Here is a 57,671-nt window from a genome sequence, read left to right as displayed (position 1 = left end):
GAGAATTTAATAATTAGTCAATAATTATTGCCTTCAGACAGTTTTATCAAAGACTTTGAATTTAACAAAGAAAATATAGATTTGTTTGCCTCAGAAGCATCTCGCAGTGAAATTATAATCTCGCCACTATTGCGTGAAGTTTATAAGAAATATTATCAGAAATATTCATTTTGGATTCGCAAAAGTATTTATTACGATGAAATTCTCTCTGGAACACCTGACTATATTTTTTCACGACGTTCTGAACTTGGTAAAACTGTATTAGAAAAGCCTATTGTTATTGTTGTTGAAGCCAAGAAAAATGATTTTGAGCATGGTTGGGGGCAATGTCTGGCAGAGTTGTTCGCGTCGCAGAAAATAAATGATAATTTTTTCAGGGGAGTATATGGAATTGTTACAGATGGTAATTTATGGCAGTTTGGAAACCTTGTGGCAGACAATTTTATCAAAGATTCTGGGAATTTCACTATAGATAATTTGCCAATAGTTTATGGTGTTTTGGAAAACCTAGTTCAATTAGTAGAAAAGGATGATGATAAATAGAATAATTTGTAGGGGTTTGGAGACAAAACCCCTAGACTTTCCTGTTCCCTATTTTCTCTATTTACTCAAAATATTAATGGTTGTTAAAAAAACAGCTTTTTGCTGATTAACGAAAGCTCATATTCGAGAGTCAAAATATCTATCAACCAAGGATTGATATTTTGATAATTACTCAAATAAGGGTTTACCAAGACCAGAGCAAGCATCCCCAGTTAACTTAACTAATTTATCTTGTTTCCTATGTGGATTTTCTTCTTTTATAAGAGTATTATATTCATCTTGAAAATTTTGATTCACTGTTTTAAAGTCTATAATATTCAAGAATTGAGACTTTTCATTATCACGTATACCATAAACAAAAAGACAAACAGGTTCTTCATTTCTACTGGCTTGAATAAGTCGTGCAAGAAGCGTTTGAGAATTTCTTTTTGATATGGGTTTGGTAATATCAGGAATTGTGCCTTCGTAGTCTACATTTTTAAGAACACTAATATCTTTCTCTGCAGATACACCTTTATTTAGCATTCGATCCGTAGGTTGATGGTCTGTATAAATCATAGAAGTTTGTTCAGATTTTCCTTTGAATCTCTGAACAAAAAAAGCTCTGAGTCCATCTGTTCCATCTTGTTCAGCAAAATTATAAGATGTTTCTGACCATCCTGTGATTTTGACCAAAACCGACCCCGATTTATAATTGCTAATATCTATTGGAGGATGAATAATTGCTTGAAATTCTACAAAATCAACAACAAATCCTATGATAGAAATCATAATACTAGCAATAGTAGCAACAACAAATACCGTACTATTTCTACGGAAAGATTCAATAAATCTGTGCAAGAAATTTTTTTGATTTGCTTGAGTGTTTTTATTGTTTGGATTTTGTGAAGTAGTCATCAGTTGCACCTAAAGTTTAAATTTGGGCGTTAGTAAATCAAGAGGTAAAAATTTAAAGGTCATCCAAAGCGATCGCCCTGAATACCCGACTAAGAATGTTACTCCTAGCAAAAAATCATCTCTTTAACCGCTAATACCAAGAGCTGAGTGTTTGTTCAGGATAAAACAATGAAAAGGCAAAATGCTCATTCTACAAAACTATTCAGGAAAAACAACGTGCAGACAGAGCAGTATAAATGCTCAAGGAAAGAGGAATTAATCCGGATAATGTATAAGCATTATTCCAAAAATTTAAAATTCTTGGTAGGGGTTTGGTCTCCAAACTCTCTAGTAATATTGTTGGTAGTTTTACATAGTAATGGTATACAGGAATAAGAAATACCAGGAACGGGAGCAAGATGCTCCCACTACTATTCCCTATTACCTCTTTTCTATATATTTATCAACTATGCAAAAAAATCAACTCAAACAAAAACTCAAAAACGGCGAAGTTGTACTCGGACCTTTTATGAATTGCGCTTACCCTGCATTCATAGAAATTTGCGGTATAGCAGGATTTGATTTTGCAGTCATTGACCTCGAACACGGACCTCTAAATATTTTAGTTGCAGAAGACCTTTGTCGTGCTGCTGACTGTGTTGGTATTGCACCTATTGTCAGGGTCAGCAAAAACGATGCTTCACAAATTCAACGTGCTCTTGATATTGGTAGTACGGGTGTACAAGTTCCACAAATAGAAACAATAACCGATGCAGAAATAGTAGTGCAAAGTGCAAAATATAATCCCATTGGTTGCCGTGGTTTATCATTCGGAACTCGTGCAGGAGTTTACACTTCAGCAGGTAGTAATATAACCGATAAATTAAATGCAGAATCTTTAGTTGTAGTTCATGTAGAAGGTACAAAAGGCATCGAAAATCTGAGAGAAATTGTTACAGTTCCTCATATTGATGTGATTTTTCTCGGCCCTTATGATTTATCTCAATCTTTAGGTATTCCTGGGGAGGTAGATGATATTCGAGTTGTTGAATTAATGCAAAAAGCAGTAGAAATTATCCGAAATTCGGGTAAAACTGTCGGTACTTTTACTAATAATCCTGAAACTGCTAAAAAATGGATCGACTGTGGAGTTCAATATATTGGATTAGGTATAGATGTGAGTATTTTCTTACAAGGTTGTCAAGCTTTGGTCAGAGGTGTAAGAGGTTAATTTTGAAGAAGGAAGAATTCAATAATTAATAATTAATAATTAATAATTAATAATTAATAATTAATAATTGCCTCTGCTTGAAAACGGATAGGATTGACTCAAAGGAAAATTTTTTCTTTTTCTCCTTTAAAGGAGAGGCTTTAAAACTTAATTATTCGATAAGAAGGAAAAAGTTAATCTAAGAATGTTATCAATAATTGGAGTGACTAAAAGATTTTACAGGAAATCTCCCTTTGACTAAATAGTATAAAAAACATTGATTCTGACTCCTTACTTCCCCTCCTGGGAGCAGAGGGGTTATATCAAATCCGGTGGGGTTGCACATAGAATCCGGTTGTATAATATTTGTTTATAATTTCTTAAATTACTTAAATATTAGACATCTCTTCCATGCATAGTAGGGACATTGCATGCAAGGTTCGTACAGGGAAATAATTGATAATTTCTGTACGAATCACGATATTGATTTTTTATTATTACCAGATGTCTATCTAATCTCCCCCACTCCCTAAATTCCCCTCCTGGGAGGGCTAGGGTGGGTCCCCTCCACGGTCGGGGGAGGGGCTAGGGTGGGTCCCCTACTCTCAACTGTATAGTAAGTATTCAACCGGATTTGATATTAGGGGTGGGTTGACTCCTAATAAATAGCCTAGCTATTTTTAGCCAACATTTATTCAATTAGTATTATACATTTTTGGCGTTGGTAATTTGAGGTATAATGTCTTGTCCGGATAAGAGTGCAAACAAAAAACTTTCTCCCTCTACTATTCTTTCTTCTTCTTTCTTTCTTCCTGACTCCTGACTCCTAAATAATTAAGATTAAAATCATACACGGGCTTCACCAACGCCACATTTTTTAACAAAAATTCATACTTTGTATATTATTTAGTAACACTTCTCAGAAATCTGAGCTATATTAAAAATATAGTTGTATAAAACTAAAATTTTGCTCTATAAAAATAGGGAGAAATATTTATGCAAAGAGTTTTAGATTCAATTCATTTAGATTATGCTTTTATGTTTACCTACAAAAAGGTAAATTCTATTAGCATGGAAGGTTTTGAAGAATTTTTTTCCGCTCTTCCAGTCGATCCCTACATAAAAGCTAAGTATCGTTACAGAAGACTTTCTCGTTTTATTATCTCAGGGGAAGAGTTAATAAAACAGCCTCACGGTTATCTTTATCAAAGTAAAAATTATAATCCCCTAGTAGGAGGCATTAAAAGAGAATTTGCCGAATTAGACGACGGACTTATTGTCTTAGATAACTTTAAAAAAATGATTTTAGCTTTCTGCGATTCCTGCAAACTACATCCAGAAGCAGATATTGGAGTTCATCAAATCAGAACTATTTGTTCCCCTAATAATTCAGGTAATCCAGCACCGGAAGGTATTCATAGAGATGGCACAGATTTTATTGGTATATTTGCAGTAGATCGACATAATATTCAAGGAGGTGCAACCCATCTTTATACTGCGAAAAAAGAAAAACCTGTGTTTAGTAAAATTCTCCATTCCGGGGATTTATTATTGGTAAATGACCATGAATTTTTCCACTTTACAACTCCAATTAAACCTGTAACTGAAAAAGCAGGATATCGAGATGTATTTGTTCTGACTTCTCCAAGTTTGATTAATTGAATCAAAGAGAAATAAAGACTAAAGACCAAGATTTATTCTTTTGATAAGTTGTTTGTAGATTTGTGGTGAAATAAGAGGAAATTCAATTTATTATCTTGTCAGAATTACCTTTAATGGATGGTCTCAATATTCTTTTTATCCACCTTCGTTGGAGAGAGATAGGAAATAAGAAATATCACTGTTTCACTCCTTAGTACTCCCTGCTCCCTACTCCCTTTTTTTCTTGAGATGTCTATTAAAATTAATACCCCACCTTTACCGAAAAATTCAGGTATAAAGCCTTTCCATTCATGGAGAAAAAGGAAAAAAAATCCTTTTATCTAATCCTCTTATATCATGTCCGGTTGAACAGTTATAAATAAACGACTAAGGAGTCAGGAGTCGTAGGGGTGATTTCCGTTTGTCATGCTCCTAATTACGCCACCCGTACAGGAGTCAGGAGGAAAGAAAGAAGAAAAAAGAGGATAAGAAGGAGAAGAAAGAAAACGAGAAGGAGAAAGTTTTTTTATCACTAATTACCCGGACATGATATTCTTTATAAGAAGAGGTAATTCTAAATTATAAATTCTAAATTATACATTATTGAACTGCTATACATCAATTGGAATGCGAATTTAACTCTAATTCAATAATTGCTAAAACTCCCGAATCATCTTCTTTTTCGTAACTCTGTGCAGCCTCAGATAAAATTTGTCTAAACTAAACATGATTTTGGTATATAGCACTACAAGAGTTGGGCGCGGACATTTTTCAATCCTAAAACCCTTTTATATCATGTCCGGTTGAACAGTTATAAATAAATAACGACGGAGTCCTCAGGAGTCAACCCACCCCTAACCCCGACCGTGGAGGGGAGGGGAAGTCAGGAGTCAGGAGGGAAGACTGAAGTTGGAAGAAGGAAGAAGAAGAACTGGAGTTGAAGGAGAAAGTTTTTTTATCACGCTCTTATCCGGACATGATATTACAGCTTGCTATTCCCTGTTGCCTGTTGCCTGTTGCCTGTTGCCTGTTGCCTGTTGCCTATTCAAGTAGCGCTATAATTTTTCAAGATGTAAATTTTCTGGTGAAATCAAATAAAAATGGAACGATATCTACAAATACTAAAATTATTTTGGGGTGCAGCGATCGCTGCTGAATTAGAATACCGCTTCAATTTTTTGATAGCAACAATTAGCAGTTTAGGGAATTTATTAGGTAGCTTATTTGGGTTATTTTTATTTTATAGAACAGACTATAAATTTGAGAATTGGAATTGGGAAGAAGCTTTAATTGTCTTAGCAATTTTCACTATTTTACAGGGTATATCCGCTATTTTTTTAATTCCAAATCTAAATCGCATTGTAGAACAAGTACAAGAAGGCACTCTAGATTTTGTACTACTAAAACCCATCAGCAGTCAATTTTGGCTTTCTACTCGTACAGTTTCTCCTTGGGGAATACCAGATATAATTTTCGGTATTCTATTATTGGGATATGCTGGTAGTAAATTAAGCTTAGGAATAGATAATTATTTGCTTAGTTTAGTACCCTTTGTCTGTGGAATAATTACTCTTTATAGTCTGTGGTTTATTTTGGGTTCAACAAGTATTTGGTTCGTAAAAATTTATAATGTGACAGAAGTCCTCAAAGGTTTATTAGAAGCAGGAAGATACCCAATGGCCGCCTATCCCAATGCTTATCGTTTCTTTTTTACTTTTTTAGTACCAGTTGCATTTTTAACCACTGTGCCAACTGAAGCAATCTTAGGTAGAATTGGAGGAACTTGGATAATAGGTTCTTTTGTTTTGGCAAGTGGGTTGTTATTTGCTTCTATTAGATTTTGGAGGCTGGCTTTGCGCTACTATACAAGTGCTTCTAGTTAATGAGTAGGTGGGCAAAATCATTTGTATATATGTACTTAAATAGGGCTTGCTGATTAAATCTAAAAGCATTGACATATAAAGACAAGGTAAGCATTTCCTGCGGAATGCTGCGCAAACAGCTATTAGCATTTTCGTTTGTCATGCTCCGAAACAGCATTCAGCTTTTGAGCGTAATGTAATATAGTAAAGTTAGCTTGTTACCTTTTTCTTTCCTAGTGAATGCTGCATAAACATCATTTTGAATTCTCCTTCTAAGATAATAAGTTAATAGCTGATAGCTGATAGCTGACTGCTGAATGCTTACAAGACAAGTGCCTTTTTGGAGTCGAAAAAAGTGCCTGGTTTTCAGCTCTTTATGCTCAAAAAGTTAGTATTTTAGACGCATAGTTGGGCAGAACAATCTTGGGAAAATTCTTACTCCTACCTGCTCGCTCATTCCCATTTCTCCTGTCTCCTGTCTCCTGTCTTTCCCTCCCCTCCTGGGAGGGGTTAGGGGTGGGTTGGGAGGGGTTAGGGGTGGGTTGTCTCCTACCCCTACTAAAAGACTAGTGAAGCGCAAACCCTAAAGATATTTTATGTCCCCTTTTCCCTACTTCTAAATGTTACAGCAGATTAGGTGATTAATGTGGTACTATTGATCGATGGGGTAAATATTTTTTACCGAATAATTAAGGTTTAAAGCCTCTCCTTTAAAGGAGAAATAAGAAAAAATTTTCACGCTCCGCGTCAATCCTCTTCTTTTCAAGGAGAGGTAATTATTAATTATTAATTATTAATTATTAATTGTTGAATTTAGCCATGGAACCAAATCAACTTTTAAGCGAACTTGAGAAAAGTTTAGATTCTCAAGATTTACTACAACAAATAGAACAACAGCAACAACAGGAAGAACAACTTTCTGAAGAAAAATCTTTTTCCCAGAAACGTTTGATAATCTTATTATTATCTATTCTAATGATAGAAGTAGGCATCGTCGTTTATGCTCTACAAGCTAGTCAAAAAATAGTAATTGTTTCTCCTGAAGAACAAGCTCTTTTGGAACAACAACAAGCCGAAAAAGATTTAAAAGAAGCTAAAAAACTAAATGTTCAAGGTAAGAATACGGTGAAATATCCACCACTGCCTTTAGCGACTTGGGAAGAAGCAGAAGCAAAGTTACTCGAAGCTATTAAATTATTAGAAGAAATTCCTGAGGATACTACTGTTGAAAAAGAGGCTAGTAAACTGCTTCAAACTTACCGCCAAGATTATAATAATCTCCGAGAAAAACTTATTGTAGAAAAAACAGCAACCTCTAAGTTAGTTAATGCTAAAAAGTTAGGCACAGAAGCAAGTGTAATTGTGCAAAACCCCCCTCATCCACTAGAGGTATGGCAAGAAGCTCAAGCTAAATGGCAAAAAGCTATAGATTTACTGCAAGAAATACCTCAAGATACTTTTGTTGCTGCCGAAGCAGTAGAAAGATTAGATGTCTACCGTATTAACTATAGGGCAGTTAGTAGTAGATTAGAAAGAGAAAAAGAGTCAAATTGAAGAAGGCAGAAGGCAGAAGGAAAAATATTGCGTTGTCTGAGTTTTAAGCTTTTGATATGTCCTCACCTTTCCTTCGACTGCTATATAAAATACTCCAATGTTCAAGAATTTAGAATGCGCGAATTTAGAATGCGCGAATTACCTCTCCTTGAAAAGAAGAGGATTGACGAACAGGAAAATTTTTATTTATTATCCCCTTATATCATGTTCGGACGGGTCAGTTATAAATAAAATTTCAGAACTGACAGTACCGAATAAATACTAAAATTATCTTGAAATACTTAAATTATCTTGATTTTTCTCCTTTCTTCCCCTCCACCGGAGGGGCGAGGGGTGGGTTGACTCCTGACTTCCCCTCCCCTCCACGGTCGGGGTTAGGGGTGGGTTGGGAAGGGTTAGGGGTGGGTTGACTCCTGACTCCTCGCTAAGTTATTTATAAGTATTCAACCGAAAATGATATTAAAAGGGGAGGCTTTAAACCACAATATTTAGGTAATGGTAAACAAGTAATGATTTTTGCAGTTTAAGCTCTAACAATTAAAGCAATATATTAACCAATGCACTTACATCTTTAGTACTACCATCCAACTACAATAATTATAATAATTATAATAGTTATACCTTTTTTACATACTTCTCTTTTTCTATATTCCTGTTCTCTCTCTCGACCGAATTTGATACTGTTGTCTGTCGCCGACGCGATGAGTTATATAGAATCCGGTTATACTGTATATGTTTATAATTCTATCCACACTTTCTCGCCTTAAATCTCCCCATCTCCCCATCTCCCCATCTCCCCATCTCCCCATCCCCCCATCTCATATAATAAGTATTCAACCGGATTTGATATTAGTGCGGTCTTAGAGTCTCCCCAAGAGAAGCAAAAATACGAACCTTTTAGTAGGCATTGCATAATTGCGGGATGATTTTGTCACTCCTAGCAGAAACCATAATCCCCGTGTCCGGTGTGTCCGGTGTGTCCCCGCGGAGCGCCGAAATCATCCCAGTATTCAGCAACGCCAAAAAGGGCGTTGGTGAATTAGTGCATGATATTAATCTTAATTATTTAGGAGTCAGGAGTAGGGAGGAAAGAAAGAAGAATAAAGAGAGGAAAGAAAGAAGAATAAAGAGTAGTAGAAGGAGAAAATTTTTTGTTCGTGCTCTTATCCGGACAAAATATCATACCTCCGCCAAAAAAAGAATATTCAGTATTTTCTTGCTTCCTACTTCAGTAGGAGGTAATGTTAACTGATAAATGATAACTGAAATGACCAAGAGTTAATAGAGAGTTTGTCAAGGATTAATAATTGGTATAATTTAGATGAATAAAATAATTTAGAAAAATTATTGCTTGAGGTACATTAGAGTGAAAATTTTTTAGCTCTAAAAAAACAACTAAACAACTTAGGAGCTTTCCCAAATGTTGGCAGTACAAAATTTCTTGGTTATAGTAGCAGAAATTGGTTTGCTACTCGTGATTTTCAGCATAATTAATTGGTTAGCTGGAGAAATTTTAAAACAACTAACCAAAGCTGTTTCAAGTAAGAAAATTAGAATTACAATTCAAAATACTCAAAAGAATATCCAGACTATATTAATCCTAAGTGGTGGATTACTCGGAATCCTGATATTAGGATTTAATAGTTGGTTAATATATCAAGGAGAAAATCTACTAGAATACACCAAATCATTTATTAATACTATTCCCAAAGAATTCTGGGAAAATCTAGGTATGGGAGTAGGCAGAAGTTTATTCTTATTACTCTTCGTAGCTATTACCCAACCTTACCTCCAACGTTTAATAGACAACCTGTGCGATCGCACCAAAAGATTTGAACATATTACAGCTAATGATGAAAATATAGAATCTTTCTTTAACTTTGTCAGTCTCAACCTAATTAACATTATTTGGCTGTTGAGTCTAACCTTATGTACTCAATTTATCCAACTACCAGAAATAATTCCGCAATATATGTATATTGCTCTGAGGATATATGTCATTATTGCAGTAGGCATAGTTCTGGTCAAAGCCAACATCATAATTATCGACACACTAGATGCTCTCAGCGAAAAATACTCCAGTCCTAGTTCTAACAAGCTGCTACGCTTATATGATAGTCTCCGCCATCTCATCCCCTTGTCAAAACGATGTCTTGAGTATGTAATCTACTTGTCTATGGCAACTCTAGTGTTTAAGCAACTAGAATTTATTGCCTATCTAGCAACTATTGGACCTATAGTGATTCAGATCGTCGGCATATTTTATACTAGCCGTGTGATTGAAGAAATTGGTAAGCTTTTGGCCAGAAAATTTCTACTTGGTGACGACGAAGAGTTAGATGAAATTAACAGAAAGAGACGAGAAACCCTCTTACCATTGTTCGAGAGTACCCTCAAATATCTCACCTACGTTGGTGCAATGATTGCTATTCTCAATGTCCTCGGTATTGACTCTACTCCTGTACTCGCAAGTGCTGGTATTCTTGGTCTTGGTGTGAGCATGGGAGCACAGAGTATTGTTGAAGATGTAGTAGCTGGGTTGTTTAATTTATTTGAAGGTTACTACTTAGTAGGTGATTTTGTGGAAATTGATGATATAAAAGGTTATGTTACAGCGATCGAACTTAAAACTACCCGTATTAGTTTTGACGATAAAGACTATATTATTCGCAATGGCGAAATTGGTAATATTATTAACTATTCCAAATATAGTGAAGCTGGGGTAAGTGTCGGTGTTGCTTATGATGCTAATCTCGAACAGGTTTACAAAGTTATAGAAGCAGTGGGACAAAAATTAAAGCAGGAGAATGAGGATGTTTTAGAAGCAACTGAGGTAGACGGGGTTGAAAGCTTTGATAGATATCAGTTACTAATTCAGACGACGACACAAGTTAAACCGGGCACAAACGAAGATATAGAATTGTGTTTGCGTAAAATGATTGTGGAAGCTTTTGAAGAAGAAGGGATTGAAATTCCCCATCGTGGCGGTCGCAAAGGTAAGGAGGGTCTAGAAGAACCAGACCCGGAGGATGAAGAAGATGAAGAAGATGAAGAAGATGAAGAGGATGAAGAAGATGAAGGAGATGAAGGAGATGAAGAACAAGAATAAGTAACTAGGGTTTGCGCTCAAAAGTCTTTTAGTAGGGGTAGGAGACAGGAGACAGGAGACAACCCACCCCTCGCCCCTCCCCTCCCAACCCACCCCTAGCCCCTCCGGTGGAGGGGAGGGGAAGACAGAATAAATGGGAATTATAGAGGAGGTAGTCGGAAAAATTGAGAGACAATTTTTCTGCCATAATCATCCCAAAATACTAGCTTTTTAAGCTTTTTCCACCGAAAAGCTGGTACTTTTTTTAACCCAAAAACGCACTTAGCCAATATCAGTCAATACTTTGAGAATTAATCAGCAAGCCCTAACTAGCAAATTAGACATCTCTAGAAAAGAGGCAACAGGCAACAGGCAACAGGCAACCCACCCCTCGCCCCTCCCCTCCCAGGAGGGGAATAATTGATAATTTTTCCCCCCTACTTCTGACTTCTGATATCAAATCCGTTTAATTCGGTATAAAAAAATGTTCCATTTTCAACCATTACCAAATATTTCCCCATCTCCCCACCTCCCCACCTCCCCATCTCCCCATCTAATTACACCGATGCTACCGGACATGATATGACTTCGTTAAATGGCGGCTAGAGCAAAACTACGAACCTGATTATACCGGACTTGATATAACCAGGTTCACTAGGCAAAATTATTTTAACAGTTGCTTCACCGTGCCGATCAGTTCTCGTGGTTGAAATGGCTTGGCAATGTAAGCATTTGCACCTTGTCTAATACCCCAATAATGGTCAAAATCTTCTCCTTTAATAGAACAAAAAATTATTGGTACATCTTTTGTCGAGGGACTCGATCTGAGACGACGGCAAACTTCATAACCGTTAATATCTGGCATCACAATGTCCAATATGATTAAGTCAGGTTTATGTATTTCTATTTGCTCCAATGCTTGTAGTCCACTATTAGCAGATTTCACCTTGAGGCCACTTTTTTTTAAGAGGTTGATAATCATTTCCCGATGAGAATGTTGGTCGTCCACTACCAAGATTTTACTCATAATTAACTCTATATTTTTATTCTATGATGCACTACTTATAGTTATAGCTATCAGCATTTCCGTTTGTCATGCTCCGCAAATAGCTAGATTCAAAACAGCTATGTTCCATATCATGTCCGGTAGCATCGGTCTTGTATAACAAAGGTAAGGAAGAAGGAAGAGGTCCGAAGGAAGAGGGAAGAGGTCCGAAGGCTACCCTCGCAAGAAAAAAACCATTATTTCCTGTAGATATTCACCCTTACGTTTACACTAAGTAGTCGTGTAAAAATAACTTGAACAGTTTTTTTAATGGAAGCTATATTTCACAATTTATCCCAGATAAAATTTGTACAACTTATTCTTACATGGCTCCTAACTATACAAACGGACATGATATCACAATTTATCCCAGATAAAATTTGTACAACTTATTTTTACCGAATAATTAAAGTAAAATGCCTCTCCTTTAAAGGAGAAAAAAGCGGTCGAGGGATGCTGAGGAAACCTAGCCATATCCAATCGACCAAGAGAACAGGACTTATATAGAATCCGGTTGAATAGTTATTGTATAGTTGGGAGTGGGGGAGTGGGGGAGTAGGGGAGATTAAAGGTTTGAAGTAATTTAAGAAATTATCAACATATATAGCAATGTGCGCTGGCATATTTACAAATTGCAGGAGGTGTCCAATAGCTAAAAGTCTTATCTGATAAGCTTTTTATTCCCCCTGTTGCCTGTTGCCTGTTGCCTGTTGCCTGCGCGCAGCGCTATACTATATAACCGGATTCTATATTACGCATGCTTCACCTTGAAAACGCCATCTGTAGGGGCGTTTGCGGAGCATGACCTTAGGAAATGGCATTTGCTAGCGCAAAGCTCCGAATGGCGCCCTCACTGAATTTAGTGTCCGTGCGTAAGTCCTGAGAAGAAAAAATTTTCCTTTTTGCGTCAATCCTCTTATTTTCAAGGAGAGGTAATAATTATTAATTATTAATTATTAATTATTAATTATTAATTATTAATTATTGAAGTGGCTCCTAAAGTAGAAATATACAAAACGGCTTCATCTAGAGGAATACCTAAAACTTCATTCACGCGATCGTCAAAGAAACCACCGATACCACTAACACCTAAATCAAGATAAATAGCTGCTAAATTTAGTCTTTGTCCAAGGTGGCCTGCATCTGCATGAAGGTAACGGTAAACACGATCGCCATATTTTGCTACAGCTTTTTTGAGGTCGGCAGTATGAAATAGTACAACAGCAGCATCTCTGCCTAATTCCTGACCCAAGCAAAGATAATGTAGCTCTTGTCGGAAATTTTTAAACCTAATTTGTCGTAACTCTTGAGCTACTGGAGCATAATAATAACAACCTTCTTCTAAACCATCTACTCCCGAAACGGCAATAAATGTTTGGATTAAACTCAGGTCAAAATGATCGGGGTTACGATCTAAACCTTGATTAATATAATGATGGGGTTGATAGGTAAAATCTAATACGGCCAATAGTTCTTTTAAACTAATTGGTTCCCCAGTATATTCCCGAGTAGAGCGTCTTTTGAGAATAGTTTTTCTTAAAGATCCTAAGTCTCTTCCCCATGAGATAGAGGGAGTGACAGTGGAGACTTTTGTACAGAATGGAAAGTTGTATTTATCTTCTGAGTATTCAGGAGTTTCTCTTGTTTTCCAGGTAGGCACTTTTGGAGAATTTGAGTTGATGTGAGCAGCTTGATGTAAATATTTTAGCAGCTCGCCATCTGGAATCAGAGGATAATCTGTTTGAGTGCTAGAAGGTAAAGCACTTTCCCATTGTGAGAGATTTTGTTCAATATCTAGTAGGTCTGCCAGAGCAACAATAGCGATCGCCTGTTCTTCTTGAGTATCTAGATAAAGTATTTGATTTACTGCTTCATCGGTAAACCCACCAATTAGGTGAGGTCGGTAGTTAGTGAAAGCAGAAGCTAATTCAATATTACCTAGTAAGTGGCCTGTATCTAAAAATATTCTTCTATATGCTCGGTCTTCGTAACGCCAAGCAGAGCGATAGAAAATAGTAGTTATGGCGATCGCTAATTTTGTATTTTCTAAAGCTGGATGCCAAAAACAAGCATCTTGCAATTCTGGCCAGATTCTATTATCCCAAAATCTGAGTAAGGAATGAGTTTTGGCCTGATAATTGTATAGTCCGGCAGGTAATAGAGGTGTCCCACGGGAAATTAAATAAACCTCCGCAGGATACAGACCCCCAGCAGAGGGAGCAGCTCTTAAGTAATGATTTCCCATCATTGTTGCCACTTTACCAGTTAAGCCATAGCTACATAAAAATAAATTAGATAGCCTTTCTCCTTCTTCTAAATCTTTTTCTTGATTAATTTGTTCTTGCAGATAGGGTTTGAGGTCAATAGTTGTCCCAACTTTATATTCTTTGAATGGTATTGGTTGTGTTTCCCAGTCTAGTTGGCGGTTCTTACTTCCTATTGTTTCTGGGTCGTATTTTGTCCGCTCATGGTAGTGTTGAGCGATGGATTGTTTAACTTCTGTCATAATTCTTGTTAGGTATTATTTGGTATAACTATAATTTTGACATTTATGAATAAAAATTTTACCGGAAATATGGGTTGAAAGCCCCGTCCTTTAGCGTAGTGGAGGACGGCTTTTGATAGATTTATGTCAATCTAGCTTTTATTGTGCTATGATGATTAATTTTTTAGGTCAATAACGCAAGATGTTTGTTTTAGAGTACAAGCTTAGGGGTAAAAAACACCAATACTCAGCTATCGATGAGGCAATTCGTACAGTCCAATTCGTGCGGAACAAATGCCTGAGATACTGGGAAGATAATCAGGGTGTCGGACAACAGGATATTTATAAATACACGACTCAATTAAGAAGTGAATATTCTTTTGTCAAAGACCTCAACTCTACGGCTTGTCAACAAGCTTGCGAACGAACCTGGACTTCAATCCTTAAATTCTACAATAACTGCAAAAACAATATTCCTGGCAAAAAGGGATACCCTAAATACGCTAAACGGACGCACTCTGTTGAGTTGAAAAAGTCAGGATGGAAACTTAATCGAGATACCAAGAGGATAACTTTCACCGATGGTAAAAACATTGGTGAACTAAAGTTAATAGGTAGTCGAGATTTATTTTATTTCCAAGAATGGCAAATTCAACGAGTAAGAATAGTTAGACGTGCTGATGGCTACTTTGTCCAGTTATTGTTAAAACTTGATGTCAGAGATATCACTTCTCAATTAGAACCTACTAAAAAGTGTGTAGGTTTAGATATGGGTTTAAAATACCTCTATGCTGATAGCAATCAAAATATTGTAGAACCTCCTAAATATTATCGCCAAGCACAAAAGCGTCTTAATAAACTAAACAAGAGAAAGTCCAAGAAGTTTAACAGAGGAAAAAAGCAGTCTAACAACTACATCAAGGCTAGAAGAAAGTACGCCAAGGGACATTTAAAAGTAAGTAGGCAGCGAGAAGAGTTTGCGAAAAGATTAGCACTCCGTTTAATTCAGTCCAACGACTTGATCGCTTATGTAGACGCGAAGCGGCTTGCCGAAGGCTAGATTTAAAGGTCAAAACCTGGTGCGAAACAAGAAACTAGCTAAAAGTATTAATGATGCTGGTTGGTCGCAATTAAGAAAAGCGATGCAGCGCCGCCAAAGGGGGTTTCCCCCATGAGCGACTGCATCAAGAATGGATTGAGTATTTTGGGATGAAATACGGTAGATTAACTATTGCTGTAAATCCCGCTTATACCAGTCAAGAATGCTTTAATTGTGGTCAATTAATCAAGAAGTCTTTATCAGTTAGAACTCATGTTTGTTCCTGTGGATACGTTGAAGATAGAGACAAAATGGCAGCATTAAACATACTTAAAAAAGCTACCCAAGGGCATTGGGGAAGTTGGTCAGAAGACCTTAACGCTTGGGGAGATTTAAGCTCTATCTTGGTTGGTAGCAATACCTGTCAAGACAACTTGAGTCAGTGTTCGCGCAGCGTTGCGTCAGCAAACCAAGAATCCACTCGCTAATAGGTGCGTGGAGTGTCAAAAATCTTAAAAAAGGATTAGAATCGCAGTAATTTTTATAAGGCCATCTTAATATTAAGCTTAATAAAAAAAGCTGAGTATAAATACTTATTATTTATTTATTAAATAATAATTATCAACTGCTAATCAAGTAGTTATAAAAATATTAAGATGGAGAAAATGAGTGCAGAGGAATTACTGGCAAGATACGCGGAGGGTCAAAGAGAATTTTGTGGCATTGATTTGAGTAATATTGAATTGTTTGAAGCTGATTTAGAAGGAATTAATTTAAAGGGTAGTGATTTAACAAGAGCTTATATGCCTTATGCAAATTTGAATCAAGCTAATCTTAAAGGGTGTAATTTGCAAGAAGTAGAAATGGGAGATATTAAACTTTATCAAGCTAACTTATCTAATACAAATATTTCCCTAGGAAATCTATCGAGAGCTAATTTACGTCATGCTATTCTGAGTGGTGCAAATTTGAATAGAGCCAATTTACAAGGTGCAAATTTATATAATGCAGACCTCACAGACACAGATTTAAGGCACGCAGATTTAAGAAAAGCTAATCTAGAGAAGGCAAAATTAAATAATGCTAAATTGGGATGGTGTAATTTATTTCGAGCTAAAAAAGTTGATTTATCTATGGCAGAACACAATGACACTACTATTGGACCTGATGGATATTAAATAATTAATAATTAATAATTAATAATTAATAATTAATTATTACTTCTGTATTTGTACCAATTCCGACAGCTAGACTCAAAGAAAGAATAGCTCAGTTATGCTCTGAATATGGAATAATATTTATAGAAACAGAAGAAAGTTATACTTGTAGGGGCGAATGGCATTCGCCCCTTCATTTTTAGATGGTGACGATCTACCTAATTATGGTGAGAAACCCAATGATTGGAAACCATCACCGAAAAGAATAAAGCGATGCAGCGCCGCCAAAGGGGGTTTCCCCCATGAGCGACTGCATCAAGACAGCGTGGTTTGTATAGGAGTAGTAGTAATTGGTGTATTAATGCAGACTGTAATGGGGCTGCAAATATAATCACAAAAGTAAGCCGCAAAGCTGTAGGGACGCCATTCGTCAGCTATGCGTCAGCTTTCCGGCCGAAAGCTTGCGCATAACTATCGTTAACGCCCCTACTTAAGCCGACTGTGTAGGGGCACCGCGGAAATTGTCCCCAAAGAGTATATCTTTGGTCAGCTAAGAATAGACGGAGCAACATGGATTTATCCTGTTGCGTAGTATCTGCGCTTGTTTCCCCGTGACTAACCTCCGGGGAGTAGTCAAAATAAACCACCATGACAATGCACCACTACCTGGGTTATAGGGTGTAGAGTAGAAAATTTTACCGATATTTGATACAATAGAAGTTTTGCATAAATAATATATAGTTGCTGACAGGAGACAAAAACAATGGCCAGAATGTACTACGATTCCGATGCCAATCTGGACATCTTAAACGACAAAACTATTGCCATCATTGGTTATGGTTCCCAAGGTCATGCTCACGCCCTAAATCTCAAAGATAGTGGCTCAAAAGTAATTGTAGGACTATATCCAGGCAGTAAGTCTGCCCATAAAGCAAAAGAAGCAGGTTTAGATGTTTACCCAGTAGACCAAGCTGCTGAAAAAGCAGACCTAATTATGATTCTTTTGCCAGACGAAGTACAGAAAACTGTCTATAAAAACGAAATTGAACCTAATCTCACAGAAGGAAAAATTCTAGCTTTTGCCCACGGCTTTAATATTCATTTTGGTCAAATTCTTCCTCCATCAAACGTAGATGTGGTCATGGTTGCCCCTAAAGGGCCAGGACATTTAGTCAGACGCACTTATGAACAAGGAGAAGGAGTACCTTGTCTATTTGCCATCTTCCAAGATGCTTCTGGTCAAGCACGCGATCGCGCTATGGCTTATGCGAAAGGTATAGGTGGTACTCGTGCAGGTATCCTCGAAACCAGTTTCCGAGAAGAAACCGAAACTGACCTCTTTGGCGAACAAGCTGTTCTCTGTGGTGGCCTGAGTGAATTAATCAAAGCTGGGTTTGAAACTCTAGTAAATGCAGGTTATCAGCCAGAATTAGCTTACTTTGAATGTCTCCACGAAGTTAAACTAATTGTCGATCTTGTTGTTGAAGGTGGTCTGGCAAATATGCGCGACAGTATCTCCAATACTGCTGAATTTGGCGACTATACTCGTGGCCCTCGCATCGTTAATGACCAAACTCGTGCCGAGATGCGGAAAATCTTAAGCGAAATTCAATCTGGTCAATTTGCCCGCGAGTTTGTCATGGAAAACCAAACAGGCAAACCTGTATTTACCGCCATGCGTCGCCAACAAGCAGAACACCCTGTTGAAGAAGTGGGTAAAGACTTGCGCGCTATGTTTAGCTGGCTGAAAAAACACGGTTAATTTTTTGGCATTGGTGAATTAGTGCATGATATTAATCTTAATTATTTAGGAGTCAGTAGGGGCGAATGGCATTCGCCCTCTACAGGTAGTGTATTATACCAAGCGTGAAAAAAGAATGTTACAAATACTTTAGTGCAATCACTTTGAAAATATTGGATACTTAAATGCGATCGCAGTGCTAAATATTGGCCATTGATCAAGCATTGATAATAAATTCCCAGCCAGTTATTTGAGATATTACTTTTTGGGTTAATTTATTTAAACTCTTAGTCAGAGCATTTTGTAACTCTTCTATACTGTCGAAATTAATCCACTTAAAATCTTCTTTAATGTATTGCCATAATCTTTCTATGGGATTAATTTGTGGACTATATGGTGGTTGAAACAATAAAATAATATTCTCAGGAAGATTTAAGTTTAAAGCTTTGTGTAAACCACCATTGTCTAGCTGAATTATGTGAATTTCATCTTTGAATTGCTCTGCAAATAATTCTAAAAACAATTCATTTGCAAATACTATTAAGGTGAGTAAATTCAAAGAAAAAGCTTTCCCCTGTTAATGGCTCTACTAAACCATATAACCATCTATATAAAAATTTCCATTGTTCTTTTCCAATTGGTTTTACTACGAGGGAGAGTTACCTTTCGTCCAGAAACAGTTTTCATCCCAAAACGACTTTCATCCTGACACCAATAACGAATTTTATGAGCATATTTCAAAATTTCTTGATTTTTATCTAACAAAAACTTAATTAACTCTGGGAGTTTTTTTAAAAGTTATTTACCGAAGAATTAAGAATTAAATAATTAAATAATTAAATAATTTAGGTTTAAAGCCTCCCCTTTCAAGGGGAAACAAGAAAAAATTTTCCTTTTATTCAATCCTCTTCCTTTTAGGGAGAGGTAATTATCAATTATCCATTATCAATTATCAATTATTGAAGGCATCTTTTTGTTGTTTAATATTAACTGGACGTGGTACTTTAAGTTTGGCAATTAACATTGATAACGTTTGCGCAGCATGACCTAGGAAACTATTTTATATATAGTTCCATAACTTGCTTGAATATCATAAACACTATGGAGCCAAGCCATGAATTTCAGTATAACTATCAAAACCTTCTGGGTCTTCTAATTCTCCTTTTAATTTATCTTTAACTGTTTCTGGAATTAATGATTGACGACCTGGACTTGTGCTAATTGTTAATAAATTTTCTAGTCCACCTTGACGATATTGACTTAACCACCTAGAAATTGTCACCTCACGGGGCGACCAGTCAAAGCAGCTAAATGGCCAACAGTTTCAGCCTGATTAGTAACAAGCAAATATAAAACTTGTACTCTTTCTCTGTGTTTAGCCGTTTTTTGGTCCAAAAACAACTTTTTTAGGACTTCTTCTGACTCTGTAATATTAATTTTTAGTATTCCAGACATCGATTTTTAATTTATGCGATCGCTCCTAATCATTTGTAACATTCTTTTTTCACGCTTGGTATTAGACATCTCCAGAAAAGAGAGAACAGGGAACACCGGAGCTGGGAACAGGGAACCCACCCCTCGCCCCTCCCCCGACCGTGGAGGGGAATAATTGATAATTTATGGATAATAATTGATTTTATTTTTGATTTTCACGCCTATGTCTATTGTCTAAGAATTTGCGTAAGTGATATGTAAGCATTTCCTCCGGAATGCTGCGCAAACAGCCATCAGCTAGCCTCCTGTCGGAGGAACTGCGAACTTCAGCTAGCCTCCTATGGTCGGAACTGCGAACTTCAGCTATTAATTTTGGGGAAGGTAAAAATAATTGAGAAATTGAGACAGAATAAAAGTTACTGTTAAAGTTCCCTCCCTAAATCTTAGAAGTAATGAATAATTAGGGTTTGCTGATAGCTGACTGCTAATAGCTGAATGCTTACAGTGATATAATTATACCAATGCTATCGGACATGATATTACTTGTAAACCAAAAACCCAATTATTGCATCCATAAGCGCTTCTGGTTCATCAACTCTGATTAAATGACCACTATTTTCAAAGATTCTTAAATCTGCATGGGGAATAGCTGTAGCAATTTCTTCTGACAATTCTGGAGGACAAATCCAATCATGTTTTCCTGCTATGATTAAAGTGGGGGCTGTTATTTTACCTAGTTCATCAAGCACATTATAAGAACGTAAAAAACCACCAAACGCAACATTAATAGCATCGGGAGATAAAATAGTTCTGTTCCAACTTTTTCCTGATGTTTCTGGTTTGTAAGTTAATGAATACATGGGCATCATTAATTGAAAATATTCTTGCAGTTGGGCTTCATTCTCAAATTTACCATCCCATAAAAATTGAGCGATCGCTTGTTGTTCTTTTGTTCCTTTTTTGGCTAAATTAACTTTTGCTAGTTCCAAAAATCTAGAACTGCCAGCAGTAGCAATAACAATTAAAGATTGAACATTTTCTGGATAACGCACTGCATAACTCAGGGCAACCATTCCTCCATAAGAAGTACCAATAACCACAATTTTTTCTAGCCCTAAATATTGACGCAATGCCTCCATATCTTCCACATTATTTTCGAGGGTATAAGTTTCTTTTGCTCCCCTCGCCGATCGCCCTTGTCCCCGATGGTCAAAATATACTAATTGTAATTTTTGACTTAAAGGAGAAAAGGTAGGTTTATAGGAAGTATGGTCTGCACCAGGTCCACCATGAATTACAAAAGCAACAGGTTTTTCTCGCATCCTTTCCCCATCTGGCACTAAGGCAGCACCTTCAACATCAAAATAGATTTCTGTATCTCTGATTTTAGCTAGCATTATGAACTACCCCGCCGTGTAGACGGGCGAGGTTTCTAAAACCGCACCCGAAACATCTACATTTTGAGATTTTGATCGCTTCATCTGCCCCAGTTGCCTCATCGAGCCAGTATGCTTACGGGTCGAATCAGTAGAGCTAGAGCATCGACGATTAACGAGGCCAGTTCCTAACCCCGGTTGCCTATCTGCAGCAACATTCCACATCACCATGACCGAGCCTTGGTCTCTTGGTATCTCAAAACCACAATCATCACAAACATGGTAACGATTACTCAATTGCGCCCATTCCTTATTAACAGTTCCACATCTTGGGCAACGTTGAGATGGCTTGACTTTTTTGGTATCTATGGTTATGTGCAAACCACCTTTCGCTAGGATTTTATATAGTGCCATTTGGTTTAACGCTCCGAAACCCACATCTAACAAGGCACGGTTTAAACCTGCTTTCTGCTTTTTGCGTTTACCTTTTTTAGCCTTGCGAGTCATACCTCTAACATTTAACTTTTCGGTCACAACGATGTCATAACAACTAGCAATTTCTGTTGTGACTTTGTGCTGCCAATCTTTTCTTCTGGCTGACTGTTTGGCCTTGAGTTTAGAGATTTTTCTCTTCGCTTTTTTCCATCTACTTGATGCTTTTTGCTTACCTTTAATTGGTCGCTGCTTTCTTTTGAGTTGACGTGAAGCTTGCTGAATTTTTGGAGCAAACTCCCTGTCAAATCTAGGATTACTGATTGAGTCGAACCCATACCCGTCATAGCAGGTCAATGCTGTTTCACATCCTAAATCAAAAGCCACCATTGATTCATAATCCAGTGGAGACTTACTACCAAATAATGGTAATGGTTCCGAGGTCTTGATACTAAATGAAGCATTCCACTCATCTTTATGAGGACGATAAACAATAGTACAAGTAGTAGGTTTTCCCCAATACTTAAACCTACCCCGCATCCTGAGTCTCATACCCAAGTCATTGAGTGTCACCCATCCACAGTTGACTGTATATTTTTGGCTACACTCAATCTGCACTCTAAAACCTTGCCGACCATCTGGGTAAGTCCAACCGGAGTAATTTCTAATTGGCTTAAACTTTGGACGTTTCCTAATCCCTTTGAAAAAAGCGTTGTAAGCTAAGTCAACTCGTTTTACGGTTGCTTGCAATGAACTCAGATTAAGCTGTTGATAATCAGACCACTGCTGCCTAAAACCTGGTAATGCGTTTTGCTGAGTCAAGTAGTCTACACTTGAGCGGTTTTTTCTCCACTCAAAATGTCTATGAGCGACACAAGCGTTATACAAAAGTTGGTGTAGCTTTCTGGCTAAAAATAGTTTTTCTTTCTGTACTTTTGTCGGGTACAGTCGAAAAGTCAATCTTCTATTGGCCATAGTAACTATCACCTCCTTTAATTTTTGAGTCGCTAAAATTATATTCACATATTCACATATTAGCATAATCAAATTCACCAGAGGTCTATTGCATAACCCTTCAACTTCAAGAAATATATTGAATTGTACAACCAAAACTGCTTACTTTCTGATTGGTCTATTAATTTAATAGGCGTTACTAATTTGAGGTATGGTATCATTCATGATAAGAGGGCGAGCAAAAAACTTTCTCCTTCTACTCCTGTTTCTTATTCTTTCTTCCCTCCTGACTCCTGACTCCTGACTCCTGACTCCTAAGTAATTAGGATTAATATCATACACTAATTCAGCAACGCCATTGAATGTTGCTCTCTGGAGGTCAAAAACATGAAATTTTCTGTAGTCATCTTTAAAAGTGCTTTTTGGACAATTTCTCTATCTCTAGCATTAATGCTATATTCTTTGCCAACTTTGGCTTTAACTGTCCAAGATGTGCCTAACCCCCGACAAAACTATGGTGGTTGGGTGACAGATATGGCTGAAATACTCAGCACTGACACAGAAGCTAAACTCAACAAAATGATTTCAGACCTGGAAGCAAGCAATGGTTCAGAAATTGCAGTTGTCACTGTCTCAGAAACTCAACCTGCTGCAACTCCAAAAAAGTTTGCTACTGAGTTATTTAACTATTGGGGAATAGGTAAGAAAGATCGAGACAATGGGGTGTTGTTTTTGGTTTCTCAGGGCGATCGCCGTGTGGAAATTGAAACTGGGAAAGGAGTACAGGAAATTTTGCCAGATGCTAAAGTTAGCCACTTGCTCGATACCAAAGTTATCCTTAAATTTAAGTTAGGATTATTTGAAAGTGGTGTAGTTGCAGGTACAACAGCGTTAGTAACATCCCTAGAAACTGGGAACTATAGTCTAGTTGAAACTTCAGTCTCTCAAAATAACATACTTATTATGGGCATCATAATTACTATTTTACTGGTATTGGTGTTTCTGACAATTCTGATTTACATGAATACCAGAAAGAGGTCGAGAAGTAGTTATACTCCTGGTAGTTATAGTAGTCGCAGTAGCTATAGTGGAGCCAATAGAAACAATGGTAGTGACAACCACACTCAAAGAAGTAGTTATAGCTCCACAGATACGAATGATAGTGACAATGATAGTAGTAGTGATGATGCTAGCTTTGGCGGAGGTAGTAGTGATGGTGGAGGATCGGGAGCTAATTGGTCTGAAACCACTAGCAGCATTAGTTCTGAAAACTTTGGTGGTGGCAGTAGTAGTGGTGGAGAAACTGGTAGTAGTAGTTCCAGTGATTCTAGTGTGACTAGCAGCAGCAGTTCTGGTAGTGATAGTAGTAGCAGTTCCAGTGGTAGTTCTGGCAGTGATAGTAGTAGCAGTTCCAGTAGTAGTTCTGGAAGTGATAGTAGTTATAGTGGAGGTTCTGATGACTAATATCATGTCCGGATAATTAGTGATAGAACTCCGTTCCGCTCCGCCTTAACGCAGTTTTGCGCCAGCAAACAAAAAACTTTCTCCTTTTGTGTTTTTTGGGTTGCGCTACCGCTTAACCCAACCTACGATATTATAATTACAGGAATTACGCAAAATATCAAATCACACACCATCTGTAGGGGCGAATGGCATTTGCCCTCCCTGTATGTAGAGTCTCTGCGTAAGTCCTGTAATTATACCAATTTGAAAAAAGAATGCTATGAAAAGTGCCACTCTATCAGATTTGCTTAAAAATAGTGACTATCGTGGATTTTAGATAGTTATTTATATCGTTTTTACCTTTTTTCAATATTTACTTCTTCTTCCTTCTTCCTTCTTTCTTCTTTCTTACTTCTACTATTTGTAACAAACACTTATAAAATTGGTATTATCCGAAGCGATCGCTCAAAGCTATTAGCTGACAGCTAGTTAAAATTCAATGTTTTTAGAATAATAGACATCTCCAATAATAAAAAATTAAATCAATTATCGTACAGAAATTATCAATTATTTCCTACTACTCCTCCGGAGATGTCTAATATATTTTTATGATTTGTATAATTAATTCGATCAAATTAGTTAATTATACAGACTAACCATGACTTGTTTGGCAATTGAAATCGAAATCAGATAAGATAGTACTCATATATTTAGCCTAAATTCCTGGTGATAGTGATGCTAAACTTAGCTGGTTATCAAGAAATCAATCAAATCTATGCCGGACAACGCACGCTGGTCTATCGAGCAATTCAAGAAACTTCTCGGCAACCGGCGATCGTCAAAGTCTTACGCAATCCTCATCCTAGCTTCAATGAATTGGTTCAATTCCGCAACCAATACACGATCGCTAGTCACCTGGAACATTCAGCTATTGTTAAATGCTTATCCTTAGAACCCTATAGTAATGGTTATGCTTTAGTAATGGCCGACTCAGGGTCGATCGCTCTGTCCGGTCATTGGCCGACTCAAACCCATTCTCTCAATGAATTTCTCCACATAGCCATCCAACTAGCAGAAGCTCTCCAATATCTCGCTCAACAACGTATTATCCACAAAGACATCAAACCCGCGAATATTCTCATCCACCCTGAAACTCATCTAGTCAAACTCATTGACTTCAGCATCTCCACTTTACTACCAAAAGAACAACAACAACTTATCAACCCCAATATTCTCGAAGGAACCCTGGCCTACATTTCCCCCGAACAAACTGGACGCATGAATCGAGGTATTGACTATCGCACGGACTTCTACTCTCTTGGTGTAACATTTTTTGAGCTGCTAACGGGAAAATTACCGTTTGATACCCGCGACCCTATGGAACTTGTGCATTCTCATCTGGCAAAAATGCCAACTGTATTAGGGGACGGGGAAAAGATACCCCAAGTGCTGTCAGATATTGTAATGAAGTTGATGGCTAAAAATGCTGAGGAGCGATATCAGAGTGCTTTTGGGTTGAAATACGATCTAGAGAAATGTCTAGAGCAGTTAGAAACTAGAGGGAAGATGATGTCATTTGAACTGGGAGAGAGAGATGTGTGCGATCGCTTCCTGATTCCTGAAAAACTTTACGGACGGGAATCAGAAGTTCAAGTGTTACTAGATGGCTTTGAGCGCGTTGCCAACCCCTCCCAGACCCCCTGAAGAAGGAAGAATCCCCCAAACCCCCTTGGTAAGGGGGAGTAAAATCCCCCAAACCCCCTTGGTAAGGGGAGTAAAATCCCCCAACCCCCTTGGTAAGGGGAGTAGAATCCCCCAACCCCCTTCGTAAGGGGAGTAGAATCCCCCCCAACCCCCCTTCGTAAGGGGGGAGTAGAAATGATACTTGTGGCAGGATTTTCAGGAATTGGGAAAACGGCAGTTGTTAATGAAGTTCACAAACCTATTGTTAAGCAGCGTGGTTACTTTATCAAGGGTAAATTTGACCAGTTCAATCGTAATATCCCCTTTTCCGCTTTTGTGCAAGCTTTCCGAAATTTGATGAGACAGTTGCTAGGAGAGTCGGATGCTGAACTAGCTAACTGGAAAGCTAAAATTCTCAAAGCATTAGGAGAAAATGGACAGATAATTGTAGAAGTAATTCCAGAGCTGGAACGAATTATCGGTTGTCAACCACCTGTTGCCCCGCTCTCTGGTAGCGCAGCACAAAATCGCTTCAATCTACTGTTTGGCAAGTTTGTGCGGGTCTTTACTTCCAAAGAGCATCCTCTGGTAATTTTTCTTGATGACTTACAGTGGGCAGATTCGGCATCGCTGAACTTACTTAAATTGTTGATGGATGAGTCGGAAACAGGTTATCTATTGGTGTTGGGAGCTTATCGCGATAATGAAGTTTTTCCAGCTCATCCATTGATTTTGACTTTAGATGAAATTAAAAAACGGGGAGCTAACATTCATACCATAATTCTAGAACCTCTGGAAGAGTTAGATATTACTCGTTTGGTTGCTGATACGTTGTTGTGTTCTGTGGATATTGCTTTACCTTTATCTGAGTTAGTATATCATAAGACAAAGGGAAATCCGTTTTTTACAACCCAATTTTTGAAAGGTTTATATGAGGATGACTGCATTACATTTGAGGCAGATGCAGGTTACTGGCAGTGTGACTTGGTACAGACACAACAGTTGGCGCTGACAGACGATGTGGTAAAATTCATGATAGGACGGTTACAGAAACTACCCCAAGCAACCCAGTCAGTATTGAAACTAGCAGCTTGTATTGGCAACCAATTCGACTTAGGAACCTTGGCGGTAGTATGCGAAAGCACTCAGGAACAAGTAGCAACAGACCTGTGGCGAGGACTGCAAGAAGGATTTATCATTCCCGAAAGCCAGACCTATAAATTTTTCCACCGAATGCAGAACCAAGAAAAACAACTGAAAACAATTTCAGTAAACTATCGCTTTTTACACGACCGCGTTCAACAAGCAGCTTATTCATTAATTACAGAAGAAAAAAAACAAGCCACCCATCTTGAAATTGGTACCTTACTTCTAGAAAAATTATCAACCACCCAACGGGAAGAGAGAATTTTTGAAATAGTCAACCATCTAAATATTGGTCGGACATTAATCACCAAACCAGTACAACAAGAGGAGCTAGCAAAACTCAATTTAAGTGCAGGAACTAAAGCCAAAGCCTCCACAGCTTACGCCGGAGCTTTGAGCTACATCCAAATAGGAATCGAACTTTTACCCGATAACTGCTGGCAACAACATTATCAACTCACCTTTTCTCTATACAAAGAAAGAGCAGAAGTAGAATATCTCAATGGCAACATAGAAGCTGCTGAAATGTGGATAGAACGCATATTGCAAAATGCCCATACTCCCATGGAAAAAGCCGAAATATATAATCTGTCAATTATCCAATACACCCTGCAAGCAAAGTATCCAGAAGCCATTCAAGCAGGTCGTAGAGGACTGAGATTAGTTAATATAGACCTTCCCAAAGAAAATTTTGAACAAGTAACAGACGCAGAACTAGCCATCGCCACAGAAACCTTTAAAAATCTACCCTTTACTTCCCTGACTGAATTGCCTTTGATGACTCAACCAGAACAAAAAATGGCAATCAAACTCTTAATTACCTTAGGACCGCCAACCTATCGTTCTCATCAACGACTATGGTCTGTCATTTGCGCCAAAGCAGTTAACCTGTGCTTGAAATACGGAAATACACCAGAAGTTGGATATATTTATCCTGCTTTTGGCGGTTTGCGAGGATATGCTCTGAATAATTATCAAAATACAGATAAGTTGCTTGATGTAACTATCGAGTTAACCAAAACCTTTAATAATAAATCTGCTGAGAGTGTGGCTTATTTGATGATAGGTAGTTCCCTCAGACATTGGTCACATCCTCTAAAAGTAGCAAGTGAAGATTATCTATCATCCTATAGAGTTGGTTTAGAATCTAGTAATTTGCAATATGCAGCTTATGCTTTTGGTCATAATATGTATTGCCGTTTCTATCAAAGTATTCCCTTAGAAAAACTACTAGCAGAAATTAGTTCTTCATTAGCCTTCACTCAAAAATACAAAAATCAATGGGCGATCGACCTTTTCATTGGCGGTGGGATGCTCTTTTCAGAATTGATGGGAGTAAGAACAAATATAGTCGAATCTGAATATTTAGAAAAGTGTAGACAGCATAAAAACTGGCAAGTAATATGCATTTATAACATCTTGAAAACTCAACTTCTGTTCTTGTACGACCGACAGTCGGAGGCGTTAGAATGTTGCCAGGAAGCTGATGCAGAAATTATTAATGTTGCACCTCAAGGGTTGCTTCCTTATGCCCATCATTTATTTATTTATGCACTGCTGATGGCATCACTTTATCCCAATGCAACAGAGACTCAAAAATTAGAATATGGGGAAAAAATCTCGACCTATCAAAAACAACTTGCCATTTGGGCACAGAATTGTCCGGCAAATTTCCTGCATCTGTGTTGTTTGGTAGAAGCAGAAATTGCTCGAATTTCGGGAAAAATGTTAGAAGCTATAGAATTGTACGACCGCGCCATTACTCTAGCTCAAGAAAATGAATATCTCCAAGAAGAAGCATTAGGGAACGAACTCGTAGCCAAATTTTACCTAGACTGGGGGAAAGAAAAAATTGCTGCTATCTATATGCAGGAAGCATACTACTGTTATGCTCGTTGGGGAGCTAAAGCTAAGACTGACCAACTAGAACAAAAATATCCTCAACTGCTTGCGCCTATTCTCAACAGTAAAATTCCGCAATCAAAAAACCAAATGATGATGCGCAAGATGACGGACACTATTACCAGTACCTCAAGCGGAATTTCCGAAAGTCTCGACCTAGCAAGTATAATCAAAGCCTCTCACACTCTCTCTGAGGAAATCGAACTTAATGCCTTGCTATCCAAACTAATGTACATAGTCCTCGAAAACGCCGGAGCAGACGCAGGAGCTTTAATTTTAGACAGCTCTGGCAGTTGGGAAATAGCAGCAAAATGCGATCGTGACCAATGTTACCTATCCACCATTCCTTTTGACAAAACCGACAACTTACCAATTAGCATCATTAACACCGTCAAACGGACTCAACAGACAATGCTGATCAACAATATCAAACAAGACAAAACCTTTAGCGCAGACCCCTACCTCATTCAACAACCACCCAAAAGCCTCTGTTGTACTCCGATCGTTAACCAAGGAAAATTAATCGGTATCCTCTACCTAGAAAATCACCTTACCACAGAAGCTTTCACCCCAGAACGCATCGAAGTCCTCAAACTATTAACTGCCCAAGCAGCCATCTCCATCGAAAATGCCCGCCTCTACCAGCGACTAGAAGACTACAACCGTACCCTGGAACAACAAGTTGCCGAACGCACGGAGGAATTGCAGCAAAATAATCAACAACTGTCCCAAACTTTACAAGAACTCAAAACCACCCAAAATGAATTAATTCAATCGGAGAAAATGGCAGCACTCGGACAACTGGTCGCCGGAATTGCCCATGAAATTAATACACCTCTCGGAGCCATTCGCGCTGCCATCGGTAACACCGGCAAAGCCCTCGAAGCATCCTTGTTTCAACTACCTCAACTATTACCCCTACTCAACCCACAACAACAAACCCACTGTTTCAAATTCCTACAACTTGCCACGAACAACCAAACCAGTCTCAGTACTAGAGAAAAACGTCAAATTAAACGTAATGTTACCAAACAACTTGAATCTCATCATATTACCAATGCCAAACAACTAGCTCACCTGATCGCCGAAGCAGGGTTACATGATAGTTTTGCATCTCAAATATCTTTACTGCAAACTCCTCATGGCCACCAAATTGTGCAAATTGCCTACAATATTGCCCGCCTTTACAGCAACAGTCAAAATATTAACAACGCTGTGGAGCGAGCCTCAAAAATAGTCTTTGCTCTCAAGAGCTACGCACGTTACGACCACAGTGGGGAAAAACAGTTAGTTCAGATTAGTGACGGTATCGAAACAGTTTTGGAGTTGTACCACAACTATTTGAAAAAGGGTGTGGAAGTGATTCGTCACTATCAAGAGCTTCCCAAAATTCTTTGCTATGCTGATGAATTAGTGCAGGTGTGGACCAACTTGATTCATAATGGAATTCAAGCGATGGATGGAAAGGGAAAAATAGAAATCCAAGTGGGGGTGGAAAATCAAAATATTGTTGTGAAAATTACAGATTCTGGAACTGGTATACCCCCAGAGATTCAGGATAAAATCTTTCAACCTTTCTTTACGACAAAAGCTGCCGGAGAAGGTAGTGGTTTAGGGTTAGAAATTGTCAAAAAGATTATTGATAAACATCAGGGAAAGATTGATTTTGAAAGTCAACCGGGAAAGACAACATTTCGAGCGGAATTACCCATAATTGAAGAAGGTAGAAGGTAGGGGGAGTTGTACCAAAAGCTCCCGCTACCTTCTTTCTTCTAAAGTGTAATACCAATTTCATAAAATATTGCTACAGTCACGGCACAGGGAATAGGGAATAGGGAAAGAAAAACAGAAATATTAAAGAGGAAAAAAGGTTGAATTGTTAGAATTTATGGGATTTATATTTTTTTATTGTAGGAATAAATCATCAATTAAGATGTAATATCGTGTCCGTTGGTATCGTTTGTGTAAAAGTTGGGGAAGTATCTACCGTCATATAAGGTTTTTCCTTGCCTTGTAGGGGCGATTCGCGAATCGCCCCTACTTCTTCCTTAGCTTCTCTATACAATACCGATGCTACCGGACATGATATAACTACCTTTTTTTAATTTGGTATAAGTATTCAAACGGACATAATATTATATCAAGTCTCATTAATTAGCCATAATAAAAATGTTTTCTCTGATAAATTTTACAGAATAATTAAGGTTTGAGATAATTAATAATTAATAATTAATAATTAATAATTATTGAACCTGTTTCCTGTGTTCTAAAATTTTTATTGTGGGTCTTTTGAAGATACATGATATTACAATATAAATTGAAGGGTGGAATATTACTTATGGCAAAACAGATTTCTATAGCGACAATGGACTTCAATTGTATTAGAAAATCATTCCGAGCAACTAATAGACATCTCCAAAAATCAAAAATAAAATCAATTCAGAAATTATCAATTCTTTCTCCCTACTCTGTACGGACGTTGCATGCAACGTCCCTACTACTGCCTACTCCCTCATTTTCTAGAGATGTCTAATACTAGACTTTGAGCGCCGCGCTCCACTATTACTCGGCAACGCTAAAGCAAACACGACTTCGATTAACTATTCATTATGCTCACAATTTCTAAATACAAAAACCAGGTTGCAATTTACAACAGTATCAACTCAGAAGTTTATAAAGCTATTCGAGAAGATGATGGTCAACCTGTAATTCTGAAAATTCTTAAACAAGATTATCCCAGCCCTCAAGAAATAACTCGTTACAAACAAGAATATCAACTCATCTCCAACTTAAAATATGATGGTGTAGTCAAAGCTTACGATATAATTCCTTATCAATACACACTGGCAATTGTCTTAGAAGATTTTGGTGGTAAATCTTTACAAGAATTGACTGAAAACAAAGCTTTACTTCTAACTGAGTTTCTCCCAATAGCCATTAAGATAACAGAAATTTTAGGACAAATTCATCATCATAATATAATTCACAAAGATATTAACCCAGCCAATATTGTTTTTAACTCAGAAACTAAACAACTAAAAATCATTGATTTTGGGATGGCAACTCAACTAACTAGAGAAAATCCCACCCTCAAAAATCCCAATGTTCTAGAAGGAACTCTCCCCTATATTTCTCCCGAACAAACAGGTAGAATGAATCGTTCTTTAGACTATCGCACGGACTTTTATTCCCTGGGAGTAACCTTCTATAAATTGTTAACAGGAAAGCTCCCTTTTACAGCGACTGATGCTTTAGAATTAGTTCATTGTCATATTGCCAAAATACCCCCTCTTATGGAGATGGGGAGATGGGGAGATGGGGAGATGGGGGGAGAAGAAATTCCCCCAGTAATTTCACATATTGTTATGAAATTAATGGCAAAAACTGCTGAAGAACGTTATCAAAGTGCTTGGGGAATTAAAGCGGATTTAGAAAACTGTTTACAACAGTTAGAAACTACGGGAAAAATTGAGACATTTACTATAGCAAAAGAAGATATTTCAGATAAGTTTCAAATCCCTCAAAAACTCTATGGTCGGGAATTTCAAATCCAACAATTATTAGCAGCATTTTCACGAATTGCAGGCACAGATACTCAATTTTATTGGTATGAAAATCAAGGAGAAAAATGTCAAAGTGAACTGATGTTAGTAGCAGGATATTCTGGGATTGGCAAATCAGTTTTAGTGCAGGAAATTCATAAACCAATTACTCAAGAAAGAGGTTATTTTATCTCTGGAAAATTTGACCAATTTCAGCGGAATATTCCCTACTCTGCTGTTGTTGCTGCTTTCAAAAATTTGGTTCGACAACTGTTGACTGAAGGGGAAACAGAATTAAAGCAATGGCGAGAAAAACTGTTAGCTACATTGGGAGTTAATGGTCAAGTTATTGTTGATGTTATTCCTGAAATTGAACAGATTATTGGTCAACAACCACCTGTACAAGAATTGGGTGCAACAGAGTCACAAAACCGTTTTAATCTTCTTTTTCATAACTTTATCCGAGTATTTTGTGCCAAAGAACATCCTTTGGTTATTTTTCTAGATGATTTACAATGGGCAGATTTAGCTAGCCTGAATTTAATTAAATTGATGCTCAGTGATGCGGAAACTAAATATTTATTCGTAGTGGGAGCTTATCGTAATAACGAAGTTAATTTGACTCATCCTTTGATGATGACTTTGTCAGAAATTAGGGAACATGGAACAACTGTTAATCAAATCACTTTGGAGCCTTTAAAAACTGAAGACGTAAGTCAACTAATAGCTGATACACTACACTCCGATATTTTATCGGTCAAATCTTTAGCAGAATTAGTTATTAATAAAACTCAGGGAAATCCATTTTTTGTGAATGAATTTCTGAAATCTTTGTACACAGAAAATTTACTAACTTTTGATAAACAAAACCGGGCTTGGCAATGGAATATCCGGCAAATTGATGGGATGAATATTACAGATAATGTCGTAGATTTGATGATTGGTAAGTTGAAAAAACTGCCGGAATCTACTCAGCATATTTTGTGTTTAGCTGCTTGTTTAGGAGCCGAGTTTGATTTACATACTCTAGCAATAACCACTGAAAAAACTACTTTAGTAATTTTTGAAGATTTAAAATTAGCTATTCAATCTGGTCTAATTGTTTCTATTTCTGAGTTGGATGAGCAACTGTTAATTCAAAAGTATAAATTTGGCCATGACCGCATCCAACAAGCCGCTTATAGTTTAATTAATGAGTCTAATAAAAAAGCTATTCATCTGAAAATAGGTAGGCTTTTACTCGCTAATAATACCAAATTAGAAAATATCTTTGAAATAGTAGATCATCTCAATATCGGCCAAGAATTAATTGTTGATGAACAGGAAAAATTTGACTTAGCAAATCTGAACTTAAAAGCAGGTCAGAAAGCCAAAGATGCTACTGCTTATTCTGCTGCACTTGAATATTTAACAACAGCTAGTCAAGCCATGATTGGAGATATTTGGAATTCTCACTATGAATTTGCTTTTGTCTTACACAAAAAATTGATTGAAGTTGAGTATTTGAATGGGAATTTCTCCCGCAGCGAAGAATTAATTAATCAGAGTTTGCAGCGAGTCAAATCTGTTTTAGAAAAGACAGAAATCTACAAGATGCTCATCGTGCAATATACCTTAATAGCAAAATATTCAGAAGCTATTCAAATAGGTAGAAAAGCACTGTTTATACTAGATATTGAATTGCCAGAACGGGATTTTCAAACCACTTTAGAAATTGAATTAACTCAGGCAAACAAATATTTAGCAGGTCGAAAAATTACCTCATTAATTGATGCGCCAGAAATTGAAAAACCCGAAATAAAAGAGGCGATAAAATTATTAGTTGCTATCGATCCAGTAGCCTACTTTAGTCACCAAGAATTATACGCTGTCATTGTTGTCAAAATGGCGCAGCTTTCTCTTAAATATGGTCATGTTGCTGAATCAGCAAAAGCTTATGTTACCTACGGGCTTATTTTAGGTTCAGTTTTAGGAGATTATCAATCTGGTTATGAGTTTGGTTTACTAGCACTTGAACTGAGTAAAAAATTCAATGATTTGGCTCAACAAAGTAGTTCATGTTTGATTTTCGCAGGTCATTTAAATCATTGGGTGAAGCATATTAAAGAGGCTAAATCAATTTTCGATATGTCTTATAAAACTGGTTTAGAATCTGGAGAATTAACATTTTCAGGATATGCTCTCGAACATCAATCCCGTTACCGATTTTATCAAGGTGAAAATCTCAAATCTCTTTTGGAAGATGTGACTCAATTCTTACAATTTACCCAAAAACATAATAATCATTGGTCAACTGATGGACTATTAGGTTTTCAAATCACTCTATTAAACTTGACCGGAAAAACAGATAATAAGCTTGAGTTTTGTACAGAAAAAATTACCGATATTCAATATCTAGAAATTTGTGAAGAACATAATAGTTTGGCTTGGCTTTGTACCTTTAATATTTTTAAATGTCAGGTACTTTATCTCTACGGAGAATATAGTGAAGCCCTCAAATGTGCTTTGTTAGCTGCAGAGAAAATTGAATTTGTTCTCGGACATTTTCAAAGCTCCGAATATAACTTTCACTATTCACTTACTTTGGCAGCACTCTATGAAGATGCTTCAGAACATGAGCAACAAAAATATTGGGAAAAATTAACAGAAAATCAAACACAAATGAAAATTTGGGCGGATAACTGCCCAGATAACTTTCTGCACAAATATCTTTTAATTGCAGCAGAAATGGCTAGATTTTCAGGCAAAGAATTAAAAGCAATGGAATTATATGACCAGGCCATCACTTCAGCACAGGAAAATCAATTTATTCAAAATGAAGCTTTAGCAAATGAATTAGCTGCTAAATTTTGGCTGAGGAGAGGGAAAGAAGAATTTGCTCAACTTTACATTGAGAAAGCCTACTATTGTTATAAACTTTGGGGTGCTAAATATAAATTAGAAGATTTAGAAGAAAAATATTCACAATTACTCTCTCAATTATCCACAGTCAGAAGTATTAAAAATCAACCCATCACCACAACCTATAATGTAACTGAAAATCATGCTATAAACTTCCTAGACTTTGCAACAGTAATGAAAGCATCTCAAGCTATTTCTGAGGAAATTGTACTGGATAAATTATTAGAAAAACTGATGACAATTTTGCTAGAAAATACAGGTGCTAGATCAGGATTTTTAATTCTTGAAACCAATAATGAATTGTTAATTGAAGCCGAAGCATCCGTTGATGGAGCGATCGCCACCTTGCAGTCTAAGTTAGTAAAACCGGATGACAAAATATTGCTGCTGTCTTCAGCCATTATCAACTATGTGATGCGGACTAAAGAGAGTCTAGTTCTTGATGATGCCATGCACCAGGGCAATTTTACTAATCAACCCTACATTCAAAAATATCAAGTTAAATCTGTTCTGTGCGCTCCCCTACTTAACCAAGGAAAACTCAGCAGTATTGTTTATTTAGAAAATAATCTTACCACAGGTGCTTTTACACCAGAGCGCTTAGAACTCCTAAAACTCCTCTCTGGGCAAGCAGCGATCGCCATTGACAATGCTCGACTTTATCATAACTTAGAGCAAAAAGTCGCCGAACGTACCCAGGAACTCTCTGATACTCTCAACCAACTCAAAACCACCCAAAATGAATTAATTCAATCTGAGAAAATGGCAGCACTCGGACAACTGGTCGCCGGAATTGCCCATGAAATTAATACACCTCTCGGAGCCATTCGCGCTGCCATTGGTAACACCGGCAAAGCCCTCGAAGCATCCTTGTTTCAACTACCTCAACTATTACCCCTACTCAACCCACAACAACAAACCCACTGTTTCAAATTCCTACAACTTGCCACGAACAACCAAACCAGTCTCAGTACTAGAGAAAAACGTCAAATTAAACGTACTGTTACCAAACAACTTGAATCTCATCATATTACCAATGCCAAACAACTAGCTCACCTGATCGCCGAAGCAGGGTTACATGATAGTTTTGCATCTCAAATATCTTTACTGCAAACTCCTCATGGCAACCAAATTGTGCAAATTGCCTACGATATTGCCCGCCTTTACAGCAACAGTCAAAATATTAACCAAGCTGTGGAGCGAGCCTCAAAAATAGTCTTTGCCCTCAAAAGCTACGCCCGTTACGACCACAGTGGGGAAAAACAGTTAGTTCAGATTAGTGACGGTATCGAAACAGTTTTGGAGTTGTACCACAACTATTTGAAAAAGGGCGTGGAAGTAATTCACCACTATCAAGATATTCCCAAAATTCTTTGCTATGCTGATGAATTAGTGCAAGTGTGGACCAACTTGATTCATAATGGAATTCAAGCGATCGATGGAAAGGGAAAGATTGAGATTGAGGTGCGGGAGGAAAATCAAAATATTGTTGTAGAAATTACAGATTCTGGAACTGGTATACCCCCAGAGATTCAAGATAAAATCTTTCAACCTTTCTTTACGACCAAACCTGCTGGAGAAGGTAGTGGTTTAGGGTTAGAAATTGTCAAAAAGATTGTTGACAAACATCAGGGAGGAATTACTTTTGTCTCTGTTCCTGGTAAAACCACTTTTACTGTGACTATTCCCATTGAGCTAAAAGCTTCTCCATAGTCCTATTATATCATGTCCGGTTGAATAGTTACACTTTGGCGGAAGGAAAGCAGAGGGCAGAAGCAGTGCGACCCCGCGTCGGCGACCGCTTGTTTCTCCACGGCGAGTGAAAGGCTTTAAACCTTAATTAGGGTTTGCTGAAAAAAGTCTTTTTGCTGGAGTAGGAGACAGGAGACAACCCACCCCTAACCCCTCCCAGGAGGGGAAGAAATGGGAATGAGCGAGGAGGTAGGAGCGGGCGTTTTGTCCCAAGATTGTTCTGCCCAACTATGCGCCTAAAATACGCTCCTTTTTGAGCGTTTTTATATCATGTCCGGATAAGAGCGTGATAAAAAAACTTTCTCCTTCTTCTTCTTTCTACCCTCCTGTCTCCTGTCTCCTGTCTCCTGACTCCTTCGTCGTTTATTTATAACTGTTCAACCGGACATGATATTAGACGTGATACCATGCACTTTTTAAAGGCTCCAAAAAGGTACTTGTCTTTATATGTCAATGCTTTGAGATTTAATCAGCAAGCCCTAATTATTCGGTAAACGAAATAATCTGTAGGGACGTTGCATGCAACGTCCCTACTATTCCCTCCATACCTATTCCCTATTCCTACAGCCACGAAAATCATAGCTAAATTCACCAACGCCATTACTTATTATAATTTAAAGGTGTAATATATGTAATACCAAGCGTGAAAAAAGAATGTTACGAATAATCGGGGCAATAAACAGAATTTACAGGAGATGTCCCTCTAGAACTCTCCTAATAATAAAAATCAAATAATAATAAAAATCAAATGAATTATCCCACAGAAATTATCGATTATTCCCCTCCTGGGAGGGGTTAGGGGTGGGTTCCCTACTCCCTACTCCCTACTCCCTCTTTTCTGGAGTTGTCCCTTTGACTAATCAGATAATTTATGAACTAATAAATGGCATCGAAGCTATTCATTCTGTACATCTCAAATTCGATTGTTCCCCTACCTGACCCCTAATATCAAATCCGGTAGCATCGGTGATAGGGAGATGGGGGGATGGGGAGATGGGGAGATGGGGAGATGGGGAGATGGGGAGATGGGGAGATGGGGAGATGGGGAGATGGGGAGATGAGGAAATATTTGGTAATGGTTGAAGATGGAACATTTTTTTATCCGAATTAAACGGATTTGATATAAAAAATGCCCAAGCTATCTGTAGCAAAAATTGATCGAATTGGTATAACATATTTAAGCTCCTGAAAATTGGCCACTTAACTCCTAAATATTATGACTGAAGCAGCAATTCTATGTGTTGATGATGAAACTGTTATCCTGGAAACCCTTCAGGAACAAATTAGTCGTCACTTTGGCGAGCAATTTGTGTACGAGGCTGCCGAAAGTGCTGAGGAAGCCTTAGAAATTATCGAAGAGTTAGATGAAGAAGGAGTCAAAATTGTTGTGATTGTCTCTGACTGGCTGATGCCTGGAATGCGGGGGGATGAGTTCTTAGTTCAAGTCTATCAGCAATTTAGTGACATTAAAACAATTATGTTAACTGGGCAAGCTGATGAGTATGCCATTGAACGAGCTAAAAAAGAAGCTAATCTGTACTCCTGTATCTATAAACCATGGCGGGAAGAAGAGTTAATTAAAATCATCACAGCAGCCCTTGAGTCAGTATGAGCGAACTAGCCATTCTTTTAGTCGATGACGAACCGATGGTTTTGGAAAGTCTTTCTGAAGAGTTACAACGAAACTTTGGTCAAAATTATAGTATTGAAGCAGCGGAAAGTGGTGAAGAGGCACTCGAAATTTTAGAGGAATTGCAGGATGAAGGGATAGAAGTTGCTGTAGTGATTTCCGATCAATTGATGCCGGGTATCAAAGGAGACGAACTCCTGAGTAAGATTCATCTTGAGTATCCAGATATCTTGAAGATTATGCTGACGGGTCAGGCTGGAGTAGATGCAGTGGGAAATGCTGTGAATTCAGCTAATCTCTACCGCTATATCACTAAACCTTGGGATGCCACCGATCTGAATCTGACTGTTAAGGAAGCTCTCAATAAATATTTGCGGGCCAAACAGCTCGAACAACAAAATGCTCAACTGCGGGAAAACGAACGTCGCCTGACTCAGTTTTTGGAGGCGATGCCAATTGGTGTCTCGGTTCACGATGTGACCGGAAAACTTATCTATGCCAATCAGAAAGCGAAGGAATTACTCAAGTTAGGCGTTTTACCCGATAGCAAGATTGAGCAACTTTCGGATACTTTTAAAGTTTATCAAACAGAAACTAAGCAGTTGTATCCTTCAGCACAACTGCCAATTGTACGTTCGCTGGCAGGAGAAACGGTTCATTGTGAGGATATAGAAATTCATCACCCAGATCGAGTTATCCCGCTTGAGGTCTCGACTACACCTATTCGGGATGAAACAGGCCAGATTTCTCAGGCGATCGCCGCTTTCCAAGATATTAGCGGTCGTAAACAGGCTGAAGACGAGCGAGAACAGTATACTCGAGAATTGTTTGAACTCAATGAAGCTTTATCCAGGTTTGTTCCTCGTCAATTTCTCCAATCTCTTGCTCACAAAAGTATCACTGAAATTCAACTAGGGGAGTGCGTCCAGAAACAGATGTCAGTGTTGTTTGCCGATATCCGTGCTTTCACAACTCGTTCGGAGCAGATGACTCCAGAAGATGCGTTTAAGTTTATTAATGGCTATCTCCGACGTATGGAACCTGCAATTATTGAAAATGGTGGTTTTATTGATAAATATATTGGTGATGAAATTATGGCATTGTTTGAAGGAAGTGCTGATTCTGCAGTAAATGCAGCAGTGACAATGTTGAAAACCCTGGCTGAATATAATTTAACCCGACAACGCCCAGACCGCCAACCCATAGAAATTGGCATTGGGATAAATACAGGGATGTTGATGCTAGGAACGGTAGGCGGTAACTCTCGTATTGATACTACTGCCATTGGCGATACGGTTAATCTTGGTTCCCGTCTAGAGCAGTTGACGAAATTCTACAATACTCCACTACTAATTTCTCATCATACTTTAGCTCGTCTGGAGGAGCCGATGAAGTATGCTATGCGAGCGATCGCTCAAGTGCAAGTCAGGGGAAAATCTAGTAAGGTAGGGGTGTTCGAGGTATTTGAGTACGAGCCTCATGACCAAAAACAAGCCAAATTGGAAACAAAGCCGATTTTTGAAGCAGCTGTTCTCCAATACTATCAAGGAGCAATTGAGTCAGCAAAATCCCTTTTTCATCAGTGTTTACAAAACAATCCCGATGATTATGTTGCTCAAACTTATCTGCAACACGGCTTTGTTGCACAAAGATAGCAAATAGGTTCATTAATGGATAATTGATAATGGATAATTGATAATGGATAATTGATAATTACCTCTCCCTAAAAGGAAGAGGATTGACGCTTACAGCGCTTTTCAGATTGATGAACCACATCGTCATAGCTAACGCCCCTACTGTGGTCTACCCAAATGAAAACCGCTGTAAGGAAAAAATTTATTTTTTTCCCCTTGAAAGGGGAGGCTTTATATCAAATCCGGTTAAACAGCCATAGAATGGTTAAGTTATACCACTTTGAAAAAAGAATGCTACAAAAGAGTAGAGTTTTATCGGATATGCTTAAAAATAGCTTCTCCAGTTCATTTTAGATATTTATATCTATTGTTTTTCCCTTTTTTTCAATATTTTTCCCCTCTTCCTTCTTCCTTCTTCCTTCTTTCGTACGGACGTTGCATAAGGGCGTCCCTACCATTTGTAACAAACATTTATCACGCTTGGTATTAGGAGGAGTCAGGAGTCAGGAGGAGAAAGAATTACAAAGATGAGCATAGTTATGACGATTGAAGAATTTTTTTATGTCCAATTAAACGGATTTGATATTAAACCTGAATTATTTAATTATTTAATTATTAATTCTTCGGTTGACTTGCGCGTAGCGCCATATTCTCCCTCTGATTAATTTTATTAATAAACCACATTGGCATTAACCCAATCCATTTTTCTTGAATAACTCCATCTTTCAACACAACTGCTGTAGGTACTACCTCTATCTTCAATTTTTTATAAAATCTTTTATCTACTGCAACAACGGGAAAATTCAAAAAATAACTATCTACAAAAGCTTGACATTCTTGAATATTTTCAGTATCTATTAATCCTACTATTGCTGGTAAATTATCTTGCCATTGCACTAACTTCAACACACCTAACCAATGTTTACATTGAGAACATTCAGGACTCATAAATACTACAATTACAGACCCAAACATTAAAGATTCAGAATCTTCTCCCAGCCATTCTACTTGCCATTTTCTGTTTTCTTGCAATGGGGTAAAATCAAGATACGGACGACCATTTTCTTGCATATATTCTAGGGAACCAGCAGCTAAAGCATAACTAATAATAAAAGTCATTAATACTACCAGCCATTGCCACAAAACAGTAGGCTGATCTTGACCAAAAAATTCAGCAAATATTAGCAGAAAAATATAAATAGCATTGAGAATTAAACTTTGGGTAGGAGTAATTTCTAACCAACCGTTATAACAACCACAATCCTCAGTTTTACCAGTTGATGTACTCCAGTAAGTAAGCATTGATAAACTAAGTAATAATAAAATACTTACAGGCATAATTACAGTTGGTAAAACTCCCAAGATTAAAGCAACTCCTAAAACTGATTCAATAGCAGTAAATGTTAGGGAAATAGGTATAATTAATTGAGGATTTATTAAATCTAGTTTGGCAATGTGTTGGATAAATTTCCAAGGTTCTATAATTTTGGCAATACCAGTAAAAATAAAAACACTACCCACTATATTGGAGGCGGTAGAAGCTAACGTAAATAATATCATATTCTAGATTTTTTATGCTACTAAGGTTGATGGTTTATAAATGATGATTGCTATAATTTATAATAATATCATGTCCGGATAATTAAGAGAATATCTGAAAAGTTTTTTGATACTGAATTTTGCCCCCTAACCCCCCAACTTTGGGGGATTTTGCCCCCCTAACCCCCCAACTTTGGGGGGAACAAGAGTCAATTTGCTATCTTTAAGTCCCCCAATTTTGGGGGATTTAGGGGGCGAGTGATGTAGAAAATGGGACTTCTCAGACAACCTCTAACTATAAAAAACCTTCTCCCTTTGAACCTTTCTTTCCCTTCTGCCTTCTGCATTCTGCCTTCTGCCTTCCACACTATGAATCAAGACCTAAACCGACAAAAAACACAAGAAGCACTAATAGAATTAGCGTCAGTGCTGCAACCGGAATTTAGTCAAATACCCCAAACAGGTACTCCCCTATTAATTGCTTTCGGTATAGTAGCCAAAGCATTAGGCATAACCATTAATTATACACCAAAAATAGAAACCGAAGAAACAGAAGCAGGATGGGAAGACCCCATAGAAGCGATCGCTAGTGCCTCCCATATTCGTACCCGTCGCGTCACTCTCACAAACAAATGGTGGCAACAAGACTGTGGACCTCTGTTAGCATATAACGAAGCCAAAAATCGACCAGTTGCCCTACTAAAAACAACAAACTATGAAATTTTTGACCCCATAGAATTGACCCGCATTCCACTCAACCAGACTACAGCTCAAGAATTAGCATCAATAGCTTACACCTTTTACCGCCCTTTTCCCAATAGAGATATTTTAGCCTTCGATATCTTCAAATTAGCTTTTAGAGGTAGATTCAAAGATTTGCTAATAGTTGCGACCACTGGAATCATAGCTACCATATTAGGAATGTTGACACCAGTAGCTACAGCCATCATCATTGATAACGCTATTCCCGATGCCAACGAAAAATTATTAATAGAAATAGGTCTGGGTTTGTTAGCAGCGAGTTTTGGAGTCAGCATATTTCAATTAACTCGCGGTTTTGTCACTCTCAGATTAAAAACCATATCTAGCTCCACAATTCAAGCAGCAATATGGGACCGACTTCTCAAACTCACACCAGCCTTTTTTCGGGAATATTCCACAGGAGACTTAGAAAACCGCGTTTCTGCCATCAGTCAAATTCGCGATCGACTCACTAGCACTATCCTCACAACAATATTCACCAGCTTTTTCTCCCTACTGAATTTAATATTACTATTCATCTATAGTTTTCCCCTTGCTCTCATCGCTTTTGCCATCGCTTGTCTCACCAGTCTTGTCACCCTATGGTCAGGAGCGATCGCCCGTCGCAAGTTACGCTCCTTTCAAGAAATATCAGGAGAAATATTCGGTTTGACAGTGCAACTCATTGGTGGAGTGTCAAAACTACGAGTTGCTGGTGCCGAAGAACGTGCTTTTGCTTATTGGGCAAAAAAATACAGCCAACAAACAAGACTAATGCTCGGCAACCAACTCATTGAAGACCTCGTGACTGCCTTCAACACAGCTCTACCAACAGTAAGCTCTATTTTACTGTTTACATTAACTGTTTATTTAATTCAAACACAGGAAACAGGTTTATCCATAGGAAAATTTCTAGCTTTTAACACTGCATTCGGTACATTTATTAGTGGAGCGACAAACTTAAGCAAAACCATAGTCAATATTATAGAAATCACAATATTATGGGAACGCGCTCAACCTATTTTAGCAGCAACACCGGAAGTAGACATCAACAAATATGACCCAGGGCAACTTTCCGGTAGGATAAAACTAGATCGTCTTAGTTTTAGATATCGTTCAGATACTCCACTTATTATTAATGATATTACTATTGAAGCAGAAGCAGAAGAATTTATTGCTCTTGTCGGACCTTCTGGCAGTGGAAAATCAACTATTGTACGGTTACTATTAGGATTTGAAACACCAGCAGCAGGAACTATTTATTATGATGGACGCGACTTATCAACCTTAGATGTATCAAGAGTGCGACGACAGTTAGGGGTGGTGTTGCAGAATGTACGACTCAATAGTGCTTCTATTTTTGAGAATATTGCTTGCGGAGCGTTAGTAACGTTGGATGACGCTTGGGAGGCGGCTGAAATGGCGGGTTTTGCAGATGATATAGAAGAAATGCCAATGGAAATGAATACTATTGTGTCTGAGGGAGGGGGAAACTTATCTGGTGGTCAACGTCAACGGTTATTAATTGCGCGAGCGTTAGTTTTGAAACCCAGAATTTTGATTTTTGATGAAGCGACAAGTGCTTTAGATAATCGCACTCAAGCTATAGTAACTGAGAGTTTAGAGGAGTTGGGGGTAACTAGGATAGTTATTGCTCATAGGTTGAGTACGATTCGTAATGCTAACCGAATTTATGTTTTGCAAGGGGGAAAAGTTATACAGTATGGGAGTTTTGAAGATTTGGCAGAACAGGAGGGGTTGTTTGCTAATTTGATGGCACGACAGATGTAATTAAGGTTTGTAGGGGTAGGAGACAGGAGACAGGAGACAGGAGACAGGAGACACGGGGAATTACAGAGGATGTAGTTGGAAGAATTGTCCCTTAATTTTTCTGCCCAACTCTTGCACAAAATGCTAGTTTTTTGAGCAATTTTTACCGAAAACAGGCGCACTTTTTTCAACCTAAGAAGGATGAAACCTTTATATGTGAATATTTTGATAGTTAATCAGCAAACCCTAATTAAAGAAACATAGACAGGACTTAGGCAAATTCACCTTGAAAACGCCATTTGTAGGGGCGAATGGCATTCGCCCTCACTGGATTTAGTGTCCCTGCATAAGTCCTGTTAGTTATGATAATTTTGTTGTTCAGGCGATCGCTTAAAAAATTATAGCGTTAGCGGAGCTTTGCGTCAGAAATCGCTCTATTTGACATACGCTATATATAGTTTCCTTGCCTAAGTCCTGATCAAATCAAATCTGGATAATTAGGGCTTGCTGATTAAATATAAAAGCATTGACATATAAAGACTTTAGCCTTTTTTTTGTCGAAAAAAGTACCTGGTTTTCAGCTCTTCACGCTCATGCATGGAGTGTATTTTAGGCGCATAGTTGGGCAGAACAATCTTGGGACAATTCTTACTCCTACCTCTTCGCTCGTTCCTATTTCTCCTGTCTCCTGTCTCCTGTCTCCTGTCTCCTACAAAGAGCAAAAAGACTTTATTCAGCAAGCCCTAATTACTATATTCAAGTCATTGCAACTGTAACGGAATGGAAGGAAGCAATGTCCTAAACTTCTGAGATTTCTTCCTCTCGTCGCAATGATGATTATTCAACCGGATTCTATATAATTCAGTTTTATTGCAATAAAAGAAAGAGACAATTTTTACAAAACAAGAGAAAAAATTTAAAACGTTTTAACCAGTTTAATCTATAAATATTAGTTTCTATTTTTAAGGATTCTATATCTTGAATGGCATTTAGTGAAGAGTTTAAATCGTTTAAATAATAACGTTTTTGGATAACTGTGGATGATTCTGGTGGAATAGCAAAAACTATTAATGATTCAACAGTTTTTTCATATTTATTGAGAGATGCGAGAGTATCTGTACGAAATTTAGATAAATAGTTATAAGCAGCAGTTTTATAGGCTTGCCATTTTTTTCTTTCATATTCTTTATCCAATTTTCTTCGATTTGCTCCACCGTTAAAAATATCACCAAACCACTGACCAAAGTCTCTCTCTTGACGCTTAGGTAAAGAGACATCAGGACAACTAGGAAATGATATTTTAATCCTATTAGATCTGCTTTTTTGGAACTCATCACAGGATTGATTTGCCCAATTTTCAATTGATTGAATATAACTAAGAATAGTTGATTGAAATTTGCTATTTTGCCAGTTATTAAACGACCCTGTTTCTAAAGCTTGTGCTGCGTTTGTTTGATAAGTTGCTACAAGGGTATCTAAGGATAACCAATTTCGATAAGTTTTTACTCTTCTTTTGAATTCTTTTCTCAGATATTCTTCTCGCTGTTTTCCTTTTTCAATGACAGCATTTCTGATATCTTCAGCATCTTTAATTTCCTTAGTCAAATTATTAGCTTTCTTCTGTAAAACAGACTTGACTTGAGATGCTATAGCAGTCACCCTAAGTAATCTAGTTTGATTGGTCTTTTCTTTTTGAACAGAAATTATAGTAAATAAGGTTGATTCAAAAGTTATGATACCACTTGTAATAATTTTCCAAATGTTTCTTTCTTGTTGTGCTTTAATAGCAGGGAGTGCATCAACACGGTAGAGTTTTTTAAACCCTTGAGGTAAATCTGATTCAAAAGTCTTGGTAGTTGAATAAACGTCATTATAAACTTCATTTTTATCCTCTATACTTTCTAATTCATTCATCCGATTGAGAACAAAAATAATCGTTTTAATACCTCTATTAAATAACCAATTATGAAGTGTTTCTTTTTCTCCTTGTGTAAAAGGTTGTCTAGCATTAAGTATTTGAATAACTAAATCTACCTGTAATAATTTATCGCGGACTAAAGTATCTTGTTCTTCCCGATCGTTTGTTCCGGGTAAGTCAAAAAGTTCTACCCCATTTTTGAGCAATCTATGAGGATAGAAAACTTCTACAGAAATTACATCTTCTCTACGTTGTCCTTTCCGATTCAAAACAGCAAATTCTTTGAGTATTTCTGTGTCGTTACTTTTGATTACTCTACCTGAATTTAGGGTAATAATAGTTTTTAAGGTTTTGCCATATTTGACACTAATTACTGCTCCAGTAGTTCTAATCATTTTTGTTGGCATAATTTCTCTACCTAATAGGGCATTAATTAGAGTAGATTTGCCAAAATTAAAGGGAGCAACTACAGCTATTCCAAAGTGAGGATTAACTAATTGTTGACAGACTAATTCTACATCTTTTGCAAGTTGCTGATTTTCTTGAACTTCAATAAATTGACAGGCAGTTTGAAGGGATTTTGAAATTGTTAGAGAGGATTTCATCTTGAACAAAATAATTTGCAAGTTTCATCAGTTAATATCAAATCTGGATAATTACTATACCCAAGTCATTGGGACTGGAAGGGATTTAGATCCCCCCTAACCCCCCTTGGTAAGGGGAGAACCGCTTAAAAAGAAAAAGGGGGCAGCCTTTTTAAGGGGGATTTAGGGGGATCGTAAATGTACCTCATAACTGTGGGAATTGCTATAGCAAACTACGCTTAGAAAAAAATTAAACATACAATGTTTAACTTGATTTAGATTGGGCTAAAGCTATCTCGTTGTATTTTGCTTCTATTGTTTGAAATTGATCGGAAATATTATGTACGAAAGTTTGTAAACGTTTTTTCTCAGCTTCAGTGTTAACTGAAGTTTTTCTTTTCATTTCCAATAGATTCCCAAGAGATTTTTCTAGGGATTCAACATCCTCTCTCATTAATTTAGCTGACTTTTCATAGGGGTTAAATAATTCTCCAACTTGCTTTTTAAGAGCTGAGACTTCCTCTTCTTTTAGTAATTTTTTAAATTCTTCTTTGGCTCTTTCCTGCATTTTTTTCTGAAAATCTTTAGCTCGCCACAATCCTACTACTCCTCCCACAACAGCACTACCACCTAATAATGCCCATCCTACAACAGGGGTTAAAGCTAAACCAGCAATAGTTCCTGAGACTATATATGCTCCAGCAGCACTGCCTAATGCTACACCAAATCGTGATCCTGCAGCATCAGCTGTAGTTAATGATGATTTTTCTGATGAGCTACTTTGAGTAATTGAGAACCGGGGAGGACTCTCAATATTAAAACTTCCTCCATTAAGAATTTTCCTGACAACATCTCTTTTTTGACTGTAATCTTTTTTTTCTGTGTCAAATGAATTTCTTAAGGTCTCAATAGTCTCTGAGACGATCTGATTCCTTCTGTTGTACCAAATTTCCAACTTGTCTTGTAGATGTTTTGTTAATTTATTCTCTAAATCTTGGGTATATTGTTTACGCTCATCATCTTCAAGGCTGAATACTTCAGGCATTTTAAATTCTTCTTCAAAGTTTTCGGCTAATTGAGAAAAATATGTTCTATATTTTTTTGCCACTTCTGCAATACAGGCTTTTCTGTCGCTTATAATAGACTTCTCTAAAGTTTGGACACTTTTTTTCATAAGAGCAACATAAGGCTTAGTTTCCTCAATTTCTGCTTCCAATGTTTTTACCTTATCTTCAAGTACAAATAATCTTTCGTTAATTTTTGAAGTAACTTCAATTTCGGCAATTTTTGCTATGTCAACAGTTTGCAATAATTCTGTCATTAATCGCTCATGAATTAGAAAATCGTTAAGTCTTTTTTGAAATTCTTTAAGTCCAGTTCCGTCAATAGATTTTCCTTGCTCTAGATTTTCTAAAGCTGTTTTAGCGTATACATCAAATACTGTATTTCCCCACATTTTTGCAGCCTCATTTTCACTTATATCTAAACATTCACAGAATTTATCAATAAAAATTTCATGGATTTCTTCTGTCTCATCTTCTCCCACATTTTCCCATTTATTAATCAAGTAAAAAATCGGTCTGACTTGCTTTGTATTTTTGCTTTGTGGAACTGCACTTTCACCTTGTTCAAATTGTGACTGGTTTTCGCTATTTTCAATCTCTTTCTTAATTCCGAGTAACCTTTTTAGGTAATCTTGTTCTTGCTGAGTAAATTGTTGATCTGCTGCTAAAACGAAAAGAATTGCATGACATTCCTGAATATACGAAAATGTCTTTTTATTTTCTTCTTCTGTATGATTTAGTCCTGCTGTATCAATAAATTCTACTCCTCTTGATAAAACTTCAATTGGACAATAAAATTCAGCATAGTCTAGAGGATTTAGCCAACCTCCCACTGACTTAAATACATTCTTTATTTTATTTTTGACTTCTTTTGAGTTGAGCGTGTATTTCTTTTTATATTGTTCAAAATTCAAAGATTCTTGTTTACCATCTTTCTTATGAACTACTACTTTTTCTTGTTTACCATATTTAACAAAAGTAGGAATTGCAGTAGTAGCAGTTACTCCCATAGGTAGCACACTTTTTCCAAAAAAAGCATTAAGAATCGTACTCTTACCACGATTAAAATCTCCAATAATCAAGAAGCGAAATTTTCCATTTTTAGTCTTTCGATTTCTTTATCTAAATCATTTATGAAAGCAGATAATGCTAATTCTCCCGATGCTCCTTTATTTTTTGCTTGTTGTTCAGATTGAGCAATTATTTCAGCCATTCCTTGAAGTCGATCGGCAAACAAAGGACGAACTTTTGTTACTTCTAAGTTGAATCCAGTATTTTGATTTTGCATCGTCGTTAACCTCAATTATTGTTTAATTTTGATTACTTTCATTTTGAGAAAGTATAGATTTTTAATTTTCTTTAGGATGAAATTTATCGGACAAAAAGTTTGGTCTAACTTTAGATTTAGTTAAACTTCTTACTATTTCATTATACTTAGCCTCAATTATTTCCACTTGAGCAGAAATATTATCTTGTAAGGCTTGTAAATGTTTGATATTTGCCTCATGGTAAACCTCAGTATGTTTATGCAAAACTAATTTATCACTGACTTTTGAAGCAATTTCAGCTTTAACAATTTCTGCTATTTGAACAGCTTGTAATAATTTAGTTTTTAATCCTTCATTACTTAATAAATCATCAAGCCGTTTTTGAAATTCTTTAATTCCAGTACCGTTAAGAGATTTTCCTTGAGCTAAATTTTCTAAAGCTGTTTTAGCATAAACATCAAATACTGTATTTCCCCACATTTTTTCTGCTTCATCTTGATTTATGTCTAAACATTCACAGAATTTATCAACAAAAATTTCATGGATTTCTTCTTTTTCATATTCTTCAATATTTTCCCATTTATTAATCAAGTAAAAAATCGGTCTGACTTGCTTTATATTTCCGCTTTTTGGAAGTTCACTTTCACTTTGTATTAATCGTGATTGGTGTTTGCTATTGTCAATCTTTTTCTTGATTCCGAGTAATCTTTTTAGGTAATCTTTTTCTTGCTGAGTAAATTGTTGATCGGCGGCTAAAACGAAAAGAATCGCATGACATTCCTGAATATATGAAAAAGTTTTTTTATTTTCTTCTTCTGTAAAATTTAATCCTGCTGTATCGATAAACTCGACTCCCCTAGATAACAATTCAATCGGACAATAAAATTCAGCATAGTCTAGAGGATTTAGCCAACCTCCCACTGACTTAAATACATTCTTTATTTGATGTTTTACTTCTCTTGAGTTAAGCGTGTATTTCCTTTTATATTGTTCAAAATTCAAGGATTCTTCTGTACCATCTTTCTGATGAACTACTACTTTTTCCTGCTTACCATATTTTACAAAAGTAGGAATTGCAGTAGCAGCAGTTACTCCCGTAGGTAGCAAATTTTTTCCAAGCAAAGCATTAAGAATCGTACTCTTACCACGATTAAAATCTCCAATAATCAAGATTCTAAGATTACCTATATCTAGCAGTTTATTGATTGATTCTTGTAATGTAGCGACAAGAGATTGACAATTAATTACACCTTCTTGCTGTTCAAATTCAATAATAGTTGTAGCTATTTTATCTAGTCGTTCAGCAAACCAACAACAATAAACTTCAGTTGCTTCCAAATTTAGCTTAGAGTTGCCTTTAGGAGCTAATTTTTTCTTGCCTTTTATTTCGTCGAGGTTACGCTCTAAAGATAGTACCGACTTTTCAAGTTTATAATAGTTGGCTTTGTTAGAGTTCTTTTGAGCTAGAAAGTCATAAATCTCATTTACCTGAAGTGATAAAATCTCTAGTTCCTCTTCACTTTCTAACTCAAATTGTTGTAAATTAGGACGAGTTTCAAAACGATATAAATGATAAAAAGAACTTAACAAACCAATGCCTTTAGCTAAATACTTACTGACAGTATCTTGCAAATTTAGACTATATTCACCCATTTGCCGATAAATATCAGGATTGTCAGGTTTTCCGACAGGAAGTTCAAGAGGGAAAAACCTTAAATTTAGGCTTGTATAACTATCCTGTTGCTCTGGCAATAAATTCCAAAAAGTAATATGAGGGTGAATTCTTTGGACAAATTGTTGAGCTGAATGAACCCCTTGAATTGTTCCATGTACTAAAATAATAGGAACATCAGAAAGTACACTATAAATGTAATTTATATCCCGATCTGTTTGATATAAAGGTCGCTTAAAATAGCCATCCTGCTTAGATGCTAAATTATGCCAACTATAAGAAGTATTAAAAGAGGCGCGAAAATCAACATAGCCACCCTGTTCATTTTTGTCTTTAGGTTTAGTATCATCCCAAAAAGGAGATACCAAAATGATTGGTAAACCTGTCTTTTCATGCAACCCCTTTATAACTTGATGAGTTGTCTCTATCCCATCAAAAAAAGGACTGTTTGCATCTTCTCTAGCTAAATCTATAAAAGCTTTTTTATGGAAATAGAATAACTTGACTTTAAATGTTCAATGATTTGTTGTTCATTTATCCTAATCTCAGAATCTATAAAGGATTTAGTTATGCTCTGTTCGTATTGTTTTTCTAGTTCCTTTAAACGAAACTGATGTTGTGTCTCTAGTTCCTGTTCTCGAAAACGATGAGCTTGTGGTTGTATGGTTTTGTAGTCAACCCATTTTCCTATGAGGTTACTTACAGCAATACCCACAGGATATGCTAAACATCCTAATAAGGGATTCATGTGGTTCTCATTTTGATTTGTAGAAGGTTGCTCTAAGGAAGTCATATAAAATCTGAACCTTAAGATTTCAATATTTTAGCAAAGAGTAAACGAGAATCGTGGTAAAATGTTACTTTTTTTAACTAACCCACCATTTATAATTCAAAGCACTATAATTAAAGCAAGCATATAGAGGCAAATGTATGAAAGGGTCAATACTTACGCACAGACACTAAATCCAGTGAGGGCGAATGGCATTCGCCCCTACAGATAGCGTTTCCCAGGTGAAGCATGGGTAAGTCCTAAGGATATAACTTTCTGTAATTGCAGAGGGAAGTCCAGAAATATTTTTGCCTGCCAGAATTTTTGATATGGAGTTTTACCACCATGAATATTCCTAATTTGCAGAATGCATTTTCTATGTCCGATCAATCTGATGAATATTCAGATGAAATATTAGATGATTCTAGCCACTTGTCATATCAAAACGATCATTTATCCTCGCCGAGTTCAGGATATCCCGATCGCCCAGAGTATGGCATACCTACTACGGAGAATATTTATGAAAATCACTCACCGTACTCCTTTGCAAATGAGTGGAATGATTATGAAAGAGGAGAATTTGATAATAACTATAACTCTCCTTATTATGGAGAAGACAACGGTTACTACCTCCCTACTAGCAATCAGCAAGAAACCGAAACACAAGATTTGAATTATGCACTGGATAACCATTCAGACAACTTTTCCCCTTACTCTATCAATAGTACACGGGTAAATTATGCACACAGTTCGGAATATTCCAATCAATATAGTTTAGGTTCCTTCCAAAATCCCTATATAAACCAACCGCAACTTCAAAATAATTCTAGTTCAGAAGACAGCGATACAGACGATGACAATAGCGGAAATAGTAATCTATCTCAAAATGGAACTCAAAATAGTACTCAGACTTCTATAGCAACAATAGGGTGTAGTGTTGGACTTTCAACTTTTGTGTCATGGGGAATCTCTGCGATGAATGGAGAATCAAACGTTACACACAATCATGTATTAGGTAGTACATTTAATCTAGAGGGAAGCACTATCATACACGGCGATCAAATAGAACAACAAGGCAGTTTTGGTATAGGTATTAGTTTAGGAGAAATTGAGCATCAAAACACTAACATAGGTGTAGGTTATAACAACGGAAAAATCAACACGGATACACTAACTGAAAATATTTACGAAGCTCAAGAAAAAACTTTAGCTGAAACAACACCAGAAATGCAGGAATTCTTTCAACAATTAGAAAAATTCAACTCTATAGAAACCAAGATACCTAACTTGACATTTCCTAAAGAAATTGAGATGTTTAAAAACAATTTCGTACACAAAGAACAAATTATAAGAGTGTGGAAACCACATCTGTAGAGAATGATATCTAGAATCCTCCAACGACAATTGGTATAGTTTTCAATGTTGACATTGAACTCTCCAGGACAGTATTTTGTCCGGTAAATTCCCGACAATTTTGAGAGGTTATCTGAAACTTCCCTACAGGTTAGAAACATAGAAATTGATTATAGTTGTTCAACTAAACACAATATGACTGAAAAATCAAATAGTACACATCTAGAGACAAGCATTATGGAAAACAATAATTCAAAAAATACCACTATATACGGCGGCCAAATCAAACAAAAAGGCGGTTTTGTTACAGGTGTTGATAAAAGAGAAGGTGAGAACCAAAACGCTAATAACACTAATGTAGCTGTAAATTTGAACAACGGAACAATCAACGCTGATACACTAATTAGAAATATTAACGAAGCTCAACCAAAGAATTTAACTGAAACAGCAGCAGAAATTCAACAACTTCTCCAACAATTAGAACAATCAAACCCTACAGAAACCACAGCAGACCAAATGGCAGTTGTTGCTCAAGCTGTTGAAATTGTAGAAAATAATCCCAGATTAAAACAGCGAGTAATAGGAGCATTAAAATCATCAGGAATACAAACATTCAAAGAAGCTCTCAATAATCCAATTGCTAATATTTTAGTAGCAGCTTTTCAAGGTTGGATTAAACCATAACTGTAGTGACTAGCAATATGCGATCGCTATTTTTAAGATTTCTCTACTGTATCTCGCATCATAAATCTGGCGATCGCAGGGAACTGAACCCAGATTGTAGGGGCGAATGGTATTCGCCCTCTTTAACAATTACAACACTTACTCACTAACAATAAATATAGGGTTTTGTGCGTTACGCTACCGCTAACACACCCTACCAATAGCACTCATGCGTAAGTCCTGAATTACTAATTACCCATAAACTCTACCTCTCCATTTTTTACGAGTTTTCATAGCAGATAAAAATATCTGCAAAACTGCCAAAGGATCTTCTAAAGGAGATAACCAAAATAACCAAACTTGCTCTACTAATTTTTGGATACATATACGGTACTTGCGATTTCTAGAAAATTGGTAGAAAATGGTATTAAAATATGTCAAAAAAACTATCCAATGGTACAAGAACAACTGCACCGACTCAAAGAATATGGAGATTCCATTATCCAAGGGATAGATTCATTATCCCAACAACAACCCCTGCCAGATTGGATACCCGGAGAGCTTAACAACAATTTACAAAAAGTTGAACAAGCAGCCAAAAAAACTATTGAACTTGCATCTTCCCCAGTAAAAATTGGTTTAATGGGAGAATTTAGTAGTGGGAAAACCTTATTACTCGGAAGCTTAATTGGATACGCTGATGGTTTACCAGTAAGTGAAAATCCTACCACAGGAAATGTTACAGCTATTCATCTAGACCCAGTTCAGTCAGAAGACTTGCACAAGACAGAATTTGGGGAATTTACGATTAAATATCTGTCTCATAATGAGGTCAAAGAATGTCTGGATTATATGCTTGAAGTAGCAGCAGAGAAAGCGAAACAATCTCCAGATCCCCTCAAGAAATTTACTACTACAAATATAGATATTGACGGCATCCTGGGATGGTGTAAACAAACCTGGGGGGCGAGTCAAAATAAAGAATTACGTTCTCTGCTGCGGGAACTGGTAGGATTTTTGCTTGCCTATAGAGTTTATGGCCAGAATATCTGCGATCGCCTCTATCAAGTTGATATGGCCACAGCTCAAGATGGACTAAAATTAAAACTCCCACCAAATGTTCTGGAACTCGACTTTCAAGAGTTAGTCGTTTCTCCTCAACCTTGGCTAAATCCTGCTAGACCATCTGCTCAAGACCTAAAAAACAGTTTCTCTTTAATTCGTCGGATAGATGTCACAGTTAAAGTCTCAAAACAAATCTGGGATTTGTCCGCTCTAGGGGAAAATCAAGAGTTTGTTTTGCTAGATTTTCCCGGACTAGGAGCAGCTAATTCTGGGGTGAGAGATGCTTTCCTGTCTTTGCGGGAACTCAAAGAAGTACAAACAATTCTGCTATTGTTGAATGGTAAGCATCCAGGGGGAGAAACTGCGGATAAAATTAAGAGTATGATGGAGAAAGACGGCGGGAGTCAAGACCTGAAAGACAGGATTTTAGTGGGAGTGGGTCGTTTTAACCAACTACCATTATCGGAGGGGGATAAGGAAACTCTTGAGGATTTAGCTGAGGAATTAGCTCTACTAAAAGAAGAAGATGTGCTAGACGAATTGAATGTTCTAAAGTTGACGATGACAGGTGCTAAAGGTTTGACTACTAAACCAGAGAGAGTTGTACTATTGTCGCAAATGTCATCTTTGAAGGAGTTGACAAAACTTTCAACTACTTTGGAAGTATGTTCTCAAGACTTTATGCGGGAAATAGAAAGATATCAGGATGACATAGCTCCGACATGGGAAAAGTTGGCTGAAATGTTAGATTCTAGTTCAGCGGGTGTTTTACAGCGACAACTAAAGGATTTTGTATATGATGGAGGTGTAAAGAGGTTGCGTTCGCTAATTATAGACCATGTAAAAGCTTACGGTTTGAAGCAACTAGAAGAAGATACTGGTCATCAAGCTCGTGTTTGTCAACAGCACCAGAATGAACTAAAGGGAGTATTAGAGAAAATTCCTGAATATATACCAGATTCTGACAGTCAAACTTTTATTGAGCTTTCTCAAACTATTGAAGAAGTTTACAATGTCTACACTCGTTTGAGAACAGATTTGAAGAAGAAAACACTACAAGATGAGATTACTGAGGTAGTGAAAGAGGAAGTAACTAATGAAATATTCTTTAAATGGAATGAGTGGAGTTTACTTTTTGATAAAACCAAGGATGGGATAGTGTCTATAGAAGATGAGGAAATAATAGATTTTGGTTATGATTATGAACTAGAAGATGATGAGAAGACTCCCTCTAAGAGTGAAGATTTTGAGTTAACCTTTAAGAATAGTGTGGAAAAACTGGAGAAGTTGGCTCGCGATCGTATTAAAGAAGCAGTTACAGAACTATTCACTAAATTATCTGGAGAACTCGCACCTCAACGCCAAAAACTTCAGGAAATTTTGCCACTTGACATGAGAGAGGAAATCAAGAAAAATATCAGGGAAAATTTTGGTAAAAAAGAAGCAAACTGTTTTACAACTCTCTCCCAGGTTAACGATCTAAGTCAATATTGGAAACCGTTTGTTCTTCAGAAAAGTAAGCTTGAGGATGATACTCTAACTATAGATGCTGATAGCATATTTCCTCTAGCTCGTGCAGAAAAAGAACATCAAAAAGGTCAAGTGTTTGACTGGAATCCTGACAGAAGAGAAAGAGACCAGACTGAACCGAGATCATTTAACAATCAAATTCTAGTGCTAAGATTACGAAATGAAATTAATAATTCTTGTATGCAGCTACAGCTAGTAGAATATGTAGGGAAGATGACTAAGAAAGTGAATGATATTTTGAACAGGATTCTAAATCAAGAAGTTCCCCGCTTAAACGCTATTTCTAGAAACGAAGCACTGTTGAAGTATATAGCAGCAGATGAGTTAGAAACTAAAACACCTCTGTGGTTACAAAATCTATCTCAAATTGCATCAGTTGAAGTTAAGCGATAGGTATTTTTAGGTAAGAGAGTATAAACGGTCGGGCAAGACCAGTAAATGTCTGTGGATGAGTGACCGCCGAAGTTAGGGACGTTGCATAACAAAAATGCGAACGTTCCTACACATAAAATGTAACTTATTCGTTTTATATCGGTTTTATCAGCAGAAATAACTAAAAAATAAGGTCTCAGGTTTCCCCTTTTAAGGGAATAAAAAAATAAACTGTAGTAATTTACTGTTGATTTATGCAGCAGCAGGTTAACATATTATTATCTGTTAAACTGCAATATTAATTGACATCGATCTATCCCCCCTAATCCTCCTTTGAAAGGGGGTAACAAGAAAAAAAAAGGGGATAGGGAGTGCGGGTTTCGTGCAAACGTAAAAATAAAGAGGAAGATAAATAATGTCTCTAAAAATTGAACTACTAACAAGTTTTGTCTTAAAAACTCAACCAACCAACAATGAACTATTACTACTTCCGGTCATTGAACTAACTCCTTCAAATGACAATATTCCCCATATATCTATTGTTAGTATATCTGTTGAAGGACAACCACCAGAACTGGCAACAAAGATAAAATCTGCTTACAGTCAAGTTATGGCGAATCCACCAATTAAAGTTTCAGCACCTCAAAAATTAAAACAATATAATTGCGAGTTAGAGAAACCTCTAACTACAGATGTTGACTGTACTTTAAAAGTAGAAGTTGAATATTTTGATTCTGATGCTCAGGGTAATCCTCAGCTTTCCCAACCCCAAAATTTGCAAGCTAAGTGCCACATTATCTCTCATTCTGAAAGCTCAACTCAATCAACTACAGCTATTCCAACTCAATCACCGACAGTTGCTCCAAGTTCATCACCTACAGTTACTCCAAGTTCATCACCTACAGTTACTCCAAGTTCATCACCTACAGTTACTCCTTCATCAGAAGGCAAGCATCCTGGTTGGTTAGCAATTGATTTTGGCACAAGTAATACAACTGTTACCTTATTCGATCCTAAAGTTCAAGTATCTCCAAAGCATTTACCAAGAGAACAAGAAATGAAGTTGCGCAAAAGTTTAGCTGAGTGGTTAAATAACAAACCAATAGATACTAAACCAGGTGTAGTTACACAAGATTGGGAAAATGAGTGGAAAAAGTTAATAACAGAAATTAGCAGGGAATTGCCAAACATAAACGATACCAACCAAAGTAATCTAGGAAGCCAAATCTTTTTAGGAACAGATATTAAATACTTATTGGAAGGGATTCGCCTTATAGAAGTTGGTCTATACCA

At 37.1% G+C, this 57,671-nt stretch carries 35 protein-coding genes and 3 pseudogenes (1 of these 38 only partly in view); 22 read left to right on the top strand and 16 right to left on the bottom strand.

Translation table 11 applies throughout. The features are described 5' to 3' along the window. Positions 1-27 precede the first annotated feature (27 nt). Positions 28-543, top strand: a complete 516-nt coding sequence (locus SAGCYANO_RS40670) for a hypothetical protein (protein WP_237397167.1) — start codon at positions 28-30, stop codon at positions 541-543. A gap of 168 nt (positions 544-711) precedes the next feature. Here SAGCYANO_RS40670 and SAGCYANO_RS40665 read toward each other — a convergent pair whose 3' ends face one another. Continuing rightward, a complete protein-coding gene (locus SAGCYANO_RS40665; protein ID WP_202225198.1) occupies positions 712-1,440 on the bottom strand; it encodes a hypothetical protein in 729 nt (242 codons plus the stop codon). Positions 1,441-1,888: 448 nt separating this feature from the next. Here SAGCYANO_RS40665 and SAGCYANO_RS40660 point away from each other — a divergent pair, with 448 nt between their 5' ends. The 4 genes from SAGCYANO_RS40660 (at position 1,889) to SAGCYANO_RS40645 (ending at position 7,686) form a co-directional block, all read left to right on the top strand. Next, positions 1,889-2,650, top strand: a complete 762-nt coding sequence (locus tag SAGCYANO_RS40660; RefSeq protein WP_202225239.1) for an HpcH/HpaI aldolase/citrate lyase family protein — start codon at positions 1,889-1,891, stop codon at positions 2,648-2,650. A gap of 975 nt (positions 2,651-3,625) precedes the next feature. Further along, complete coding sequence (locus SAGCYANO_RS40655) at positions 3,626-4,291, top strand: 2OG-Fe dioxygenase family protein (RefSeq protein ID WP_202225197.1); 666 nt, start codon at positions 3,626-3,628, stop codon at positions 4,289-4,291. A 1,079-nt stretch (positions 4,292-5,370) separates the two neighbouring features. Continuing rightward, positions 5,371-6,153 (top strand): ABC transporter permease, encoded by a 783-nt coding sequence (locus tag SAGCYANO_RS40650; RefSeq protein ID WP_202225196.1) that lies wholly within the window; start codon positions 5,371-5,373, stop codon positions 6,151-6,153. Between the two features lie 798 nt (positions 6,154-6,951). After that, positions 6,952-7,686, top strand: a complete 735-nt coding sequence (locus tag SAGCYANO_RS40645; RefSeq protein WP_202225195.1) for a hypothetical protein — start codon at positions 6,952-6,954, stop codon at positions 7,684-7,686. Between the two features lie 644 nt (positions 7,687-8,330). On the opposite strand, the gene SAGCYANO_RS40640 is transcribed toward SAGCYANO_RS40645, so the two are convergent. Continuing rightward, positions 8,331-8,495 (bottom strand): hypothetical protein, encoded by a 165-nt coding sequence (locus SAGCYANO_RS40640; RefSeq protein ID WP_202225194.1) that lies wholly within the window; start codon positions 8,493-8,495, stop codon positions 8,331-8,333. A 611-nt stretch (positions 8,496-9,106) separates the two neighbouring features. Here SAGCYANO_RS40640 and SAGCYANO_RS40635 point away from each other — a divergent pair. Further along, the gene (locus SAGCYANO_RS40635; RefSeq protein ID WP_202225193.1) at positions 9,107-10,795 is read left to right on the top strand and encodes a mechanosensitive ion channel family protein; all 1,689 of its coding nucleotides are present in this window, start codon (positions 9,107-9,109) and stop codon (positions 10,793-10,795) included. A gap of 643 nt (positions 10,796-11,438) precedes the next feature. On the opposite strand, the gene SAGCYANO_RS40630 is transcribed toward SAGCYANO_RS40635, so the two are convergent. After that, a complete protein-coding gene (locus SAGCYANO_RS40630; protein WP_202225192.1) occupies positions 11,439-11,801 on the bottom strand; it encodes a PleD family two-component system response regulator in 363 nt (120 codons plus the stop codon). Positions 11,802-12,789: 988 nt separating this feature from the next. Next, positions 12,790-14,325 carry a SagB/ThcOx family dehydrogenase gene (locus tag SAGCYANO_RS40625; protein WP_202225191.1) on the bottom strand — a complete coding sequence of 512 codons (1,536 nt, stop codon included), beginning with the start codon at positions 14,323-14,325 and terminating at the stop codon, positions 12,790-12,792. A gap of 181 nt (positions 14,326-14,506) precedes the next feature. Here SAGCYANO_RS40625 and SAGCYANO_RS40620 point away from each other — a divergent pair. The 4 genes and pseudogenes from SAGCYANO_RS40620 (at position 14,507) to ilvC (ending at position 18,262) form a co-directional block, all read left to right on the top strand. Next, positions 14,507-15,831 (top strand): annotated as a pseudogene (locus tag SAGCYANO_RS40620) (RNA-guided endonuclease InsQ/TnpB family protein). Between the two features lie 177 nt (positions 15,832-16,008). Beyond that, positions 16,009-16,521 (top strand): pentapeptide repeat-containing protein, encoded by a 513-nt coding sequence (locus tag SAGCYANO_RS40615; RefSeq protein WP_307786309.1) that lies wholly within the window; start codon positions 16,009-16,011, stop codon positions 16,519-16,521. 50 nt (positions 16,522-16,571) lie between these two features. After that, positions 16,572-16,911, top strand: a pseudogene (locus SAGCYANO_RS40610) (hypothetical protein); the annotation flags it as partial. Positions 16,912-17,263: 352 nt separating this feature from the next. After that, on the top strand, positions 17,264-18,262 hold the full coding sequence (ilvC, locus tag SAGCYANO_RS40605; protein ID WP_202225189.1) for a ketol-acid reductoisomerase: 999 nt from the start codon (positions 17,264-17,266) through the stop codon (positions 18,260-18,262). Positions 18,263-18,458: 196 nt separating this feature from the next. Here the strand turns inward: ilvC and SAGCYANO_RS40600 are convergent, their stop codons facing one another. From SAGCYANO_RS40600 to SAGCYANO_RS40575, 6 genes are all read right to left on the bottom strand, one after another. Further along, entirely contained in the window at positions 18,459-18,764 is a 306-nt protein-coding gene (locus SAGCYANO_RS40600; protein WP_202225188.1) for a transposase, read from the bottom strand. Positions 18,765-18,847: 83 nt separating this feature from the next. After that, the gene (locus tag SAGCYANO_RS40595; RefSeq protein WP_202225187.1) at positions 18,848-19,006 is read right to left on the bottom strand and encodes a hypothetical protein; all 159 of its coding nucleotides are present in this window, start codon (positions 19,004-19,006) and stop codon (positions 18,848-18,850) included. Positions 19,007-19,340: 334 nt separating this feature from the next. Continuing rightward, positions 19,341-19,523: a helix-turn-helix domain-containing protein gene (locus tag SAGCYANO_RS40590; protein WP_202218537.1), complete on the bottom strand. Its 183-nt coding sequence runs from the start codon at positions 19,521-19,523 to the stop codon at positions 19,341-19,343. Next, entirely contained in the window at positions 19,520-19,696 is a 177-nt protein-coding gene (locus SAGCYANO_RS40585; RefSeq protein WP_202225186.1) for a hypothetical protein, read from the bottom strand. Before SAGCYANO_RS40585 ends, SAGCYANO_RS40590 begins: the two co-directional genes overlap by 4 nt. Positions 19,697-20,214: 518 nt before the next feature. Then, positions 20,215-21,072 carry an alpha/beta fold hydrolase gene (locus SAGCYANO_RS40580; protein ID WP_202225185.1) on the bottom strand — a complete coding sequence of 286 codons (858 nt, stop codon included), beginning with the start codon at positions 21,070-21,072 and terminating at the stop codon, positions 20,215-20,217. A 6-nt stretch (positions 21,073-21,078) separates the two neighbouring features. Further along, entirely contained in the window at positions 21,079-22,524 is a 1,446-nt protein-coding gene (locus tag SAGCYANO_RS40575) for a transposase (RefSeq protein WP_237397166.1), read from the bottom strand. Between the two features lie 300 nt (positions 22,525-22,824). Between SAGCYANO_RS40575 and SAGCYANO_RS40570 the strand changes: the two genes are divergently transcribed. From SAGCYANO_RS40570 to SAGCYANO_RS40540, 7 genes and pseudogenes are all read left to right on the top strand, one after another. After that, positions 22,825-23,901, top strand: a complete 1,077-nt coding sequence (locus SAGCYANO_RS40570) for a YgcG family protein (RefSeq protein WP_202225183.1) — start codon at positions 22,825-22,827, stop codon at positions 23,899-23,901. Between the two features lie 714 nt (positions 23,902-24,615). Beyond that, a pseudogene (locus SAGCYANO_RS51155) lies at positions 24,616-29,259 on the top strand (AAA family ATPase); the annotation flags it as partial. A gap of 135 nt (positions 29,260-29,394) precedes the next feature. After that, positions 29,395-30,345 carry an ATP-binding protein gene (locus tag SAGCYANO_RS51150; RefSeq protein ID WP_255502890.1) on the top strand — a complete coding sequence of 317 codons (951 nt, stop codon included), beginning with the start codon at positions 29,395-29,397 and terminating at the stop codon, positions 30,343-30,345. Between the two features lie 875 nt (positions 30,346-31,220). After that, positions 31,221-36,767, top strand: a complete 5,547-nt coding sequence (locus tag SAGCYANO_RS40550; RefSeq protein WP_202225179.1) for an AAA family ATPase — start codon at positions 31,221-31,223, stop codon at positions 36,765-36,767. Positions 36,768-37,791: 1,024 nt separating this feature from the next. Further along, positions 37,792-37,917: a hypothetical protein gene (locus SAGCYANO_RS48655; protein WP_255502887.1), complete on the top strand. Its 126-nt coding sequence runs from the start codon at positions 37,792-37,794 to the stop codon at positions 37,915-37,917. 105 nt (positions 37,918-38,022) lie between these two features. Continuing rightward, entirely contained in the window at positions 38,023-38,418 is a 396-nt protein-coding gene (locus SAGCYANO_RS40545) for a response regulator (protein ID WP_202225178.1), read from the top strand. Continuing rightward, complete coding sequence (locus SAGCYANO_RS40540) at positions 38,415-40,091, top strand: response regulator (RefSeq protein WP_202225177.1); 1,677 nt, start codon at positions 38,415-38,417, stop codon at positions 40,089-40,091. The genes SAGCYANO_RS40545 and SAGCYANO_RS40540 overlap by 4 nt, the downstream gene beginning before the upstream one ends. A gap of 594 nt (positions 40,092-40,685) precedes the next feature. On the opposite strand, the gene SAGCYANO_RS40535 is transcribed toward SAGCYANO_RS40540, so the two are convergent. Next, the gene (locus tag SAGCYANO_RS40535; protein WP_202225176.1) at positions 40,686-41,630 is read right to left on the bottom strand and encodes a MauE/DoxX family redox-associated membrane protein; all 945 of its coding nucleotides are present in this window, start codon (positions 41,628-41,630) and stop codon (positions 40,686-40,688) included. A gap of 348 nt (positions 41,631-41,978) precedes the next feature. On the opposite strand from SAGCYANO_RS40535, the gene SAGCYANO_RS40530 reads away from it, so the two are divergent. After that, a complete protein-coding gene (locus SAGCYANO_RS40530) occupies positions 41,979-44,141 on the top strand; it encodes an NHLP bacteriocin export ABC transporter permease/ATPase subunit (RefSeq protein WP_237397165.1) in 2,163 nt (720 codons plus the stop codon). A gap of 846 nt (positions 44,142-44,987) precedes the next feature. On the opposite strand, the gene SAGCYANO_RS40525 is transcribed toward SAGCYANO_RS40530, so the two are convergent. From SAGCYANO_RS40525 to SAGCYANO_RS40505, 5 genes are all read right to left on the bottom strand, one after another. Next, complete coding sequence (locus tag SAGCYANO_RS40525; protein WP_202225174.1) at positions 44,988-46,643, bottom strand: dynamin family protein; 1,656 nt, start codon at positions 46,641-46,643, stop codon at positions 44,988-44,990. Positions 46,644-46,887: 244 nt separating this feature from the next. After that, the gene (locus tag SAGCYANO_RS40520; protein ID WP_202225173.1) at positions 46,888-48,768 is read right to left on the bottom strand and encodes a dynamin family protein; all 1,881 of its coding nucleotides are present in this window, start codon (positions 48,766-48,768) and stop codon (positions 46,888-46,890) included. Beyond that, positions 48,765-48,974: a hypothetical protein gene (locus SAGCYANO_RS40515; protein ID WP_202225172.1), complete on the bottom strand. Its 210-nt coding sequence runs from the start codon at positions 48,972-48,974 to the stop codon at positions 48,765-48,767. The genes SAGCYANO_RS40520 and SAGCYANO_RS40515 overlap by 4 nt, the downstream gene beginning before the upstream one ends. Positions 48,975-49,035: 61 nt before the next feature. Further along, the gene (locus tag SAGCYANO_RS40510) at positions 49,036-50,994 is read right to left on the bottom strand and encodes a dynamin family protein (protein ID WP_237397164.1); all 1,959 of its coding nucleotides are present in this window, start codon (positions 50,992-50,994) and stop codon (positions 49,036-49,038) included. A gap of 101 nt (positions 50,995-51,095) precedes the next feature. Next, positions 51,096-51,419, bottom strand: a complete 324-nt coding sequence (locus tag SAGCYANO_RS40505; protein ID WP_202225171.1) for a hypothetical protein — start codon at positions 51,417-51,419, stop codon at positions 51,096-51,098. A gap of 354 nt (positions 51,420-51,773) precedes the next feature. Here SAGCYANO_RS40505 and SAGCYANO_RS40500 point away from each other — a divergent pair, with 354 nt between their 5' ends. From SAGCYANO_RS40500 to SAGCYANO_RS40475, 4 genes are all read left to right on the top strand, one after another. Then, on the top strand, positions 51,774-52,769 hold the full coding sequence (locus tag SAGCYANO_RS40500) for a hypothetical protein (RefSeq protein WP_202225170.1): 996 nt from the start codon (positions 51,774-51,776) through the stop codon (positions 52,767-52,769). Positions 52,770-52,943: 174 nt separating this feature from the next. After that, a complete protein-coding gene (locus SAGCYANO_RS40495; protein ID WP_202225169.1) occupies positions 52,944-53,432 on the top strand; it encodes a hypothetical protein in 489 nt (162 codons plus the stop codon). A gap of 390 nt (positions 53,433-53,822) precedes the next feature. Then, positions 53,823-56,399 carry a dynamin family protein gene (locus SAGCYANO_RS40480; protein WP_237397163.1) on the top strand — a complete coding sequence of 859 codons (2,577 nt, stop codon included), beginning with the start codon at positions 53,823-53,825 and terminating at the stop codon, positions 56,397-56,399. 394 nt (positions 56,400-56,793) lie between these two features. Continuing rightward, positions 56,794-57,671, top strand: the beginning of a protein-coding gene (locus tag SAGCYANO_RS40475; protein WP_202225166.1) for a virulence factor SrfB. Its footprint extends 2,575 nt past the window's final position; only the first 878 of its 3,453 coding nucleotides appear in the window; its start codon is at positions 56,794-56,796; its stop codon lies beyond the right edge, outside the window.

This window comes from Okeania sp. KiyG1 (assembly GCF_014132355.1).
GTDB lineage: Bacteria > Cyanobacteriota > Cyanobacteriia > Cyanobacteriales > Microcoleaceae > Okeania.
This window is presented reverse-complemented; position numbering and strand designations above follow the sequence as displayed.

Excerpts from the sequence above, each read along its gene's own strand:
- SAGCYANO_RS40635 (WP_202225193.1), top strand. The coding sequence starts at position 9,107 with ATGTTGGCAGTACAAAATTTCTTGGTTATAGTAGCAGAAATTGGTTTG.
- SAGCYANO_RS51150 (WP_255502890.1), top strand. The coding sequence starts at position 29,395 with ATGGCAGCACTCGGACAACTGGTCGCCGGAATTGCCCATGAAATTAAT.
- SAGCYANO_RS40540 (WP_202225177.1), top strand. The coding sequence starts at position 38,415 with ATGAGCGAACTAGCCATTCTTTTAGTCGATGACGAACCGATGGTTTTG.
- SAGCYANO_RS40545 (WP_202225178.1), top strand. The coding sequence starts at position 38,023 with ATGACTGAAGCAGCAATTCTATGTGTTGATGATGAAACTGTTATCCTG.
- SAGCYANO_RS40660 (WP_202225239.1), top strand. The coding sequence starts at position 1,889 with ATGCAAAAAAATCAACTCAAACAAAAACTCAAAAACGGCGAAGTTGTA.
- SAGCYANO_RS40580 (WP_202225185.1), bottom strand. The coding sequence starts at position 21,072 with ATGCTAGCTAAAATCAGAGATACAGAAATCTATTTTGATGTTGAAGGT.
- SAGCYANO_RS40655 (WP_202225197.1), top strand. The coding sequence starts at position 3,626 with ATGCAAAGAGTTTTAGATTCAATTCATTTAGATTATGCTTTTATGTTT.
- SAGCYANO_RS48655 (WP_255502887.1), top strand. The coding sequence starts at position 37,792 with ATGGGGAGATGGGGAGATGGGGAGATGGGGAGATGGGGAGATGGGGAG.
- SAGCYANO_RS40530 (WP_237397165.1), top strand. The coding sequence starts at position 41,979 with ATGAATCAAGACCTAAACCGACAAAAAACACAAGAAGCACTAATAGAA.
- SAGCYANO_RS40650 (WP_202225196.1), top strand. The coding sequence starts at position 5,371 with ATGGAACGATATCTACAAATACTAAAATTATTTTGGGGTGCAGCGATC.
- SAGCYANO_RS40550 (WP_202225179.1), top strand. The coding sequence starts at position 31,221 with ATGCTCACAATTTCTAAATACAAAAACCAGGTTGCAATTTACAACAGT.
- SAGCYANO_RS40585 (WP_202225186.1), bottom strand. The coding sequence starts at position 19,696 with ATGTCTGGAATACTAAAAATTAATATTACAGAGTCAGAAGAAGTCCTA.
- SAGCYANO_RS40505 (WP_202225171.1), bottom strand. The coding sequence starts at position 51,419 with ATGACTTCCTTAGAGCAACCTTCTACAAATCAAAATGAGAACCACATG.
- SAGCYANO_RS40625 (WP_202225191.1), bottom strand. The coding sequence starts at position 14,325 with ATGACAGAAGTTAAACAATCCATCGCTCAACACTACCATGAGCGGACA.
- SAGCYANO_RS40665 (WP_202225198.1), bottom strand. The coding sequence starts at position 1,440 with ATGACTACTTCACAAAATCCAAACAATAAAAACACTCAAGCAAATCAA.
- SAGCYANO_RS40615 (WP_307786309.1), top strand. The coding sequence starts at position 16,009 with ATGAGTGCAGAGGAATTACTGGCAAGATACGCGGAGGGTCAAAGAGAA.
- SAGCYANO_RS40640 (WP_202225194.1), bottom strand. The coding sequence starts at position 8,495 with ATGGGGAGATGGGGAGATGGGGAGATGGGGAGATGGGGAGATTTAAGG.
- ilvC (WP_202225189.1), top strand. The coding sequence starts at position 17,264 with ATGGCCAGAATGTACTACGATTCCGATGCCAATCTGGACATCTTAAAC.
- SAGCYANO_RS40575 (WP_237397166.1), bottom strand. The coding sequence starts at position 22,524 with ATGCTAATATGTGAATATGTGAATATAATTTTAGCGACTCAAAAATTA.
- SAGCYANO_RS40515 (WP_202225172.1), bottom strand. The coding sequence starts at position 48,974 with ATGCAAAATCAAAATACTGGATTCAACTTAGAAGTAACAAAAGTTCGT.
- SAGCYANO_RS40535 (WP_202225176.1), bottom strand. The coding sequence starts at position 41,630 with ATGATATTATTTACGTTAGCTTCTACCGCCTCCAATATAGTGGGTAGT.
- SAGCYANO_RS40525 (WP_202225174.1), bottom strand. The coding sequence starts at position 46,643 with ATGAAATCCTCTCTAACAATTTCAAAATCCCTTCAAACTGCCTGTCAA.
- SAGCYANO_RS40495 (WP_202225169.1), top strand. The coding sequence starts at position 52,944 with ATGACTGAAAAATCAAATAGTACACATCTAGAGACAAGCATTATGGAA.
- SAGCYANO_RS40570 (WP_202225183.1), top strand. The coding sequence starts at position 22,825 with ATGAAATTTTCTGTAGTCATCTTTAAAAGTGCTTTTTGGACAATTTCT.
- SAGCYANO_RS40630 (WP_202225192.1), bottom strand. The coding sequence starts at position 11,801 with ATGAGTAAAATCTTGGTAGTGGACGACCAACATTCTCATCGGGAAATG.
- SAGCYANO_RS40500 (WP_202225170.1), top strand. The coding sequence starts at position 51,774 with ATGTCCGATCAATCTGATGAATATTCAGATGAAATATTAGATGATTCT.
- SAGCYANO_RS40645 (WP_202225195.1), top strand. The coding sequence starts at position 6,952 with ATGGAACCAAATCAACTTTTAAGCGAACTTGAGAAAAGTTTAGATTCT.